Source organism: Nocardioides sp. (assembly GCF_050699375.1).
Lineage (GTDB): Bacteria > Actinomycetota > Actinomycetes > Propionibacteriales > Nocardioidaceae > Nocardioides.
In genome coordinates this window covers 1-43,268 of record NZ_JBOHDN010000238.1, presented here as the reverse complement: position 1 = coordinate 43,268, position 43,268 = coordinate 1, and the positions used below count along the sequence as shown (strand labels likewise).

42 protein-coding genes, 1 tRNA gene and 1 pseudogene are annotated in these 43,268 nt (G+C 68.7%); 18 read left to right on the top strand and 26 right to left on the bottom strand.

The features are described from left to right. From mftC to mftA, 3 genes are all read right to left on the bottom strand, one after another. On the bottom strand, window positions 1-614 hold a 614-nt coding region (gene mftC, locus ACRDPS_RS17675), incomplete at its 3' end, for a mycofactocin radical SAM maturase (protein ID WP_431502971.1). Beyond that, a complete protein-coding gene (gene mftB / locus ACRDPS_RS17670) occupies window positions 611-898 on the bottom strand; it encodes a mycofactocin biosynthesis chaperone MftB (protein ID WP_431502970.1) in 288 nt (95 codons plus the stop codon). The genes mftB and mftC, both read right to left, overlap by 4 nt. 19 nt (window positions 899-917) lie before the next feature. Next, window positions 918-1,022 carry a mycofactocin precursor MftA gene (mftA, locus tag ACRDPS_RS17665; protein ID WP_431502969.1) on the bottom strand — a complete coding sequence of 35 codons (105 nt, stop codon included), beginning with the start codon at window positions 1,020-1,022 and terminating at the stop codon, window positions 918-920. A gap of 301 nt (window positions 1,023-1,323) precedes the next feature. Here mftA and mdo point away from each other — a divergent pair, with 301 nt between their 5' ends. The 4 genes from mdo (at window position 1,324) to mftM (ending at window position 6,442) form a co-directional block, all read left to right on the top strand. Next, the gene (mdo, locus tag ACRDPS_RS17660) at window positions 1,324-2,616 is read left to right on the top strand and encodes an NDMA-dependent methanol dehydrogenase (protein ID WP_431502968.1); all 1,293 of its coding nucleotides are present in this window, start codon (window positions 1,324-1,326) and stop codon (window positions 2,614-2,616) included. Window positions 2,617-2,768: 152 nt separating this feature from the next. Then, window positions 2,769-3,989: an AAA family ATPase gene (locus tag ACRDPS_RS17655; RefSeq protein WP_431502967.1), complete on the top strand. Its 1,221-nt coding sequence runs from the start codon at window positions 2,769-2,771 to the stop codon at window positions 3,987-3,989. Window positions 3,990-4,007: 18 nt separating this feature from the next. Continuing rightward, entirely contained in the window at window positions 4,008-5,543 is a 1,536-nt protein-coding gene (locus tag ACRDPS_RS17650) for a VWA domain-containing protein (protein WP_431502966.1), read from the top strand. Continuing rightward, window positions 5,540-6,442, top strand: coding sequence for a mycofactocin oligosaccharide methyltransferase MftM (mftM, locus tag ACRDPS_RS17645; protein ID WP_431502965.1), 903 nt, complete (start codon window positions 5,540-5,542; stop codon window positions 6,440-6,442). The genes ACRDPS_RS17650 and mftM overlap by 4 nt, the downstream gene beginning before the upstream one ends. A 27-nt stretch (window positions 6,443-6,469) precedes the next feature. Here mftM and ACRDPS_RS17640 read toward each other — a convergent pair whose 3' ends face one another. The 3 genes from ACRDPS_RS17640 to ACRDPS_RS17630 are packed head-to-tail and all read right to left on the bottom strand — an operon-like array spanning window position 6,470 to window position 9,764. Then, window positions 6,470-7,153: a MadR family response regulator transcription factor gene (locus ACRDPS_RS17640; protein WP_431502964.1), complete on the bottom strand. Its 684-nt coding sequence runs from the start codon at window positions 7,151-7,153 to the stop codon at window positions 6,470-6,472. Beyond that, entirely contained in the window at window positions 7,153-8,574 is a 1,422-nt protein-coding gene (locus ACRDPS_RS17635) for a sensor histidine kinase (protein WP_431502963.1), read from the bottom strand. The genes ACRDPS_RS17640 and ACRDPS_RS17635 overlap by 1 nt, the downstream gene beginning before the upstream one ends. Continuing rightward, a complete protein-coding gene (locus ACRDPS_RS17630; protein WP_431502962.1) occupies window positions 8,571-9,764 on the bottom strand; it encodes an iron-containing alcohol dehydrogenase in 1,194 nt (397 codons plus the stop codon). Before ACRDPS_RS17630 ends, ACRDPS_RS17635 begins: the two co-directional genes overlap by 4 nt. Window positions 9,765-9,935: 171 nt before the next feature. Here ACRDPS_RS17630 and ACRDPS_RS17625 point away from each other — a divergent pair, with 171 nt between their 5' ends. The 5 genes from ACRDPS_RS17625 (at window position 9,936) to ACRDPS_RS17605 (ending at window position 16,103) form a co-directional block, all read left to right on the top strand. After that, window positions 9,936-11,141, top strand: coding sequence for a transcriptional regulator (locus tag ACRDPS_RS17625; RefSeq protein WP_431502961.1), 1,206 nt, complete (start codon window positions 9,936-9,938; stop codon window positions 11,139-11,141). Between the two features lie 115 nt (window positions 11,142-11,256). Next, the gene (gene exaC, locus ACRDPS_RS17620) at window positions 11,257-12,780 is read left to right on the top strand and encodes an acetaldehyde dehydrogenase ExaC (RefSeq protein WP_431502960.1); all 1,524 of its coding nucleotides are present in this window, start codon (window positions 11,257-11,259) and stop codon (window positions 12,778-12,780) included. A gap of 17 nt (window positions 12,781-12,797) precedes the next feature. After that, complete coding sequence (locus ACRDPS_RS17615; protein WP_431502959.1) at window positions 12,798-13,193, top strand: DUF779 domain-containing protein; 396 nt, start codon at window positions 12,798-12,800, stop codon at window positions 13,191-13,193. A 78-nt stretch (window positions 13,194-13,271) separates the two neighbouring features. After that, entirely contained in the window at window positions 13,272-15,284 is a 2,013-nt protein-coding gene (gene acs, locus ACRDPS_RS17610; protein ID WP_431502958.1) for an acetate--CoA ligase, read from the top strand. Between the two features lie 474 nt (window positions 15,285-15,758). Continuing rightward, window positions 15,759-16,103 carry a GNAT family N-acetyltransferase gene (locus tag ACRDPS_RS17605; protein ID WP_431502957.1) on the top strand — a complete coding sequence of 115 codons (345 nt, stop codon included), beginning with the start codon at window positions 15,759-15,761 and terminating at the stop codon, window positions 16,101-16,103. On the opposite strand, the gene ACRDPS_RS17600 is transcribed toward ACRDPS_RS17605, so the two are convergent. Then, window positions 16,104-16,742: an isochorismatase family protein gene (locus ACRDPS_RS17600; RefSeq protein ID WP_431502956.1), complete on the bottom strand. Its 639-nt coding sequence runs from the start codon at window positions 16,740-16,742 to the stop codon at window positions 16,104-16,106. 302 nt (window positions 16,743-17,044) lie between these two features. Between ACRDPS_RS17600 and ACRDPS_RS17595 the strand changes: the two genes are divergently transcribed. The 3 genes from ACRDPS_RS17595 (at window position 17,045) to ACRDPS_RS17585 (ending at window position 20,035) form a co-directional block, all read left to right on the top strand. Then, window positions 17,045-18,001, top strand: a complete 957-nt coding sequence (locus ACRDPS_RS17595) for a 2-hydroxyacid dehydrogenase (protein WP_431502955.1) — start codon at window positions 17,045-17,047, stop codon at window positions 17,999-18,001. A gap of 174 nt (window positions 18,002-18,175) precedes the next feature. Next, complete coding sequence (gdhA, locus tag ACRDPS_RS17590) at window positions 18,176-19,516, top strand: NADP-specific glutamate dehydrogenase (protein ID WP_431502972.1); 1,341 nt, start codon at window positions 18,176-18,178, stop codon at window positions 19,514-19,516. A 63-nt stretch (window positions 19,517-19,579) separates the two neighbouring features. Then, the gene (locus tag ACRDPS_RS17585; RefSeq protein ID WP_431502954.1) at window positions 19,580-20,035 is read left to right on the top strand and encodes a DUF5990 family protein; all 456 of its coding nucleotides are present in this window, start codon (window positions 19,580-19,582) and stop codon (window positions 20,033-20,035) included. A 232-nt stretch (window positions 20,036-20,267) separates the two neighbouring features. Here the strand turns inward: ACRDPS_RS17585 and ACRDPS_RS17580 are convergent. The 12 genes from ACRDPS_RS17580 to ACRDPS_RS17525 all read right to left on the bottom strand — a co-directional run bounded on the left by ACRDPS_RS17580 (window position 20,268) and on the right by ACRDPS_RS17525 (window position 29,104). Beyond that, window positions 20,268-20,343, bottom strand: a tRNA-Ala gene (locus tag ACRDPS_RS17580). A 63-nt stretch (window positions 20,344-20,406) separates the two neighbouring features. Next, a complete protein-coding gene (locus tag ACRDPS_RS17575) occupies window positions 20,407-21,045 on the bottom strand; it encodes a histidine phosphatase family protein (protein ID WP_431502953.1) in 639 nt (212 codons plus the stop codon). Between the two features lie 6 nt (window positions 21,046-21,051). Then, a complete protein-coding gene (gene rsfS / locus ACRDPS_RS17570) occupies window positions 21,052-21,426 on the bottom strand; it encodes a ribosome silencing factor (RefSeq protein WP_431502952.1) in 375 nt (124 codons plus the stop codon). Then, on the bottom strand, window positions 21,423-22,118 hold the full coding sequence (nadD, locus tag ACRDPS_RS17565) for a nicotinate-nucleotide adenylyltransferase (RefSeq protein WP_431502951.1): 696 nt from the start codon (window positions 22,116-22,118) through the stop codon (window positions 21,423-21,425). Before nadD ends, rsfS begins: the two co-directional genes overlap by 4 nt. A gap of 11 nt (window positions 22,119-22,129) precedes the next feature. Then, entirely contained in the window at window positions 22,130-22,291 is a 162-nt protein-coding gene (locus ACRDPS_RS17560; RefSeq protein WP_431502950.1) for a hypothetical protein, read from the bottom strand. A 30-nt stretch (window positions 22,292-22,321) separates the two neighbouring features. Beyond that, window positions 22,322-23,572 (bottom strand): glutamate-5-semialdehyde dehydrogenase, encoded by a 1,251-nt coding sequence (locus tag ACRDPS_RS17555; RefSeq protein WP_431502949.1) that lies wholly within the window; start codon window positions 23,570-23,572, stop codon window positions 22,322-22,324. Window positions 23,573-23,654: 82 nt separating this feature from the next. Further along, the gene (locus ACRDPS_RS17550; protein ID WP_431502948.1) at window positions 23,655-24,548 is read right to left on the bottom strand and encodes a phosphotransferase family protein; all 894 of its coding nucleotides are present in this window, start codon (window positions 24,546-24,548) and stop codon (window positions 23,655-23,657) included. Between the two features lie 16 nt (window positions 24,549-24,564). Continuing rightward, window positions 24,565-25,761: a phospholipase D-like domain-containing protein gene (locus ACRDPS_RS17545; RefSeq protein WP_431502947.1), complete on the bottom strand. Its 1,197-nt coding sequence runs from the start codon at window positions 25,759-25,761 to the stop codon at window positions 24,565-24,567. 331 nt (window positions 25,762-26,092) lie between these two features. Next, window positions 26,093-27,046 (bottom strand): electron transfer flavoprotein subunit alpha/FixB family protein, encoded by a 954-nt coding sequence (locus ACRDPS_RS17540; protein ID WP_431502946.1) that lies wholly within the window; start codon window positions 27,044-27,046, stop codon window positions 26,093-26,095. 22 nt (window positions 27,047-27,068) lie between these two features. Beyond that, on the bottom strand, window positions 27,069-27,851 hold the full coding sequence (locus ACRDPS_RS17535; protein WP_431502945.1) for an electron transfer flavoprotein subunit beta/FixA family protein: 783 nt from the start codon (window positions 27,849-27,851) through the stop codon (window positions 27,069-27,071). Window positions 27,852-27,983: 132 nt separating this feature from the next. Then, window positions 27,984-28,319 (bottom strand): hypothetical protein, encoded by a 336-nt coding sequence (locus ACRDPS_RS17530; RefSeq protein WP_431502944.1) that lies wholly within the window; start codon window positions 28,317-28,319, stop codon window positions 27,984-27,986. A gap of 5 nt (window positions 28,320-28,324) precedes the next feature. Next, window positions 28,325-29,104 carry an enoyl-CoA hydratase/isomerase family protein gene (locus ACRDPS_RS17525; RefSeq protein ID WP_431502943.1) on the bottom strand — a complete coding sequence of 260 codons (780 nt, stop codon included), beginning with the start codon at window positions 29,102-29,104 and terminating at the stop codon, window positions 28,325-28,327. 229 nt (window positions 29,105-29,333) lie between these two features. Here ACRDPS_RS17525 and ACRDPS_RS17520 point away from each other — a divergent pair, with 229 nt between their 5' ends. The 3 genes from ACRDPS_RS17520 to ACRDPS_RS17510 are packed head-to-tail and all read left to right on the top strand — an operon-like array spanning window position 29,334 to window position 33,539. Next, entirely contained in the window at window positions 29,334-29,552 is a 219-nt protein-coding gene (locus tag ACRDPS_RS17520; RefSeq protein WP_431502942.1) for a hypothetical protein, read from the top strand. After that, window positions 29,530-30,084, top strand: a complete 555-nt coding sequence (locus ACRDPS_RS17515; protein ID WP_431502941.1) for a peptidoglycan recognition protein family protein — start codon at window positions 29,530-29,532, stop codon at window positions 30,082-30,084. Before ACRDPS_RS17520 ends, ACRDPS_RS17515 begins: the two co-directional genes overlap by 23 nt. Window positions 30,085-30,128: 44 nt before the next feature. Then, window positions 30,129-33,539, top strand: a complete 3,411-nt coding sequence (locus tag ACRDPS_RS17510) for a M36 family metallopeptidase (protein WP_431502940.1) — start codon at window positions 30,129-30,131, stop codon at window positions 33,537-33,539. 675 nt (window positions 33,540-34,214) lie between these two features. Here ACRDPS_RS17510 and ACRDPS_RS17505 read toward each other — a convergent pair. From ACRDPS_RS17505 to ACRDPS_RS17490, 4 genes are all read right to left on the bottom strand, one after another. Then, complete coding sequence (locus ACRDPS_RS17505; RefSeq protein ID WP_431502939.1) at window positions 34,215-35,477, bottom strand: DUF222 domain-containing protein; 1,263 nt, start codon at window positions 35,475-35,477, stop codon at window positions 34,215-34,217. Between the two features lie 433 nt (window positions 35,478-35,910). Next, window positions 35,911-37,116: an MFS transporter gene (locus ACRDPS_RS17500; RefSeq protein WP_431502938.1), complete on the bottom strand. Its 1,206-nt coding sequence runs from the start codon at window positions 37,114-37,116 to the stop codon at window positions 35,911-35,913. A gap of 66 nt (window positions 37,117-37,182) precedes the next feature. Next, entirely contained in the window at window positions 37,183-38,067 is an 885-nt protein-coding gene (locus tag ACRDPS_RS17495; protein ID WP_431502937.1) for an RNA polymerase sigma-70 factor, read from the bottom strand. Further along, complete coding sequence (locus tag ACRDPS_RS17490; RefSeq protein ID WP_431502936.1) at window positions 38,064-38,648, bottom strand: carboxymuconolactone decarboxylase family protein; 585 nt, start codon at window positions 38,646-38,648, stop codon at window positions 38,064-38,066. The genes ACRDPS_RS17495 and ACRDPS_RS17490 overlap by 4 nt, the downstream gene beginning before the upstream one ends. 174 nt (window positions 38,649-38,822) lie before the next feature. Here ACRDPS_RS17490 and ACRDPS_RS17485 point away from each other — a divergent pair, with 174 nt between their 5' ends. Then, the gene (locus ACRDPS_RS17485; RefSeq protein ID WP_431502935.1) at window positions 38,823-39,566 is read left to right on the top strand and encodes an NUDIX domain-containing protein; all 744 of its coding nucleotides are present in this window, start codon (window positions 38,823-38,825) and stop codon (window positions 39,564-39,566) included. A gap of 24 nt (window positions 39,567-39,590) precedes the next feature. Here ACRDPS_RS17485 and ACRDPS_RS17480 read toward each other — a convergent pair. Beyond that, window positions 39,591-40,454: pseudogene (locus tag ACRDPS_RS17480) on the bottom strand (EamA family transporter); the annotation flags it as partial. Between the two features lie 46 nt (window positions 40,455-40,500). On the opposite strand from ACRDPS_RS17480, the gene ACRDPS_RS17475 reads away from it, so the two are divergent. Next, window positions 40,501-41,475 carry a LysR family transcriptional regulator gene (locus ACRDPS_RS17475; protein WP_431502934.1) on the top strand — a complete coding sequence of 325 codons (975 nt, stop codon included), beginning with the start codon at window positions 40,501-40,503 and terminating at the stop codon, window positions 41,473-41,475. On the opposite strand, the gene ACRDPS_RS17470 is transcribed toward ACRDPS_RS17475, so the two are convergent. Together ACRDPS_RS17470 and ACRDPS_RS17465 are read right to left on the bottom strand one after the other, a co-directional pair. After that, complete coding sequence (locus ACRDPS_RS17470) at window positions 41,448-42,407, bottom strand: co-chaperone YbbN (RefSeq protein ID WP_431502933.1); 960 nt, start codon at window positions 42,405-42,407, stop codon at window positions 41,448-41,450. The genes ACRDPS_RS17475 and ACRDPS_RS17470 overlap by 28 nt on opposite strands. 63 nt (window positions 42,408-42,470) lie before the next feature. Next, a complete protein-coding gene (locus ACRDPS_RS17465) occupies window positions 42,471-42,977 on the bottom strand; it encodes a PH domain-containing protein (RefSeq protein ID WP_431502932.1) in 507 nt (168 codons plus the stop codon). A gap of 30 nt (window positions 42,978-43,007) precedes the next feature. Between ACRDPS_RS17465 and ACRDPS_RS17460 the strand changes: the two genes are divergently transcribed. After that, a complete protein-coding gene (locus ACRDPS_RS17460; RefSeq protein ID WP_431502931.1) occupies window positions 43,008-43,148 on the top strand; it encodes a hypothetical protein in 141 nt (46 codons plus the stop codon). The last annotated feature ends 120 nt before the right edge of the window (window positions 43,149-43,268 follow it).

Below are 43,268 nucleotides of genomic sequence, written 5' to 3'. Positions count from 1 at the left end.
CCGCTGGGGCGCAGCCGGGTGAGGCGGAGGGTCGCTCCGTACGTGTCGGCCAACGCCTTGAACTCGTCGAGCTGGCGTACGTTCTCGCGGGTCACGACGACCGAGATCTTGGAGTCCGTGAAGCCGGCCTCCTGCAGGTTGGCGAGCGCCCGGACCGCCATGTCGAAGGAGCCGCGGCCACGTACCGCGTCGTTCACCTCGGCGGTCGCGCCGTCCAGCGAGATCTGTACGTCGACGTAGTCCGAGGCGGCGAGCTGGGCCGCCCTCTCGCGGGTGATGCGGACACCGTTGGTCGAGAACTTCACCCCGACGTCGTGGGCGACCGCGTAGTCGAGCAGCTCCCAGAAGTCGGGACGAACGGTCGGCTCACCGCCGCCGATGTTGACGTAGAAGACCTGCATCCGCTGCAGCTCGTCGATGACGGCCTTGGCCTGCTCGGTGGAGAGCTCGTTCGGGTCACGACGGCCCGAGGAGGAGAGGCAGTGCACGCACGCCAGGTTGCAGGCGTAGGTGAGCTCCCAGGTCAGGCAGATCGGGGCGTCCAGGCCGTGCTCGAACTGGTCGATCAGCCGCGGAACGGGTTGCCTCTCGGTGTGCTGGTCCATCAGGGTCATGACGCGATCGCCTCCTGGCGTGGGCTGATCATTCCGGAACGGGCAAGGGCGGCGAGGGCCGCGAGGTGGTGCGGGCGATCGGCCTCGGTGACACCGACGGTGTCGAGGGCGGCGTCTGCCGAGACCGATCCGTCCAGCGCCTCCACGACCCGCACGAGCGCGAGGTCCTTGAGGAACGAGAGCCGCCGCGAGCCGAAGTCGTAGACGAGGGCGCCGAAGGGCTCGGGCCGGATCACGACGCTGGGGTTGCGGCGCCAGGCGCCCTGGGGGTCGAAGGAGGTCATGGTGTCTGGTCCTTTCAGATCAGTAGACGCCGCACATGCCGTCGATCGAGACCTCTTCGACGAGGAGGTCCTCCTCGACCAGGTCGGTGTCGACGTCGGCGGAGCTGGTGGTGTGAGCGGACATGTCCGGACTCCTTCGTTTGGCGGATGCACCGGTGATCGATGCGCTGACAAAACCGACGTTAGAGACCGACGGCCACGCTCAGCGCCGTCCGGAAGTGCACATCGACCTATCCGTTCGGAGGGGTTCGCCGAGGCATCGGAAGGCCCGGCCCGCGACTCCTCTCCGAACGGGTAGGTACGCGCCGGGCCGACCGATCAGGACCTCCTGCTCGCAGCGGATGGTTTGCGCTTCCGGGCCTCCCGCTGGGGGTGTGACGCGGCTTACGTTCGAGCACGTCATCAGTCCAAACAGGAGGTTCCCCATGCAGGTTGACGAGCTGCTCAAGCCATTCCCGATCAAGGAGTTCCACCCGTTCCCGCGGGCGCTCCTCGGGCCCGGATCCCACGAGCTCATCGGTCCCGAGGCGATCAAGCTCGGGTTCACCAAGCCGCTGGTCATGACGTCCGGCCTTCGGGGCACGAACATCGTCCAGAAGATCGTGGACTCGCTGAAGTACCACGGCCTCGACGCGGTCGTCTACGACCAGGTCGAGTCCAACCCCAAGGACTACAACTCCATGGACGCCGTGGCGTTGTACCAGCAGAACAAGTGCGACTCGTTCATCTCCATCGGCGGCGGGTCCTCGCACGATGCCTGCAAGGGCGCCCGCGTCTCGGTGGCCCACGACGGCCGCAACGTCAACGAGTTCGAGGGCTTCAACAAGTCCGAGAACCCCAACAACCCTCCGCACATCGCCGTGTCCACCACGGCCGGCACCGGTTCGGAGACCTCCTGGGCGTACGTCATCACCGACACGACCACGGACCCCGACAACCCGCACAAGTACGTCGCGTTCGACGACGCCTCGGTGGCGACCCTCGCCATCGATGACCCGGTGCTCTACTTCGACTGCCCGATCGACTACACCGCCCAGTGCGGCTTCGACGTGCTCGCGCACGCCTCCGAGCCGTACGTCTCGCGCCTGAACTTCGAGCCCTCGCTCGGCAACGCGATCCGGGCCATCAAGCTGACCTCGGAGAACCTGCGCGAGGCGGTCTGGAACGGTCAGGACCTCAAGGGCCGCGAGGGGATGATGTACGCCCAGTACATCGCCGCCCAGGCGTTCAACTCGGGCGGTCTCGGGATCATCCACTCGATCTCGCACGCGGTGAGCGCCTTCTACGACACCCACCACGGCCTGAACAACGCCATCGCGCTGCCCCGCGTATGGGCGTTCAACATGCCGGCGCAGTACGGACGGTTCGCGGACATCGCCGAGGCGATGGGCGTCGACACCCGTGGCATGACCAAGCCGCAGGCCGCCGACGCCGCGCTCGCAGCCGCGATCCGGCTGCTGCGCGACGTGGGCATCCCGGAGCGCTTCGTCGACGTCACCAAGGACAGCTACTCCAAGAACCGGCTGGGCCAGGGCCCGACCAAGTACTACGAGAACGCGAAGGTCATCAAGGGTGACGCGGCGGACGTCGACCGCATCACCAACCACGTCCTCGGCGATGCCTGCACCCCGGGCAACGCCAAGGAGTGCACCTTCGAGACGGTCCGCCCCGTCGTCGACCACGCCCTGAACGGCGACCTCGACGACCTGCTGACCTGATCCCCACCAGCTCGGTCCGGCCTGGGGGCCGGGGCATGCGCCCCCGGGTCGGACCGACTCCACGACTTCCCCTGATCTCCCCCTCCCCGAACAGACATGCCCAGCCACATGCCCACTCGTTGCAATCTGCCCCGTCGCCCCAGGAGGCACCCATGAACGCACAGTCCGTCGAGCTCGTCGATCTCGACACACATGCCGGCTTCGAGAACGTCGCCGACGTCATCGACCAGTTCACCGACCAGGGCTATCTGGCCGACGAGCGGCTCGCCACGACCGTCTTCCTCCAGACCCAGCTGGACAAGCCGGTGCTGCTGGAGGGCCCGGCCGGCGTCGGCAAGACCCAGCTGGCCAAGTCGCTGGCCGCGGTCACGGGCCGCAAGCTGCTGCGCCTGCAGTGCTACGAGGGCCAGGACGAGACCACCGCGCTCTACGAGTGGGACTACGGCCGCCAGCTCCTCTACACCCAGCTCATGCGCGAGAAGATCGGCTCGATCGTCGCCGACACTCCCGACCTCGCCTCGGCCGTGGAGGCGATCGCCGCCGAGGAGAGCGCCTTCTTCTCCGAACGGTTCCTCGCGGCCCGCCCGCTGCTCGAGGCGATCCGCTCGGAGGAGCCGGTCGTGCTGCTGATCGACGAGGTCGACCGCGCCGACGAGGCGCTCGAGGCGGTGCTGCTCGAGCTTCTCGCCGAGTATCAGGTCTCAGTTCCTGAGCTCGGGACCTTCACGGCCGTCCACCTGCCGTACGTCATCCTGACCTCGAACAACAGCCGCGATCTCTCCGCGGCGCTCAAGCGCCGTTGCCTGCACCTGTTCCTCGACTACCCGGACGCCGAGCGGGAGCTGGAGATCATCCGGTCGAAGAAGACCGGTCTCGCCGACGAGCTCGCGCGACAGCTCGTCGACATCGTCCGCGGCCTGCGCGAGCTCGACCTGCGCAAGGCACCGAGCATCTCCGAGACCGTCGACTGGGCACGTACGCTCGCGGTCCTCGGTGCCGAGGAGCTGACCGCCGAGACGCTGTCGGCGACCGCGAACGTCGTCGTGAAGTACGACCGCGACCTCAAGCGCACCCTCGAGGCGCTGCCGCGGCTCGTCGATCCGAACGCCGAGATCGACCACGACCATGGGCACGGTCATGGCCACGGGCACGGTCACGGCGACCACAGCCACGACAACAGCCATCAGAATGGCCAACAGGACGGCCACGAGATCGGCCAGGACGGGCCCGACGGGGCCGCCGTGCGACGGTCCAAGGACCTGCCCGGACGCCACGACGAGGCCTACTACGGGACCGGCTCCATGGGCCCGGCCCGCCAGGTGTCCGCAGACCAGGGCGCGCGCGCATTCGCCGGCCGGCGCCGGCCGTTCTGACAGGCGGAGGGCTGAGTCATGGATGGCGCAATCCACCGCTTCGTACGCCTGCTCCGACTGCAGGGCGTCCGGATCGGTATCTCCGAGGTCGTCGACGCGTCGCGGGCGGCGGGCGCGCCCGGCGTACTCGACAACCGGTCGCTGCTCCGCAGCGCGCTGCGGGTCACGCTGATCAAGGACCAGCGAGACGCGGCGACCTTCGAGCGGACCTTCGACCGCTTCTTCAGCCTGCGACCGGTGCTCGACGCTCCCGACGAGCACGGCCACTCCCATGCCCACGACGACCTGGAGGACGAGGGTGAGCTCGAGGAGTTCGTCCTCTCCGAGGAGCCGGGCAAGACTCCGAGCCAGGGACACAGCCACGGCAAGCCGGACGACATCCGCGACTACTTCGATCCCGAGGACCTCTCTCAGCAGTACAACCTGCACCAGGAGGCCAACAAGCTCGACATGGCCGCGATGACCGACGAGATCGTGCTCTCCAACGACGGCGACGGTGCGCGGACCGAGGCGGCCCGTGTCCAGCTCGACACCACACGGCTGCACAATCCGGGTCGCCCCGGCAGGATCGCGGACAAGGCGGGCACCCGGATGGATGTCGAGCTCACGGTGGCCGAGGAGATGGCGCTGCTGGCATGGCTGGACGACGCCGATGCGGATATGCCCGGAGCGACCCTCGAACCCGATGAGCTCGACGCACTCCGCGCCAGCCTCTCCGGCCTGCTCGACGGTCTGCCGTCCGCGTTGCAGGCGCACCTCGAGGAGCTGATGGCCTCCGATGCCGCCATCGAGTCCCGTGAGGCCGGCGCCCGGGAGATCGATCGCATCGGCGAGCTCGAGCGGGCCACCCTGGAGGACTCGCTCCGCAGGCTGATCCGCAGCCTGCACGGGGCTCCTCGTGCCCGACGACGCGTAGCGGCGCGGGGCAGCATCGACGGGTCCCGGACGATGCGGCGCAACATGCGCAGCGACGGCGTGCCGTTCCGGCCGGTGACGATAGCCAAGGTGACCGACCGCCCGCGCCTGCTGGTGCTCGCCGACGTCTCCCTGTCCGTACGCGCCGCCGCCCGGTTCACCCTGCAGCTGGTCCACGGCCTGCAGGGGATGGCCTCGCAGGTGCGTACCTTCGCCTTCGTCTCCGACCTGGTCGAGGTGACCGATCTCTTCGCCGAGCACCAGATGGAGGAGGCGCTGTCGCTGACCCTGTCCGGGCTGCCGGCGGGCGGCATCCTCGACGTCGACACCGACTCCGACTACGGCTCCGCGTTCGGCCAGTTCCTCGACGAGTTCGGGGGCGGCATCAACCGGCGTACGACCGTGATCGTGCTCGGCGACGGCCGCGGGAACGGCAACGACCCCGCCATCCCGGCGTTCGAGGAGATCACCCGACGAGCTCGCGAGACGATCTGGATCACTCCCGAGCCTCGCTACTCGTGGACCCTGGGAAGCTGCGATCTACCGGCGTACGCCACCCATTGCGACCGCGTCCACATCGTCCGCGACCTCGCCGGGCTCGATCTGGTGACGTCCCACCTGACCGAGGTCGGACGATGACCCTCGCCGTGCTGCCGCCGATCGATCCGCTGGCGAGCTCCGACTCCGACGCCTACCGTGACGGGCTGGTCGAGGTCGTGCGCGGCGGGTCTGCCCCGGCCGCAGCGCACCGGACCCGGTCGTTCGCGTTCTGGGCCGACGACGACCAGGTCCACCTGGTGCACGATCTGCCCGCCGAGCTGATCGACAACGACCTGGCGGGCCTGCTCGCGACCGAGCTGTTCGCACCGGGCTGGCTCGAGGGCAGCGATCTCTTCGAGCGGCTGATGACCGGGATCGTGATCACCTCGGCGCCCGACCCGCTCTCGGCGTGGACCCTGTTCTACGGCAACACCCTGGACCGGTTGACCGGACCCGTCGCAGCCGACCCTCCGGAGGCGCACGCCGCGTTGGCGGAAGGCTCGCTGGCCGGCTACGCGCCGGTCTACGCCCACGCACGCGCCTTGATAGACCCGGGCTCGATGCTCGAGCTGGGCAGCTGCTTCGGGTTCTTCAGCCTGCTCTGCGCCGCGGACCGCGATGTCACGGCGAGCGACCTCACCCCGAACACGGTGCGGCTGCTGACCCAGGTCGCACCGCGCCTCGCCCTGCGCCTGAGCACGGTGATCTGCGACGCCGCCCGGGTGCCCAGACCCGGCGCCTCCTTCGACACGGTGGTGGCATTGCACCTGCTCGAGCACCTGCCACCTGAGCACGGCCTCGCCGTCGTCCGGGAGATGCAGCGCCTGGCCCGTCGACGGGTCGTCATCGCGGTGCCCTACGAGGACGAGCCGACCGCGGCGTACGGCCATGTCCGGACGTTCAGCGCAGGTGACCTCACCGAGCTGGCCCACGACAGCGGCTGGTGGTGGCAGGTCCACGACCACCATGGCGGATGGCTGATCCTCGACCGTCCCTGACCATCACACCTTGACGGGGCGAGGGGCTCAGATGAAGCCTTCCTTGCTCGCCACGTAGACGGCCTCCGCGCGACGACTGACCTGCAGCTTGCGCAGGATGTTGCCGACGTGGAACTTCGCGGTGGTCTCGGAGATGAAGAGCTGCTTGCCGATGCCGCGGTTGGACATGCCGCGGGCGAGCAGGCGCAGGACGTCCTGCTCCCGGTCGGTCAGCTGTCGGTTCTCCGCGGCCGACTCCGAGTTGATCCCCCGCACCATCGCCGCGGCGCTGCGCGAGTCGAAGGCGCTCTCGCCGCGGTTCACGGCACGGATCGCACGGACTAGCTCGGAGGTGTCGACCTCCTTGACGACATACCCTCGCGCGCCCCGGTGGATGGCCTCGAGGACGAGCTGGTCGTCGATCACGGTGGTGAGGACGAGCAGAGCCACCTCGGGATGCGCCTCGTGCAGGCGTGCGCACAGGTCGATGCCCTCGTTGTCGCTCGACGGCGAGAGCCGGAGGTCGAGCAGCACGACGTCGGGCCGGGTGGACGCGACGACGGCGAGTGCCTGCGGCGAGGAGCTCGCCTCCCCCACGATCCGCAGGTCGGCTTCGCGTTCGAGCACCGAACGCAGCCCTTGGCGCACCATCGCATGATCATCGACAAGGACGACGCCGATGGTGCCGGCAGCGTCACGTGCCCGGCCGGGGGCGATAGTCGGGACACTCATCACTGGTCACTCTCCTCGCGCGAACGAACGGTGCCAGGCAGGACGCCGGACAGCGGAACCCGGGACTCGATGGCGACGCCACCGGCTCGGGAGCGACGGATCGACAGGGTGCCGCCCAGTCCCTCGGCCCTCAGAGCCATGCCCAGCAGGCCGCGATGCCTGCCGTCGGCGGCGCCGCGGCGAGCCAGGCGTACGGTGCGCCGCATCGCCGCGGGGTCGCCGTCGCCGTCGTCGCCGATCCGCAGCACGACACAGTCCTCGAGGTATCGGAGCCGGACCAGTGCCCGGCGGGCATCGGAGTGCATCGCGACGTTGAACAGAGCCTCGCCGGCAGTCCTCGCCAGGGCATGCTCGGCCGCCGTACCCATCGGCACGGGGCTCCCCTCCACGCGCAGCCGCACGTTCAGGTGGGGGCGATGCTGGGCGGCCATCTCGGCCAGCAGCTCGGGCAGGCTGGCGACGTTCTCCGCGGCACGCTCGTGGTTCAGCGCGTAGATCACCGACCTGAGCTGCTCGGTCGCCGTCGACATCAGGTCGCGCGCACGGTCCAGCTCCGGAAGCACGGAACCACGGGTCCCGGCAGCCGGCTCGGCGGCGAAGTCACCGCGGAGCATCTCCACCACCAGCCCAGCGCTGAGCACCGTCTGTGCGACGCTGTCGTGGAGCTCGAGCGCGATGCGCCGGCGTTCGTTCTCGAGCAGCTCGCGCTGGTCTGCCACCCGGAGCCGCTGCTCCGCCGCACGCAGCTCCTCGTCACGTACGGACAGCAGCCTGGCCTGTTCGGAGACCTCTTCGAAGAGCTGATGCGCACGTCGCTGCTGAGCGAGACCGGTCCGGTAGAGATCCCCGGTGTGCAACGAGACCGCAGCCAGGTTGGCCAGGATGTGCAGCACCGAGAGGTCCGGGATCTCGAGAGGAATGTCGTCCTGCGGCGCGGCGACCAGACCACCGATCGCGTGCCCGTCGAGCATCATCGGAACGACGACGACACCGTCCTCGTCGTCCTGGGTCGCGCGGAGCGGCAGGTCGCCGGCCTCGACCCGCTGAACGGCTCGACTCGCCTCCTCGGCCAGGTCGGCGACGTCATCGAGGACGAGACCGTCGGCGTCGGTCGCCAGGAAGCGGGGACGGGTCGAGGGCAGCGCCTCGGAGGTGAGGGCCAGGGCGGCCCACCGCGCGTCGAGGTGGTGCGAGGCGACCCGGACGATCTTCTCCAGCAGCGCCCGCGGGCCCTCGACGGAGTGGACCAACGCGCCGGAGATGGAGTCCATCGCGGCGACCGTGCGCTGCAGTCGCTCGTTGGATCGTTGGTAGGCCGAGTAGTAGGTCTGCTTGCCCGAGCGCACCCCGGTCAGCGCAGCGAGGTCCGGCAGCCGCCGGGCGATTTCGGCAGCCGAGAGCGGACGTGGCTGGGTGGTCACAGTGATTCTCGGAAGATGCCGGCGATGTCTTCCTTCGCCGCGGGCCGAGGGTTGGTGGCCAGGCAGGCGTCGCGCGTGGCGGTGAGCGACATCCGGTCGATGTCGGCGGCGGTGACTCCGAGGGCACCGAGCCGTCGGGGCGCTCCGACGGAGGCCGACAGCTCCTGGACGTACTGGGCCAGCATCTCGGCGGCCTCGCGATCGGGTACGCCTTCGACGCGGAGACCCATGGCGTCCGCCAGCATCGCGAAGCGCTCCGGAACCACGTCGGCGTTGAAGCGGATGATGTGTGGGAGCAGGACTCCGTTGACCACTCCGTGCGGCAGGTCGTACAGGCCGCCGACCTGATGGCTCATCGCGTGGGTCGCCCCGAGGATCGCGTTGGAGAAGGCCAGACCCGCCTCGAGGCTGGCCTGCGCCATCCACAGCCGGGCCCGCTCGTCGCCGGGCACCTCGACGTTGCGGCGCAGCGCCTTGGCGACCAGGCGCGCGGCAGACAGAGCGTGCCCGTCGGCCAGTGGGTTGTGCCCCAACGAGACGAACGACTCGATCGCGTGCGTCAGGGCGTCGAGCCCGGTCGCGGCGGCGAGGTCCTGCGGCATCGTGCTCAGCAGGCGCGGGTCGGTCACCGAGATGTCCGGTACGAGCGAACGTCCCATGATGGTCATCTTCACCGCGTTGGCGGTGTCGGTGACGATGCAGAACTGCGAGACGTCCGACCCGGTGCCGGCTGTGGTCGGGATCATCAGCTGAGGCGGGATCGGCTGCTCGACGCGGTCGACGCCGGCGTAGTCGCGGATCGAACCACCATTTCCGCTGACGATCGCGACGCCCTTGGCGGCATCGAGGGCCGAGCCACCGCCGATCCCGATGATGACGTCGCCGCCGTACTCCGCATAGGCCAGGTACGCGGCTTCGATCTCGTGGTCCTTGGGGTTGGGGGTCACCCCAGCCCAGACCATCGGCTTCAGGCCGACCTCGGCGAGGTGAGCGAGCAGCTCGTCGACCCAACCCGCATCGATGACGCCAGGGTCGGTCACCACGAAGGGCCGGCGTGCACCCAACCGACCGGCGCAGAAGCCGGCTTCGGCCAGCGAGCCCAGCCCGAACACCATCTCGGGAACATGGAACTTCAACAGCCGCCGATCATCCCGGGACGCGGGAAGCGACGGTGCATCGAGCGTGAGCATGGCGAAACGACCTCCTCAGCGCGCCACAGATCTCAGAGCCGTTAGTGACGCACGCCACACCATAAGGGCGTGCAGGTTGCAATCCGGTTGCAGGCTTTGCCTTGGTCCGGCCAACCAGCCGACGGAAACGTTGCAACGCCGTTGCAACGTGAACGGTGTCACACTGGAGAGATGGACAAGGGCATGCGAGCGGAGGTCGCCGACTCCTGGCACCGCTCTGCCGCGGCGGGAGTTCCCGCCGATGAGCTCGCCGCGCCGATAACCCTCGACGACGGAGCGCTGCACTCGGCGCGCGCCGAGCACCAGCTCGCCCGTGTCTTTCCCCTCCTCGACGACGTCCTCGGCCAGGCCGCCCGCGACTGCGACGCCGTGATGGCGGTCGCCGACGAGGCAGGCCAGCTGCTGTGGGTCTGCGGCTCCGGCGCCGCGCTGCGCCGGGCCGAGTCGATCGGCTTCGTCGAGGGCAGCAACTGGGACGAGCGCCTTGCCGGCACCAACGCACCAGGACTGGCGCTGCGCCTCGACCAGCCCAGCAGCGTCGTACGCAGCGAGCACTTCCGCCACTCCGTGCGCCGCTGGAGCTGTGCCGCGGCGCCCATCCACGACCCCGGGAGCTCGCAGCTGCTCGGCGTGCTCGACATCACCGGTGGCGACGAGATCGTCGTGCCCCAGACGATGGCTCTGATCCGGGCCACGGTGCGGCTCGCGGAGACCGAGCTCGCCCGGGACCGCCTCGTCGCGGAGACCCCGCAGACCCCCGGACGTGCCACGATCACGATCGAGGCGCTCGGTCGCAACGACGCGTTGCTCACCGTCGACGACGACCTCGGGCACACCGGCCGGATGCGCCTCTCGCCACGCCACAGCGAGCTCATCCTGCTCCTCGCCAGCACCCCGCGCGGTCTCTCCGGCGACGAGCTCAGCGTGCTGCTCTACGAGGACGAGGGCGGATCCTCGACGCTGCGCGCCGAGCTCAACCGGTTGCGCCACCTGCTCGGCGACACGTTCTTCGCCTCGCGCCCCTACCGGCTCGTCTCGGACGTCGGCGGCGACTGGCTCGCTGTCGAAGCGCTGCTCGCATCCGGGGACGTCGCCGGCGCGCTTCGCGCCTTCCGGGGGCCCCTGCTCCCACGGTCCACGGCTCCCGGCGTCGTACGCCTGCGCCAGGCCCTCACCGAACAGATGCGTGCCGCCATCATGCATGCCGGCCAACCCGACCTGATGTCGGCCTGGACCCGCTCGGCCTGGGGTTCGGACGACTACGAGATGTGGGCCCTGCAGCGCGATCTCCTGCCTCCGGGTTCGCCCGTCTGGGCGCTGGCGACCGGCCAGCTGGCCCGTCTGGACCACGAGTTCGCGGGCCCGCCTACCCGTTAGGACAGGTTCCGGACCGAGGGCGAGCAACGGCAACGTGTCTGCAACGTAACGGCTCCTACGGTGATGTGAACGGCGTCACAGATGACGCCGAGTCCCGACATCAGGAGCATTGAAGATGACCACCTACGTAGCCCCGGGCAAGCCGGACTCACTCGTCTCCGTCAACAGCCGTTATGGCCACTACATCGGCGGCGAATGGGTGGACCCGATCAAGGGTCAGTACTTCGAGAACATCTCCCCCGTCAACGGCAAGCCGTTCACCGAGGTCGGACGCGGCACCGAGGAGGACATCGAGGCGGCCCTCGACGCCGCCCACGCCGCCAAGTCCGCGTGGGGACGTACCTCGGGCACCGAGCGCGCCAACCTGTTGAACAAGATCGCTGACCGCCTCGAGGAGAACCTGACCTCGATCGCCGTCGCGGAGACCTGGGACAACGGCAAGCCCGTTCGCGAGACCCTGGCCGCCGACATTCCTCTGGCCGTCGACCACTTCCGTTACTTCGCCGCCGCCATCCGCTCCCAGGAGGGCAGCGCCGGCGAGCTCGACGAGACCACCGTCGCCTACCACTTCCACGAGCCGCTGGGTGTGGTCGGCCAGATCATCCCGTGGAACTTCCCGATCCTGATGGCCGTCTGGAAGCTCGCCCCGGCCCTCGCCGCCGGCAACTGCGTCGTGCTCAAGCCCGCCGAGCAGACCCCGTGGTCGATCCTCAAGGTGGTCGAGCTCATCGGCGACCTGCTCCCCGCGGGCGTGCTCAACGTCGTCAACGGGTTCGGCGTCGAGGCCGGCAAGCCGCTGGCCTCCTCGTCGCGGATCGCCAAGGTCGCCTTCACCGGTGAGACCACCACCGGCCGGCTCATCATGCAGTACGCCAGCCAGAACATCATCCCGGTCACCCTCGAGCTGGGCGGCAAGAGCCCGAACGTCTTCTTCGACTCCGTGGCCCAGCAGAAGGACGCCTTCTACGACAAGGCCCAGGAGGGCTTCGCGCTCTTCGCCCTCAACCAGGGCGAGGTCTGCACCTGCCCCTCGCGTGCGCTGATCCAGGAGTCGATCTACGACGAGTTCCTCGCCGACGCCGTCGTACGCGTCGAGAAGATCGTCCAGGGCAACCCGCTCGACGACACCACGATGATCGGTGCGCAGGCCTCCCAGGACCAGCTGGAGAAGATCCTCTCCTACATCGACATCGGCAAGGCCGAGGGCGCCAAGGTGCTCACCGGCGGTGAGCGCAACATCCTCGACGGCGACCTCGCCGAGGGCTACTACGTCCAGCCGACCATCTTCGAGGGCACCAACTCGATGCGCATCTTCCAGGAGGAGATCTTCGGCCCGGTCGTCTCGGTCACCAAGTTCACCGACGAGGCCAACGCGCTCGAGCTGGCCAACGACACCCTCTACGGCCTCGGCGCCGGCGTCTGGTCGCGTGAAGGGGCGCAGGCCTACCGTGCCGGCCGCGAGATCGAGGCCGGCCGGGTGTGGACGAACTGCTACCACCTCTACCCGGCGGGTGCGGCGTTCGGTGGCTACAAGCAGTCCGGCATCGGTCGTGAGAACCACAAGATGATGCTCGACCACTACCAGCAGACGAAGAACCTCCTGGTGTCGTACTCCCCCGATGCCCTCGGCTTCTTCTGAGAGGCGCTGACCCGGAGATGCGCGACCTTCCGCACCGGGTCGACCTCACGAGTGAGGCGGCGGAGCTCCTCCGCCGCCTCACCGCCGAGGCCGGCCCGCTGATGTTCCACCAGTCCGGCGGCTGCTGTGACGGGTCGGCCCCGATGTGCTATCCCGACGGCGAGTTCATCGTCGGCAGCGCCGACATCCATCTCGGCGATCTCGACATCGAGCTGGACCGCGCGGTTCCGGTCTGGATGTCGAAGGCCCAGTTCGAGTACTGGAAACACACCCACCTGACCATCGACGTCGTCAAGGGCCGCGGATCGGGCTTCTCGATCGAGGCGCCTCTCGGGGTCCGCTTCCTGATCCGCTCCCGCGTCTTCACCGACGAGGAGTACGAAGCACTGACCACGGCGTCCGCCGACGGCTGACCCCACCTCCCCCAACCACGCAGCCCCCAACCAGACAGCCCCCAGCCCCACCACGCAGACCAGAAGGCAGGATCCCACATGACCACCGGAGCCAATGTCGCCGACGAGACCTCGACCAGCCGTCCCGACGCGGGGCGACGGTTCGAGCCGCCCGCCGGTCTCGCCGCCGAGGCGAACGTCAAGGCCGACGTCTACGAACGCGCCGACGCCGACCGGCTGGGATTCTGGGCCGAGCAGGCCCAGCGGCTCACCTGGGCCGAGCCGTTCACCGAGGTGCTCGACTGGTCCAACGCCCCGTTCGCGAAGTGGTACGTCGGGGGCAAGCTCAACGCGGCGTACAACTGCGTCGACCGGCACGTGGAGGCCGGTCGCGGCGACACGGTCGCCTTCCACTTCGTCGGCGAGCCGGGTGACGTACGGGACCTGACCTACGCCGACCTCAAGGACGAGGTGTCACGGGCCGCCAACGCGCTCACCGACCTGGGCGTACGCACCGGTGACCTGGTGGCGATCTACCTGCCGATGATCCCCGAGGCGGTGATCTCGATGCTCGCCTGTGCCCGCATCGGGGCGACCCACACCGTCGTCTTCGGCGGCTTCTCGGCCGAGGCACTGGCCTCCCGGATCCAGGACTGCCGGGCGAAGGTGGTCATCACCGCCGACGGTGGTTACCGCCGCGGCGCCCCGTCCGCGCTCAAGCCGATCGTCGACGACGCCATCGGCAAGCTGGGCAACGACAGCCCGGTCGATCACGTCCTCGCCGTCCGTCGCACCGGACAGTACGTGCCCTTCGACGACGCCACCGACGTGTGGTGGCACGACGTGGTCGACGGCGCCTCGCCGGAGCACACTCCCGAGGCGTTCGACGCCGAGCACCCGCTCTACGTCATGTACTCCTCGGGCACGACCGGCAAGCCCAAGGGCATCCTGCACACGACCGGCGGCTACCTGACCGGCGCGGCGTACACGCACCATGCCGTCTTCGACCTCAAGCCGGGCTCTGCCGAGGAGAAGGGGGACGTCTACTGGTGCACCGCCGACATCGGCTGGGTCACCGGCCACAGCTACATCGTGTACGGGCCTCTCGCCAACGGCGTCACCCAGGTCCTCTACGAGGGCACGCCGGACAGTCCGCACCAGGGCCGCTGGTGGGAGATCATCGAGCGCTACGGCGTGACCCTCCTCTACACCGCCCCCACAGCGATCCGGACGTTCATGAAGTGGGGCCGCGAGATCCCGGATCGCTACGACCTCTCCTCGCTGCGCCTTCTGGGATCGGTCGGCGAGCCGATCAACCCCGAGGCGTACCTCTGGTATCGCAACGTCATCGGCGGCGACCGCTGTCCTGTGGTCGACACCTGGTGGCAGACCGAGACCGGGCAGATGATGATCAGCCCGCTCCCCGGCGTCACCGCCGGCAAGCCCGGCTCCGCGATGCGGGCGCTGCCCGGCATCGGGGTCGACGTGGTCGACGAGAACGGGGCCTCGGTGCCGAACGGATCCAGTGGACTTCTTGTGCTGACCGAGCCTTGGCCGGCGATGCTCCGCACGCTCTGGGGCGATGAGGAGCGATTCGTCGAGACCTACTGGGCACTCTTCGAGAAGCAGGGCTACTACTTCGCCGGGGACGGCGCGAAGAAGGACGAGGACGGCGACATCTGGGTCCTCGGCCGGGTCGACGACGTCATGAACGTCTCCGGCCACCGGCTCTCGACCAGCGAGATCGAGTCCGCCCTGGTCTCCCATCCGCGGGTAGCCGAGGCTGCCGTGGTCGGTGCCGCCGACGAGACCACGGGCCAGGCGGTGGTCGCGTACGTGATCCTGCGCTCCGGTGCCGACGACGGCGCCTCCACCGGTGACGCCCTCGTGCACGAGCTGCGCAGCCACGTGGCCAAGGAGATCGGCGCCATCGCCAAGCCCCGCAAGATCACCATCGTCCCCGAGCTGCCCAAGACCCGATCCGGCAAGATCATGCGTCGGCTCCTGCGCGACGTCGCCGAGGACAGAGCCATCGGCGACACCACGACGCTCAGCGACCCCGCCATCATGTCGCTGATCGCCGGCCGCGACGACCAGACCGCGAAGGCATGACCTCTCATGCCAAGGACAGAGAACGCCCGACGTAGCGCGACGGTCACGGCTGTTCGCTCGTTGACCGAACAGGGCCTGGTCATCGTCGCGCGGCACCGCGAACCCCCGCGCGGAGGCATGCGCGCACCTTGGGGCGAGTCGCACCTCAAGCGCATCGGCACCCAGCTGACGCTCTGTGGCCTCCCGACCCTCGGTTGGCATGCGTTCTGGCACCTCCGGACCGATGACATCCGCAAGTGGTGCTCCGACTGCTCGGTCGCACGACCAACTCGGCCCCTGGCCCGTACCCGGTCCGGCCCACCGCCCGATCTCTGACGACGATCCGTGTCATCGTCGCCGGAGCACGAACCTGGCGGTCTGCGCGCAGTCGGGGATGGGTGGGCAAACGATCGGCGTACGTCTCGGACTGACGCGGCTACCGAGGCCAGCGGGAGACCCTTGCACCCGGACCTGCAAGAGCGTCAGGGTAGGGACATGTCGAACGAGACCAGCAGCGTCACCCGCGAGCACGACCCGGACAGGTATCAGATCGCCGTCGATGACGCGGTCGCGGGATTCACCCAGTTCGTCGACGACTCGAACCAGCGGATCTTCTTCCATACCGTGGTCCACAAGGAGTACGGCGGCCGCGGCCTCGGATCCGAGCTGGTCCGTCACGCTCTGGACGAGACCCGCGGCCAGGGCGTACGCATCGTGCCCGTGTGCCCGTACGTCAAGGCGTTCCTGGAGCGTCACACGGAGTACGCCGACGACATCGACCCGGTGACGCCGCGCGCGCTCGAGCTGTCGCGTGAGGCAGCGTCGCGAAAACCCGCTTGATCAGTCCTTGTCGGCGATGCGCTGACGCTCGGGGAAGTACCACCGCATGACCTTGCGCAGCTTGTCGGAGTCCTCGCGAGCCCAGTTGCGCATCAGCTCCGACCCGAACGAGATGGCGGTCACCGGCTCGGCGCCCGCGGCGATCATCCGGTCGAAGGCCCTGTCGTGAGCGATCTGGCTGATCCCGCCGACCGCGTCGGCGACGGGATAGACGTCATAGCCCTCGGCGAGCATGTCCAGGGTGGGGAAGGTGAGGCAGACCTCGGTCCACAAACCGGCGATCACCACCTTGCGGCGGCCGCTGCTCTCGATCGCCGCACGGAAGTCCGGGTCCTCCCAGGCGTTGACGCCGGTGCGGTCGATCTCTTCGACCCCGGGCAGCTCATCTCGGATCAGCTGCGCCGTGCCCTGGTTGACTCCCAGGTCGACCCCCACGGTGGAGAGGACCACCGGTACGTCGTAGCTGGTGGCGAGCCGGCACAGCGCGACCACGTTCAGGTCGAGCTCCTCCCGGGAGGACGTGGTGACGGTGGAGTACTGCTCGGGCTGGTAGTCGATCAACGCCAGCACGCAGTTGCCCGGCGCCAGCAGATGGTCCCCGGCCGGCTCGCGTACCGGTTCAGGTTCGGTCTTGCCCATGGCGCCAGCTCCCTTTCATAGGTAACGGTCTCCCGGCCACACTAGGTGCACCTGCGGCATCCCGCTATCCCGCCCACCCGCGTGCGTCTTCATATGTGGACGGGTATCTGACCTGCGCATATGAGCGTGCTCGTGTGACGTCAAGCCCGTCAGACCATGCCCATACAGCATCGCTCGATGCAGTCACGATGTTGGACGCGTATCGCATTTGCTACCTAGCCTCTCACCGAGCCGGAGATGGCGGAGCTGACCGCCCTCGTCAAGACCATCGTCTGATGGGCACTCGCCCGACAGGAGAAACCGTGAACCGCCGCATCCTCCAGGTAGGACCGCTCAAGCCGTCGCTGGCCACCACCCTCGCCGAGCGTTATGACGCCCTCGTGCTCCCTGACGACGACACCAGGGCCGTGTTCCTTGCCGAGCACGGCCCCGCGATCGGCGCCGCGGTCACCACCGGACGCGTCGGCGTGCAGGCCGATCTGATGACGGAGCTGCCCTCGCTCGGCGCCATCCTCAACTTCGGGGTCGGCTACGACACCACCGACGTCGAGGCCGCCGCCGCGCGCGGCGTACTGGTCTCCAACACCCCCGACGTGCTGACCGACTGCGTAGCCGACATCGCGATCGGTCTCGCCATCGACACCTTGCGCGGGCTCAGCGCAGCCGACCGCTACGTACGTCGCGGCGACTGGTCGAAGGTCGGCAACTTTCCGCTGACCCGCAAGGTCTCGGGCAAACGGGTCGGCATCCTGGGCCTGGGCCGGATCGGCCAGGCGATCGCGACCCGGTTCGAGGCCTTCGGCTGCCCGATCGCCTACCACTCCCGGCGCGAGGTACCCGGCTCTCCTTACTCCTACGCCGCCTCACCCGCCGAGCTCGCCGCCGAGGTCGACATCCTGGTGGTCGCCACCTCCGGTGGAAGCCGTACGCAGCACCTCGTCGACCGCAAGGTCCTCGAGGCCCTCGGCCCCGACGGCTACCTCATCAACATCGCCCGCGGCTCCGTCGTCGACCAGGACGCACTGGTCGAGCTGCTCCGTGATGGCGGCATCGCCGGCGCCGGGCTCGACGTCTACACCGAGGAGCCCAAGGTCCCCCAGGAGCTGATGTCCCTCGACAACGTCGTGCTCCTCCCCCATCTGGCCAGCGGCACCGTCGAGACCCGTGCCGCGATGGAGCAGCTGACCCTGGACAACCTCGACCGCTGGCTCGCCGACGGCACCGTCCTCACCCCCGTCCCAGAGGTACAGCAGCCGTAGTGCCAATGCCGCGGGCCGCTGAGCAGCCGCGCGATCCGGCCAGAGACCGTTCCACGTTCCCGGGCCAGAACATCGGCGAGGGCGTGCTCGTGAGAGCGTGGAGGTTGGCGTTCTGGGCCCGCCAACGTCGTCGGGGCAGCGCGCAGGAGACAAAAGGAGCCACAGTTGACTTCCCTGAACAGCACCCTGCAGCCGATCTACGACGAGATCCTGACCCGCAATCCCGGTGAGACCGAGTTCCACCAGGCGACCCGCGAGCTGCTCGACAGCCTCGACTCGGTCGTCTCTCGCCACCCGGAGTACACCGACGCGGCGATCATCCGCCGTGTGTGCGAGCCGGAGCGGCAGATCATCTTCCGCGTGCCGTGGGTCGACGACTCCGGCCAGGTTCGGCTCAACCGCGGCTTCCGCGTCGAGTTCAACTCGGCGCTCGGCCCGTACAAGGGTGGTCTTCGCTTCCACCCGTCGGTCTACCTCGGCATCGTGAAGTTCCTCGGTTTCGAGCAGGTCTTCAAGAACGCCCTGACCGGCATGCCGATCGGCGGCGGCAAGGGTGGCTCGGACTTCGATCCCAAGGGCCGCAGCGACGCCGAGATCATGCGTTTCTGCCAGTCGTTCATGACCGAGCTCTACCGGCACATCGGCGAGTACACCGACGTGCCCGCGGGAGACATCGGTGTCGGTGGCCGCGAGATCGGCTATCTGTTCGGGCAGTACAAGCGGATCACCAACCGTTACGAGTCCGGCGTCCTGACCGGCAAGGGCGTCGGCTGGGGCGGCTCGCTGGCGCGCACCGAGGCGACCGGCTACGGCACCGCCTACTTCGCCAACGAGATGCTCAAGACGCGCAACGCGTCCTTCGACGGCAAGACGGTCGTGGTGTCCGGCTCCGGCAACGTCGCGATCTACGCCGCCGAGAAGGCGGCGGAGCTAGGGGCGACCGTCGTCGCCTGTTCTGACTCGAGCGGCTATATCGTCGACGAGAAGGGCATCGACCTCGAGCTGCTCAAGGACGTCAAGGAAGTACGCCGCGCCCGCATCTCCGACTACGTGGACGAGCGTGGCGGCTCGGCCCGGCTGGTCACCGACGGCTCCGTGTGGGACGTACCGTGCGACATCGCCCTCCCCTGCGCGACCCAGAACGAGCTCCACGCCGATCACGCCGTCTCTCTCGTACGCAACGGCTGCGTCGTCGTCGCCGAGGGCGCGAACATGCCCTGCACCCCGGAGGCGGTCAAGGTCTTCACGGACGCAGGAGTCGCCTTCGCCCCCGGCAAGGCCGCCAACGCGGGTGGGGTCGCGACCAGCGCGCTCGAGATGCAGCAGAACGCGTCCCGCGACTCGTGGAGCTTCGACTACACCGAGGAGAGGCTGCGCAACATCATGGTCGACATCCACGACCGCTGCGTCGCCACCGCCGACGAGTACGGCGCCCCCGGCAACTACGTGACGGGTGCGAACGTAGCCGGCTTCATCCAGGTCGCCGACGCGATGCTTGCCCTCGGGGTCATCTGAGGTCTGCTCGACCTGCTGCCGCGTCCCAGGTACGGCAGCCGTAGTCCTGTCAGAATCGGGATCGTGCTCCTAGAGATTCACGGTCATCACTTTCCCGGCCGGTCCTGGCACGTCGATGGCGAGCCGTGCCACAACCTCCATGTCGGCCTGCAGGTGCGTCGCGATCCGGAGGACCTGGTGCCCGGGGACAGCGAGTCAGCCGTGTGGTCGACCACGATCGAGGTCCTCGACCGCCCGGACCACCCCGATGCCGGCAGAATCGATTTCCGAGGTCCGGCCGTGCAGGGCAAGCGGGGTTCCCGGTTCGTCTACCTCACCTGGGGCGACGTACGTCCCGACGGCACCTTCGTCCTCGTACGCCGCGCCAAGCTCATGCTCGACGACCTGCTGCCCTTCGACCCACTGGCAGACCCGGACCAGACAGTGGTGGCGCGGGTCGACCTCACCGACGAGTGCGGCGGGCCCCGCTGTGCCCGTCTCCGTGCGCCCGCTCTCGAGCTGTCGACAGTCACAACATAGTGACCGGCCGGCGGCCGCCTCCACGTGGTCCTCGGCGTGGCTCGTGCGGCTGAAGGAAAGTGGGGGCTGGCAGTGGTGTTCACGCCAGTCAGGTGCACGATCCCATCCACGCCCGATTGAGGCTCGAGTCGCGGGCGAACGTACGCTTTCTGAATATCTAGCCGGGAAATGGACAATGGCCATGTTCGGCCCCTATTGCTAGGACTCGAACATGGCCTCTGACCTGCTCTTTTGGTGGAGGTGAGGGGACTCGAACCCCTGACCCTCTGCATGCCATGCAGATGCGCTACCAGCTGCGCCACACCCCCGTGGCGTTGTCCCGGTGATCAACCCCGGGCAACGAGAAGAACATTAGCGGACTGGTCTTTCGATCACGAAATCGGGGCCCCTGATCCGTACGTCGCGAGGCGCCACGGCGCCGAGGGAATGAGGCCGTGGGTGGTTTCGCTGGCGACGAGCTCGATCCAGGCGCAGTTGGGCAGCGGAGCGAGGGTGGTGACCACGGTCGGGTCCCAGCCGAGGAAGGCGGCCAGGCCCTGGCGGATGGCGCCGCCGTGGGCGACGGCCACGACGGTTTCGCCGGTCGCGACCGACTCGGCGACGTCGTTCAGCGCGGAGGTGAAACGAGCCGCGACCGTGGGCCAGGACTCCCCGCCGTACGGCTCCCAGCTGGCCGGCACCTCACCGAAGCGGTCGAGGATCTGGGCTCGGTTCAGCCCCTCGGCCTCGCCAGCGCAGACCTCCCGCAGGCGAGCGTCGTACGCAGCCTCCAGGCCTGTCTCCTCGGCAACGTGCGCAGCGGTCTGCCGTGCCCGCATCAGGTCCGAGGAGACGAGGCGGGTGACGGCGTACGTCGTCCCGATGGCCCGGGCGGCTGCCTTGGCCTGCTGGTGGCCGGTCTCGGCGAGCTCGATGTCGGTCTGGCCCTGGTAACGACCGTCGGCGTTCCACTCGGTGACGCCGTGGCGGAGCAGGATGATGCGGCGACGGGTCTGGTCAGGCTCGGCCACCGGTCGTCAGCTCTCGGAGATGACGTCGGCGGGCAGCGAGATGGCGGGGCAGTCGCGCCAGAGCCGCTCGAGGGCGTAGAACTGACGCTCCTCCTCGTGCTGGACGTGCACGACGATCTCGCCGTAGTCGAGCAGCACCCAGCGACCCTCCTTGTGCCCCTCGCGGCGCAGCGGCTTGGAGCCGAGGTCGCGCAGCTTCAGCTCGACCTCGTCGACGATCGACTGCACCTGGCGCTCGTTGGGCGCCGAGGCCAGCAAGAAGGTGTCGGTGATGGCCAGCTGGTCGCTGACGTCGAAGGCGATGATGTGGGCGGCCTTCTTCTCCGAGGCCGCTCGGGCGGCGGTGATGGTGAGCTCGAGAGCGTGCTCGGTGGCGGTCATGAAGGCTCCGTCGGAGTGAGTTTCGGGTGGTCGGCGGAGGAAAGATTCCCCCGGGCCGGTCGATAGAGGTCGTGCTTGCCGATGTACTGGACCACACCGTCGGGGACGAGATACCAGACCGGCTCTCCACGGTGACGCCGCTCGCGGCAGTCGGAGGAGGAGATCGCCAGGGCCGGGATCTCGAGCATGGTGATGCGGTCGGCGGGAATCTTCGCGATGACCTCGGCATCCATGGTGTAGCCCGGTCGCGTACAGCCCACGAACTGGGCGAGCTCGAAGAGCTCGTCGGTGTCGCGCCAGGTGAAGATCTCGGCCAGCGCATCGGCACCGGTGATGAAGTAGAGCTCGGAGTCGGGCAGCGCCTTGGCGAGGTCGCGCAGCGTGTCGATCGTGTAGGTCCGGCCGGCCCGGTCGATGTCGACCCTGCTCACCGTGAACCGCGGGTTGGCGGCGGTCGCGATGACCGTCATCAGATAGCGGTGCTCGGCCGGCGAGACATCCCGCTCGGCCTTCTGCCACGGGTCGCCCGTGGGCACGAAGACGACCTCATCGAGGTCGAAGAACGACTGCACCTCGGAGGCCGCCACCAGGTGGCCGTGGTGGATCGGGTCGAACGTGCCGCCCATGACACCGATACGGCGTTTGCCGGTCAGGCCCTCCAGGCCCGGCTCGAGCGCTCCCCCGCTGCCCATCTGATCAGCGCTCAGGAGTGCTCACGGCCGCCGGCGAACCAGACCAGCACCATGAGCGCGAAGACCAGGATCGCCAGGGCGCCGGCACCGACGACCCACTCGATGCCCGAGGTCCCGTGCTCGGCCCCGTGCTCAGCGGAGGTGATGATGCTCGACACTACAGAGTTCGCCATGGGCGACAGATTACCTTGCCGCTGCCGTCACTAACGCACGTGCCCGTCCCCCGTGACCACATACTTGGTCGAGGTCATCTCGGGCAGCCCCATCGGGCCCCTGGCATGCAGCTTCTGGGTCGAGATCCCGATCTCCGCACCGAAGCCGAACTCGCCACCGTCGGTGAACCGCGTCGAGGCGTTGACCATCACCGCCGCGGAGTCGACGGCCGCGGTGAACCGCCGGGCCGCGCCGACGTCCTGGGTCAGGATCGCCTCGGTGTGACCGCTCGACCAGCGACGGATGTGGGCGACGGCAGCGTCGAGATCGGGTACGACGGCAGCGCTGATCTTCAGGGCCAGGAACTCCGCCGCGTAGTCCTCGTCGGTGGCCGGCTCGACGAGGTCGTAGGCCTGGAAGGCAGCGTCGCCGTGGATCTCCACACCTTGCTCCTGCAAGGCGGGGACGATCATGGGCAGGAACTCCTTGGCGATGTCGGCGTGCACGAGCAGCGACTCGGCGGAGTTGCACACGCTGGTGCGCTGCGTCTTGGAGTTGACCACGATCGAGACGGCCTTCGCGAGGTCGGCGGCCTTGTCGACGTAGATGTGTACGTTGCCCACCCCCGTCTCGATGACGGGCACCGTCGACTCCTCGACGACGCTGCGGATCAGGCCGGCGCCGCCGCGCGGGATGAGCACGTCGACCAGGCCGCGGGCCCGCATCAGCGCCTTGACCGAGTCGTGGCCCTCGCCGGGCACGACCTGGATCACGTCGGCGGGAAGGCCGGCGGAGGCGACGGCGTCACGGAGCACCTCGACGATCGCCAGGTTGCTGGAGGCGATGTTGGAGGAGCCGCGCAGCAGCGCCGCGTTGCCGGACTTCAGGCAGATCCCGGCCGCGTCGACGGTCACGTTCGGACGCGCCTCGTAGATCATCCCGACGACCCCGAAGGGCACCCGCACCTGACGCAGCTCGAGGCCGTTGGCCAGGGTTGAGCCGCGTACGACATCTCCTACGGGGTCCGGCAGGGCGGCCAGCTCGCGAAGAGCTGCGGCGATGGTGTCGAGACGCTCGGGGGTCAGGGTGAGGCGGTCGATGATGTTGGCCGGGCTGCCCGAGGACTCGGCACGGGCGACATCGGCCGCGTTTGCCTCCAGGATCTCCGCGGACCGGTCGACCAGCGCGTCGGCCATCGCCTGCAGCGCCGCGTCCTTCACGCCGCGCGGCGCGACCGCGAGCGCATAGCTCGCCTCCCGCGCCTTCGCCGCCACGTCACGGACCACTGCCTCTGCACTCATGCTCAGAAGCCTATGCGGTCAGCCATACGCGGCGGCCACCCCCTTTCACCCTGCGGACCAGCCATGTTGTGGACCAGCCGCCTCACTGGTCAGCCGTGGCGTGGAGATCCCCGGATCTCGCGATGGCCAGCAGCAGATCGTGTGCCCTGGCAGCGACCGGGTTGGCCGTACGCCGCGCCGCGAGCTCCACGAGCGCGACCAGGTCCGCTGACCGCGCCAGGTCGAGAACCTGGTCCGCGCTCCCACCCCGCATCGCGACGTAGCCCTCCAGCACCGCCGAGACGTACGCCGCGTCCCGTTCGAACCGGAGCAGGTTGCCGAGGTCGGTGAAGGGCGAGCCGGCGTGGGCGAACTCCCAGTCGAGCACCGCGCGCACCTGCAGCGACTCCGGGGCGATGATGAGGTTCTTGGGGTTGAGATCGCTGTGCACCAGGCTCACCCGGGAGACGGGATCGAGCAGGTACTGGGCGTCGGCGGCCGCGTCTCGCAGAGCATCCAGATCCTCCGGTGCCCAGGCGAGGCGCTCCGCGTGCGACTCGACCCACTCGGTCAGGTCCAGTGCGAACGCGTCCACCCGCAGGTCACCGTCGGCGAAGGTCCCCGCGGTCAGGAACGGCATCCCGGCGAGGGTACCGGCGAGCTGTCCAAGGCCGCGTCCGAGCGTGGCCAGCGCCGTCTCGTCAAGGGTCGGGAGAAGCAGGTCACCGCGGACACCCTCGACGAACTCGGTCACCAGCAGCGCAGGGGTCCCCGCGGCCGGGTCGGCGCGGCGTACCTCCAAGACCTCCGGGATCGGGACGAGGCCCCGCACCAGGCGGTGCAGGGCCTCGTGGATCTCCGCCGCCTGCGGATGATGGCGAGGGTCCGCGAAGACCCGCACCACCGAGCGGTCCCCGCCGGCGTCGGCCAGGAACGTCTCGCCCGACCAGCCACCGTCGAGCGGCTGGAGGCCTCCCTCGAGTTCACCAAAGCTCACTCGGGGAGGGTAGTGCCTAGCTGGCGCAGGGCCGGCTCTTCGGCTTCGAGTAGACCCTGTGGGTCGCCCGCGGGCTGTCCCACATCTTGTTGAACCGGGCCGTGTAGGCGTCGTAGTAGCGCCTCGAGGTGAACCGGAAGGTGACCTCGTCGTTGCTGAAGGACGGGGGCGACCAGTTCTCCGAGCCGGTCCAGACACTGAACGTGCCCTTGCCACCGAAGGCGCCGTTGACGCTCATCCACTTGTAGTGGGAGTAGCAGCGCGAGCCGTAGACGATCTTGTCACCGCCGGTCGACTTCTTCCGACCCCAGTCCCAGGCGGCGTCACGCACCGGGATGCCGACCCGCCTGAGCTTTCGGTAGACCGGGTCGCTGGTGACCGAACCGATGACTCGGACCACGCAGCCACGCTTCTTCAGCCGGACGATCTCGTCGGCGATCCGCTCGCCGCGGCGGCTGTACCACGCATACATGTGGACCCGCAGAATCGTCCTGCCCTTGGTGCCGTAGCCCTTGGGCGCCCGGCAGCCGACCCGACGCAGCCGGTCGATCACCCGGTCTCCGCTGCCACGGGCATAGATCTCGTCGTTGGTCGCGCCCGGACGCTTGCGCTGGAACCCGACCGAGGTCCCGCCACCGGTCCAGGACACATAGCGCGGGCGCGCCCGCCGGTCGGCCTTGAGCTCGTTGAACATCCGCAGCCAGGTCCGCCACAGACTGCTGTTGGCGTAGATCGTCTGGCCGTCGTTCCACTGCGCCCCGGCCGCACCGCCGCCGAGGTTGCCGGAGCTGCTGATCACGATGTTGCGCTTGGAGCCGACGTGGGTGAACGAGTGGATCTTGATGTGGAGGTTGCCCTTGGTGCCGCCGCGGCAGGCGCCGCCGCAGCCGTAGATGAAGCTCGGGCGGTGGCGCTTGGTGCCGAAGCGGTTGGCCAGCTTCTGCTCGCCGCTGCTCCACATCTTCCGGTTGACCAGGATCTGCACGTGGACACCGCGCTTGTGGGCGGCGACCAGCAGGTTGACGGTGTCGCTGCGGTCCAGGTTGTACGTCACGAACCTGATGTAGGAGCCCCGCGGCGAGTGCCGGATGCTGTTGTTGATCCGGCTGACGACGAAGTTGCGCTGCGCCCAGTTGCCGGTCGGGTTGTTGAAGAACGGTCCCGCCGGCGGCGCCCACGACGCCGCGGAGGCCGGGGCCGGAGTCGAAACCACGGACATCATCGCTACGACCAGCGCAGCCACACAGGCGGCCGCAGCCGACGCAATCGATATGTTCCTGGTCGTCAGCGACCCTTTTGCATTCCCCCACATGCCGCCGGACTATACCCAGCGATGTATGGCCTGCAACGGCAATTCACCGAACAGCGAGCCAAACAGTCGAAAAGCCGCCTCCGAGCAAGGCTCGGAGGCGGCTTTTGGGACGTCCCACTCGTGGTGGATCAGGCAGCCATCGTCGGTCTCGACCCGCGGTCACAGCCTCGCAAGCTCGGCTGTGCGCTCGCTCGACCCCTTCGCGTCTGCCCGGCGCAAGCGCCGTGCAGGCTCAGCCCTTGGCTGCCTTCACTGCGTCGGTGACGGCCGGGAGGACCGAGTGCAGGTCGCCCACCACACCGAAGTCGACGAGCTCGAAGATCGGTGCCTCTTCGTCCTTGTTGACCGCGACGATGGTCTTCGACGTCTGCATACCGGCGCGGTGCTGGATCGCACCGGAGATGCCGTTGGCGACGTAGAGCTGCGGGCTGACCGTCTTACCGGTCTGGCCGACCTGGAAGGTGTGCGGCATCCAGCCCGAGTCGACGGCGGCACGCGAGGCACCGACCGCGGCACCGAGCGCGTCGGCGAGACCCTCGACCGCGGAGAAGTCACCGCCGGTGCCACGACCACCGGAGACCACGATCGCGGCCTCGGTGAGCTCCGGGCGACCGGAGGCCTTACGCGGCTGCGAAGCGACGATCTGGGCGGTCTTCGCGGCGTCGGAGATGGTCACCTCGAACGGGGTGACCGCGGCGGCGCCGGCCTTCTCGACCGGAGCGGCCGAGTTGGGCTTGACCGTGATGATCGCGGTGCCCTTGGTGACCTTGCCCTTGACCGTGAAGTTACCGGCGAAGACGGACTGGGTCGCCACACCGGACTCGTCGATGTCGACGGCGTCGGTGATCAGACCGGAGTCGAGCTTGATCGCCAGCCGTGCCGCGACCTCCTTGTTGTCCGCGGAGGACGGCAGCAGGATCGCCGCCGGGGAGGCGGTGCCGGCCAGCTGGGCCAGCGCCTCGGCCCGCGGAGCGACCAGGTAGCCCTTGATCTGGGCGTCGTCGATGACGTACACCTTCTCGGCGCCGTAGCCCTTCACGGCCTCGGCGGCACCAGCGGCGCCGTCGGCGGCACCGATGTAGACCGCGGACGGCTCGCCGAGCTTCGCAGCAAGGGTGAGCAGCTCGTAGGTCGGCTTCTTGACCTGACCACCAACGTGGTCGATGAGAACGAGAACTTCAGCCATGATTCAGGATCCTTTCTCGGCCTCAGATGAACTTCTTGGACGCGAGGAACTCGGCCAGCGCCTTGGCGCCCGAGCCGTCCTCGTCGGTGACGATCTCACCGGCAGTACGCGGCGGACGCGCCGTGGTCTCCTCGACCGCGGTGTACGCAGCACCCAGACCGACCTGGGCGGCCTCGACACCGAGGTCGGCGATCGACCAGGTCTCCAGCGGCTTCTTCTTCGCCGCCATGATGCCCTTGAAGGACGGGTAACGAGCCTCGCCCGACTGGTCGGTGACCGAGAGGACCAGCGGCAGCGTGCCACCGATGACCTCGGTGGCGACATCGCCGTCACGCTTGACGCGGACCTGGTCGCCCTGGGTCTCCACGACCGACGCGAGCGTCACCTGCGGCAGACCGAGGCGCTCGGCCAGCATCGCCGGGACGACGCTCATACCGGCGTCGGTCGAGGCCAGACCGCCGACCACGAGGTCGACCTTGGTCTCGGCACCGATCTTCTCGATCGCCTTGGCGAGCACCAACGACGTGGCGATGGCGTCCGAGCCCGCGATCGCGTCGTCGACGACGTGGACACCCTTGTCGGCACCCATCTGCAGCGACTTGCGCACAGCGGCCTCGGCGGCCTCCGGACCAACGGTCAGCGCGGTGACGGTGACTTCCTCACCCTCGCGCTTCTCCTTGATCTGCAGCGACTGCTCGACGGCATACTCATCGAGCTCGGAGAGCAGCCCGTCGACGTTGACGCGGTCGACGGTGAAGTCTTCCTCGAACTGCCGGTCCGCAGTGGCGTCCGGCACATACTTCACAAGCACAACAATGTTCATGGTGGTGCGGCCTAGCCGGCCCCTCCTGGAATGGTCGTAGTTCGCCAGCGATGTTACCCGTCAGTCACATACGGATGACAGGTGCCTACGCGTTGAGAATGTCACATTGGTGAATCAGGGCCGTACGACGCCCGCGACGATGCGGCCGACGATCAGCCAGGCCAGGGCGCCGAGGCCCCAGTTGAAGAGCGCGTTCTTTATCTCCGCGTCCTCGCCGCCGAACTGCTTGATGCCGTTCTCCCGCGAGAACAGGCCGAGGTCGGCGGTGTCGGCGAGGTTGAGCACGAAGTCCACCAGGGTGTTGCCCTGGTTTGCCTTGAGCGCGATCATGAGCGCCCCGATCGCCAGCGCGAGCGCGGCGAGCAGCGCGATCACCCAGATCGCCCTGGAGGCGTAGGAACGGACGGTCTTGACCACGCCCGGGCCGGATGACGTCTTGGTGTCGGACACGCGAGTCACTTCCCTTCGAAGTTTGCTTTGCCGGGGCCGTTCTCCAGAAACGATCCCATCCCGGTCTTGGAGTCCTGCGTCGCGAACACGCCGGCGAACTGCTGCTGCTCGATGGCCAGCCCGGTGGCGAGGTCCACCCCGAGCCCCTTGTCGATCGCCGTCTTCGCCGCCGCCAGAGCGTACGGCGCCGCCACCTTGTACTGGCTCGCCCACGCGAGCGCCTCCTCATAGACCGAGGCCGCCGGTACGAGCCGGTCGGCCAAGCCGATTGCAAGCGCCTCGTCTGCCTTGACGAAGCGGCCCGAGAAGATCAGATCCTTGGCCTTCGACGGCCCGATCAGCCGCGCCAGCCGCTGGGTGCCGCCGGCACCGGGGATGATGCCGAGCAGCACCTCGGGCTGGCCGAAGGTGGCGTTGTCGGCGGCGATCCGAAAGTCGGCCGCGAGCGCCAGCTCGCAGCCGCCGCCCAGTGCGTAGCCGGTCACCGCGGCCACCACCGGCTTGGGCATCTCCGCGATCGCCGTCACCGCCGCCTGCACGCCGGCGACCCGCTTGGCCATCTCGGCATAGGAGAGGTCGGCCATCTCCTTGACGTCGTTGCCCGCCGCGAACAGCTTCTCGCCGCCGTAGAGGACAACAGCGCGTACGTCGTCATCTTCTGCGGCCTCGGTGGCGACCTCGAGCAGCTCGGCCTGCACCTGGAAGCTGATCGCGTTCATCTTCGGGCGGTCGAGCCGGATCGTGCCGACGCCGTCCTCGACGGTGAGGTTGACGAAGTCACCCATCGTGGTGATCCCCTATCTGTGCGGACCTGCCTGTGCCGGCACGTATGTGAAGGCGGTTACGTTGCCGCGAACACTATCGGGTGCCTGCCATCTTTCGTGCTCGCATACTCGCTCTGCAGGATCGGGCAGTGCACAACTCCGGCCCTCATCACCCGTGGACGACGATTACGTAACTGTGTTGCTCTTGAACACCCACAGATGCAAGATCGTTCCGGAGCAGGAGACCCCCATGCCTGACCAGACCCCACACGTCGCGAGCCGCCGGAGGATCCTCGCCGGCATCGGCGCAGTCGTCGCGACGCCGGTGATCGTCGCGGCGACCGGCAGCCAAGCCGCCGCCGACTCGCGGACCGAAGCCTCCGAGCGACCCGGCACGACCACGCCGGAGTGCCTCTCCGACCTCGTCGCGATGGGGGTGGTGACGGATGCAGATTTCGTGGCTCGCTGACGTGCTCCGAGGCGCGGGAGTAGCAGTCGTCGAGGAGGGCGACTGGCTCAACCGCGGCGCGACCTCCGGAGGTGGCGCCTTCGAACCGATCGGCGTCCTCTGGCACCACACCGCCGGGTCGACGACGTCGCCCGACAACCCCCACCCCTCGCTCGACATCTGCATCAACGGCCGCCCCGACCTCTCCGGACCGCTGTGCCAGGCCCTGGTCGACTACAACGGCGTGTTCCACGTGATCTCGGCCAACCGGGCCAACCACGCGGGCGTCTGCGGCGGCAGCGGCCCGATCCCCGCAGGGGACGGCAACACGATGCTGGTCGGCTGGGAGATCGACTACAACGGCGTCGACCAGGAGATGTCGCAGGCACAGTACGACGCCTCGATCGCAGCGACCGCCGCGGTGATCAGCCAGCTCGGCACGGATGCCAGCTACGTGCGCGGGCACCGGGAGACCAGCACGACCGGGAAGATCGACCCGTACGCCATAGATCTGGACGCGATGCGCGCCGACGTCGCGGCGCTGGGCGGATAGGGCCCGGTGCGTAACCCCGGGAGGTAAAGGGACGTTTGGCCTACATGACCGAAACACGTTCCAGTCTCGCCCGGGTGAGCCTCGGTGCCGCGCTGAGCATCGCCCTCGGCGCCTTCGTGCTGGCGACGCCGGTCTCGGGTGCCGCGCTCTCCACCACTGATGACACTGCCAACAAGTCCGAGGTGGCCCGCTCCGGCGGGCTCCTCGGTCACGAGGCCGATGCCGGCCTGGACGTACGCGACCGGGTGCTGCCCAGCTCGACGCAGGAGTCCGCGGCCAAGGCCCTGGATGCCGTCGACATCCGCTGGAACGCCCACGGCACGCCGACGTCGCTGATCACCTCCGACGGCGTGCTGGCCGAGACCGGTTCGGAGGACCCGGTCGAGGCCGCCCGCGGGTTCCTGAGCGAGAACGCGGCGGTCTTCGGGCTCTCCGCGGCCCAGCTGGACGACCTCGAGCTCGTCAGCGACCAGAAGCTCGCCGAGGGCGGCGGTCATGCGGTGCTCTTCCGGCAGACCTACGACGGGCTACCGGCCGCTACCGAGGGGCTGGTCACCGTCGGGGTGGCCGACGGGGACATCGCCTACGTCTCCTCGTCGCTGTCGAAGGTGAGCGGCACGCCGGCGAAGCCGACGCTCTCCCCCACCGAGGCCTGGCTGAAGGCGGCCGCCTCGGCAGGGCTGGACGTGGCCGGCGCGAAGGTCGGCGAGATCGTGACCGAGACGGCCTCGAAGCTGACCAGCTGGACGAAGCTGACGGTGCCCGGCCTGGCGACGGACCAGCTGGTGCGGCTGCGCGCGCTCCCTGTGCCCGGCCAGGGCGTACGCCCCGTCTTCCAGTCCACCGTCGTCGACTCCGCCGCCGCGACCCTGCTGGGACAGACGGTGCTGGTGGACGCGGTCACCGGCGAGGTGCTCCTGCGTCAGAACAACGTCAACCACGAGAACGACGTCGAGGGTCCGTTCACCGGCACCGCGCTCGGCGACTGCGGTCCCAAGCACACCTTCGAGATCGCCGATGACAAGACCCGCACCCTGGCCGCGGTCGCGGTCGGGCTGCCGGTCGACGACTTCACCGTGAAGCTCTTCGCCCCTGACGGGAAGCTGCTCGTGGAAGGTGACCTGCTCACCAGCCCCGAGGCCGCGACCTACACCGCCGACAAGATCGACCCCGGGACGTACGCGGTCCAGGTCTGTCCCTTCGACGACTCGCTCCTCGTCGGCAGCTACGCGCTCACCGTCGCAGCCTCCGATGTCGGCGCGGGCACCGGTGACCTGCCGGGCAGCAACCCGCGCTGGTCCTACTTCCCCGGCACTCCCGATGCCGACTCGACCGGTGGCGAGGGTGTTCCCGCCAACGATGTGGTCGCCTGCTGGACGAAGGTCGCCGAGTGCACCGGCCCGGAGCTGAAGAGCCTGGCCAACGCCGGCCCGTGGGACACGGTGCTGAACACGGCCGTCGGGGTGCCGTCGCTGACGACGATCGGCAACAACGCCAACACCCATGAGGGCTGGCTCTCGCCGCTGGCGGCGGGTGGTCTGGAGCAGGCGCCGATCTCGCCGGTGCGCGACTACTCGGGCAAGTTCACCGACGCCTGGAACAACTCCAAGTGCTCGCCCACGAACCTCGTACCCGGTGGCAACGACGTCAACTACGTCGTCGGCAACCTGTTCACGAGCCACAACCGCATGCACGACTGGTCCTACTTCCTCGGCTTCACCGAGGAGAACTACAACCTGCAGACCGACAACCTCGGCCGTGGCGGCCGCGGGCTCGACGCCGAGGTCGGCAACGCGCAGGCGGCCGCGATCGACTCGCAGATCATCGAGCAGACCGGGCTGCTGACCGGCCGCAACAACGCCAACCAGCTCACCTTGATGGACGGCGTGCCGGGCATCACCAACCAGTATCTCTTCCAGCCCGCCGCCGGCGCCTTCTACGCGCCCTGCACCGACGGTTCGCTGGACTTCGGGATCGTGGGGCACGAATACACCCACGCCATCTCCAACCGGATGGTCGGCGGCCCCGACGACGGCCTCACCTCGGAGCAGGGTGGCGCGATGGGTGAGTCGTGGAGCGACCTGGCCGCGGCCGAGCACATGTTCGCCCACGACCTCTACAACGGCGGTAGCCCGTGGGCCGTCGGCTCCTACGCCACCGGCAACACCGACGTGGCGATCCGCGACTTCGCCATCGACAGGAACCCGCTCAACTTCTCCGACTACGGTTTCGACACCACCGGCCCCGAGGTCCACGCCGACGGCGAGATCTGGAACGGAACCATGTGGTCGGTGCGGCAGGCCCTGGTCGACAAGTACGACGCCACCCACCCCTACGCCGACAAGGCCCTGCAACGGCGCTGCTCGGTCGGCACCACCTCGGCCTCGCCGCTGGCGCCCGACCACTGCCCCGGCAACCGCCGCTGGATCCAGCTGGTCTTCGACTCGTTCCTGCTCCAACAGGGCGCGACCTCGATGCTGGACGCCCGCGACGCCTTCATCGCCGCCGACCAGATGCGTTTCGGCGGCGCCAACCGCGAGGTGATCGCGAAGGCCTTCGCCCAGCGCGGCATGGGCCAGTACGCCACCACGACCGCCGATGACCACGAGCCGACCCCGAGCTTCGCCTCACCGGCCTCGCGCAACGCCAAGGTCACCTTCACCGCTCCCGCCCCCGGGAAGGTCTACGTCGGACGCTTCGAGGCGCGGGCCACCCCGATCGCCGACACGCTCTCCGACACCCCGCTCGGCTCGGTCGCTCACTTCGTCCCCGGGACGTACGAGCTCCTCTACGTCTCCGCCACCGGGGGCGCCCAGCGCAAGACGGTCACGGTCTCCCCCACCGAGATCACCAAGACCGTCTCCTTCGCGACCGGGACCAACCTGGCCGCGGCCGCCAACGGCGCCAAGGTGCTCACCTCGACCGAGGGCTCGCGCAACCCGGCCGCCCTGATCGACGGCACCGAGGGCACCAACTGGGGCGGCGTGACCGCGGACAACGTGGACGCGACCACACCCTCGGTCGCCGTCGACCTGGCCGGCGGGACGCGCACCGTGAAGACGGTCAACGTCAGCGCCTTCCTGTCGCCGGCGACAGACACCGACGCCGACTCGGGCTCGCGCTTCACCGCACTCCGGAAGTTCGCACTGGAGGCGTGCGTCTCCTCATGCGACACCGCCGGCGCGACCTGGAAGCGCTTCTACACCTCGGCCGCCGACGCCTTCCCTGGAAAGCGCCCGAGGCCGGTCGCGCCCAACCTCAACCTGCGCACCTTCGACGTCCCCGACACCTCCGCCTCGGCGGTCCGTCTGGTGGCGCTGGAGAACCAGTGCACGGGCTACGAGGGCTATTCCGGTGAGCAGGACGCCGACCCGCTCACCACGACCGACTGCAAGACCGGCTCCGACCGCGGCACGATCGTCCACGCCGCTGAGCTGCAGGTCTTCGGTCAGTGAGCTGAGGTCTCGGTGTCCTGCTGGCGCGGGGCACCGAGACCCTTCGGTTCCAGGGCGGGTCTGTGGTTGTGGCGGTCGCATTGATGTCGTACGCGGTGCATGCAGTCGCGTCGGCGACTGCTGCTTCGGGGGACTGTTTGCCGCCGACCCTTTCCTGGAGGGTGTTCTGGTGGGTCCTGCCTGGAGAGGGTGTCGCGGGTGCCTGCACAAGACGAGGACACCTTGTGAATCGTTCACAAGGTGTCCTCCACCCCGATGGTCGAGCTTGTCGAGACCATCCCAACCTGCAGCCCGTGGCCATCGTCGGCTGATGCTCCTCGGCCCACGCCGCGACGGGACGACCGCCCGGCACCACTCCTCCACTCATCCTGAGGATCCCCACTGGAATGGAGGCCCCAGACCATCCGGAGCGCGAGGAAGCTTCACCAGAGAGCGGAATTGCTCCCACCAGTGGGAAGCTGGGGCGGAAGCGGAACAGGCCCGGGTCACGTGCCAGGTTCGCTGGCTCAGGTGTGCCAGCAGACCAGCGAGTCGGGTAGGGGCCAGGCGCCTTGGCCGGTGAACTCGAGGATCCAGCACCGCTGGATCTGAGTGGCGGACTGGGTGCCCGGCTGCTCCGGATGCCGATTGCCCGGCCATGGGCAGACGTCGTCTCGTTGGTCTCGACAGGTCGGTCTAGATGCGGCGGGCGAGCCTGATTCGACCGTCGGGTAGTCGTTCGTAGGTGTAGTCGGGGCTGTGGATCCGGCGGTGGTCAGCCGGGCAGAGCAGGACCATGTCGTTGAGGTTGGTGGAGCCGCCTTCGGCCCACGGTTTCAGATGATGGGCTTCGGTCCAGGCGGCTGGGGCGTCACAGTCTTCGGCTTGGCAGCCCTTGTCCCGTAGTCGTAGTGCCCGGTGCTGGATCGGGTGGGCGAGGCGGGTGCTGCGGCCGAAGTCGAGGAGTTCGGAGTCGGTGCCGAGTACGGTGGGGATCAGGTCGGCGTTGCACGCCATCCGGCGGGCCTCTGCTGCGGTGATGGTGTCGCCGTCGAACCCCAATGAGGCGGTGCCGAGGTCGGTGCGGAGCTGGTCCACGGTCATCGTGATGAACACCGTGGTCCCATGCCCACCATGGCGGGGCAACTGGTCGACATCGTAGGTCTCGATGACCCGGACGAACGCCTGACCCAGGAGCCGGTCATAAGGGATCTTCTTGCCCTTGTCTTCGGCCGACCACTTCCTCGGCTGCGCCAAGGAGTCCAGGAAGGTGCGGAGCCGCACTCCGACGGCGTAGGGGACGCGGGCCTGGATGTCGACGGTGCCGTCGCCGTTGGTCTGGGAGTGGAAGAACGTACGCCTCTGGGCGCGTTCTTCTTCCTTGAGCAGTGCTTTGGCTTCGGCTTCTTCGAACCGGACCGGGTCGATCTCGGCCAGGATCCGGCGGCCGATGATCCGCAGTTCGTTCGCGGTCAGCCTGGTGGCGTAGTCGACCAACAGCTTCTCGGCCAGGGCCAGGTCCTCAGCAGTAGCAGCGGGGTCTGTCTGGATCGCATCCAACGCCTTCGTGATGACCCAGGCTTTGTCTTGGGAGACCTCACCGGCAGCGAGGCCGGCGGCAACCTGCTCGTACCTGGACACGGCATTAGCCAGTTTCACCTCGGCGCGTCCGACTTTCTTGTCGACGAGGAGCTCGGTCCGCATCCACCCGGAGGCGTCCTTGGCACCGGTCTCTTCCGCGATGTCACCCGCAGAGGCGAGAACACGAAGCTTCAACGCAGCCTGCTGGGCCTGGAGTTTCTCCAGCCGTGCCAGGAGGTCCTTCTTACGACCGGTGCGCCAATAGGTCGGGTCCATCGCGAGCAGTTCACCGATCGCGGTTTCGATGGCAGCAAGAGCGACCTCGATCGGGTCGCCGGGGTTGGTGCCCCAGCGGACGACGTGGTTCTCGACGCTCATCGCTGCCTCCTTTCAAAGGCGTGCCGTAGTGCCCCTGATTCTACTCCGAAAGCCTCGCTGGTCATAGCTATTTGTGCAGGTCAAGCCTTGTTTTCGCGGTCAGCGAACATCGTCGATCCTGTGGATGGTAGGTGGCCCGAAGGGCCACACATCCACCCCCTTGAACACCACCTGACCCACAAGGAATCGACCGCGGCCACACCCTGGCCGCCGCCCCGATAATCAGCGAAATCATTTCTCGACTGATCCCGGTGTCAAGGACCGCGAAGCGGCCGGCGTAGCCGGCGGCCGTAGGCCGTCCTTTACTCCGGGGTCCGTCGAGAAGACCCTCCAGGAAAGGGTCGGCGGCCCACACAAAGACAAGAGGAGACCTTCCGGCAGGGAGGTCTCGACAAGCTCGACCACCGAGCCGAGGGGGTCTCGACACCCTCGCCTACGAACTCCCCCGGCCAGACGAGCGAGGACCCAAGGCGATCGCGGCAAGCGTCGCTGCAACCAGCACAGTCCCGGCAAGAACCCAGTAGAGCCCGTCGTATCCACCCAACACCAAAGCGAGCACAGCACCGACGGCCGGCGCGAGCGCACCAGCGACACCCGCAGGCGCGGAGTAGACCCCGTTGAGCGCGGCGTACCTCTCCGGCCCCCACAGGTCGCTGACGACCGTGGCCGAGATGAGCGTGTAGAGCCCCCGGGCGGTCCCGGTGAGCACCGCGACGACGATCATCACCGAGGCGACGGGAGGCAGCAACGGAAGCAGCGCGACCGAGGCCGCGAACCACAGCACTCCCCCGAGCATTCGAGTCCGGACGCCGAAACGCCGGGCCAGCAGCGGGTAGAACGCACGCCCGGCGACCTGCCCGGCTCCACTGAGCCCGAGAGCCCAGGCAGCCGTCGTCGGACTCAGCCCACGCTCGACGAGGAACGGCACCAGGTGCACGATCGACCCGAAGACGACCATCGAGACCAATGTGCCCGCAAGCGTGAGCAGCACGAACCGGCGGCTCAGCAGCACGTCCCGATCGCGCACCGGCCGACCGTCCTTGCTCGAACCGGTCGGCTCCCACGCCAGATCGAGCACCATGACGCTCGGCACGAAGGTCAGCGCGATGAAGACACCGGCCAGGATGACGTACGTCCATCGCCACTCCACCCACCCCGCCAGCGCATCGGTGAGCGGCGCGAAGATGGTCGAGGCGAACCCACCGGCGAGGGTGAGGGTCGTGATCGCATCGACCCGCCGCGTACCGAACCAGTGGGTCAGAGCCGCGAAGGCCGGCGGGTAGAAGGTGCCTGCGGTCGAGAGCCCGACCAGCAGCCAGCCCAGCGCGAAGATCCAGTACGAGGGCGCGGCAGCGACCACGAGCAGCGCCCCCGTCCCCAGCACGCTGGCCCCGGCCATCACCCAGCGCGGTCCGAAGCGCTGGATGACCCGCCCGACGGGGATGCCCGCCACGGCCCCCACGAGCGTGCCGGAGGAGAAGGCGGTGGTGATCGCTGCCGCCGACCACCCGGTCGCGTCGACGATCCGCGGCTGCAGGACGGTGAAGGCGTAGTAGAGGACGCCGTACGCCACGGTGACGGTCACACAGAGCGTGACCAGCACCGCGAGCAGTGGCCGAGCCTCGACCCGCCGTTCCATCGCCAACCTCCAAGCAGCACGTGCGTCGTCACCCTCGCACGCGCCACGTCGGCGTCAGCGCCGGCCTCAGCGTTCCAGGTGGACCTGTTCGGCGACGCCGCTGAGCTTTGAGGGGTTGCGTACGTAGTAGAGGTCGGTGACCATGCCGTCCTCGACGTGCAGGGTGACGACGCCGTCGACCTCCTCGCCGAAGTAGATCAGCATCCCGGGGGCGCGGTTGACGCTGGTCAGCTCGAACCTGGGGATGCCGTACTTCGTCGCCAGCCCCGCGAAGAACCGCAGCACCTTCTCGGCGCCGTGGATCGGCCTGCGGGCCGCCTGGACCACGCCGCCGCCGTCGGAGAAGAGCACGACGTCGGGGGCTAGCACGTCCAGCAACGACTGCAGGTCGCCGCCGGTCGCGGCGTCGCGGAACCGCTCCAGGGCGTGCCGTGCCTCGGCCACCGAGACCGACTCCCGCGGCCGACGCTCGGCGACGTGGTCCCGCGCGCGATGGGCGATCTGACGCACCGCGGCGGGCGACTTGTCGACCGCGGCCGCGATCTCGTCATAGGCCAGCGCGAAGACCTCGCGCAGCACGAAGACCGCCCGCTCGGTCGGCGAGAGCGTCTCCAGCACCAGCAGCACCGCGGTCGAGAGCGAGTCGGCGAGCTCGGCGTCCTCGGCGACGTCCGGCACGGTGAGCAGCGGCTCGGGAAGCCACGGGCCGACGTACGTCTCCTTCCGGCGCGACAGCGTCCGGATGCGGTTGAGGGCGAGGCGGGTCGTGATCCGCACCAGATAGGCGCGCTGGTCGCGCACCTCCTCGAGCGGCACCTCGGCCCACCGGAGCCAGGTCTCCTGGATGACGTCCTCCGCGTCGGCGGCCGAGCCGAGCATCTCGTACGCGACGGTGAAGAGCAGGTTGCGGTGGGCGACGAAGACCTCCGTCGCGGCATCGCCCTCGTTCATGCCTCCGACCTTACCGGTGCCGAAGCCAGCGGGACCTCGCAGACGTCGGAGTATCCCTGGCTCTGCAGCCCGGCCGCCGAGTTGAACCGCGAGCGCATGTTCTCCACAGCGATCATCTGGGTCAGCTCCACCATCGCCTCGGCGCCCAGCTTGGCCAACAGCACCGCGACCATCTCGTCGGTGACGGTCAGCGGCGTGGACGACATCGCCTCGGCATACTCGATCACCTGCCTCTCGGTCTCGTCGAAGACGTCGGAGGTACGCCAGACCTGGACCTGGCTGATCTTGTCGAGATCCAGGTCGTCGTTGTGGGCGAGGTAGTAGCCGAAGTCCAGGCACCAGCTGCACCCGATCGTGCTCGCCGCGGCCATCTCGGCCAGCGACTTGTACGTCGGGTCGAGCGCCTTCCACTTCCCCACCTTGGTCTCGAACCCCATCACCGCGCGCAGCAGCGGCTTGTGGTGGAAGTAGACGTAGCCGACATCGGGGACCTCGCCGAACATCTTCTTGCTCACCCGGCGCACCACCGCGCCGTAGAGTCCGGTCAGCTCGGCCTTCGGGATCCTGAATGTGCTGGGCATCGTCGCCCTCCTGTGTCGTGCGGAGCAATCTCGTCACCATCCAGACACCGACGACCCCCGGGTTGTGACAGCGCCGGCTCGCTAGGGTGGTCGCGTGAGCGAGCGCCAGCGAGTGAACCAAAAAGTCACGCGACCGCGTCCGTACCCTGGCGCCTGCGCTACGGAGGTGGTCGCGTGAGCGAGCCAGAGACGACCACGGTGGCCGAGGGCGTTGCCCGGATCGAGTGGGCCGCGGGCGAGTCGGTCGATGTCGTACGTCGCGAGGTGGCCGCCGCTCTGCTCACCCACCACCGGGTGGAGGCGCTGGTCGACCCCGACGATCCGTCCGAGCAGCGCACCGCGACCTGGTCGGGGCTCCACCGCGAGGGACTGCTCCGGGGCGTGGCCGGCGGCAAGGACCGGATGATCTATGCCCGGGTCGTGAGCGATGCGCCCGTGGAGGCCCCCGAGGGCTTCCGGGCGCTGCTCAACTCCTTCCTCCCGCGCAAGCGCGCGATCGGTCAGATGCTGGTGCGCGACCCCGACAACCGGGTGCTGATGTGCCAGCTGACCTACAAGAAGGACTGGGACCTGCCCGGCGGCATCGTGGAGGTCGGTGAGTCCCCGAAGCTGGCCACCACCCGCGAGATCGAGGAGGAGCTCGCCCTCGAGATCGCCGCCGGTGAGCTGCTCCTCACCGACTGGCTGCCGCCGTGGGGCGGCTGGGACGACGCCGTCTGCCTGGTCTTCGACGGCGGCGTCCACGATCCCTCCCTCCTGGCACGCACCACCCTCCAGCCGCGCGAGATCCGCTCAGTGGCGTTCTGCACCCTCGACGAGGTCAGGGAGCGCGCCGCCGACTTCACCGCGCGCCGGGTCGAGGCCGCCCTCGCCGCGCTGGGCGGCGGCCCCGGCTACACCGAGTCGGGGCGTACGTAGCACTCCCTGAGCAACCAGCGCCCCGAGCACGAGGAGGGCGCCGCCGGCGAGCTCGCCGACGCTCGGCACCTCCCCGAGCAGCACCCACGCCGAGCCGATCGCGACCGGCGGCACCAGCAGGATCCACGGCACCACCGACGACGCGGGGTGCCGGGCGAGCAGCGAGTTGAAGATCCCGTAGCCGACGAACGAGGCCAGCACAACCGTGTAGGCCGTCGAGGCCAGCGCCTCCCAGCCGAAGGCGGCCACCCCGTCGCGTACGCCCTGCGGCCCGTCGATCACCAGCGAGAGCGCCAGCAGCGGGAGCGGCACGACCAGCGCGGACCAGACCGTGAGCGAGAGCCCGCCGGGCACCTTGGCCGCCCGGGAGATCACGTTGCCCACTGCCCACGACAGCGCCGCGAGCAGGCAGAGCAGGAGCGCCACGGCCGGAACGTGGCCACCCCGGCCGAAGGCCACGACGACCAGCCCGATCGCGCCGGCGAGGACCCCGACCACCTGCATGAGGGTCGGCCGCTCGCGCAGCACACCGGCCGCGATGACGATGGTGAGCACGACCTGCGCCTGGAGCACGAGACCGGCCAGCCCTGGCGGCATCCCCGCGGACATGCTGGTGTAGAGCAGCCCGAACTGGCCCAGGCTCATGAACACCCCGACCGCCGCGATCACCCGCCACGGCGCCTTGGGGCGTGGCAGCAGGAACACCGCGGGGAAGGCGACCAGGAAGAACCGCACGGCGACCAGGAGCAACGGAGGCACGGAGTGCCCCTCGCGCGGGGCGAGACCCCAGTCGATGACGACGAAGTTGAAGCCCCACAGGACAGCGACGAGGACGGCGAGCGATGAGTCACGGCGGTTCACACCGTCAACGATGACGGCAATGATCATGAAGCACCAGCGAATGATTCTTCACCCGAAGACGTAGCATTGCTTCATGATCGATCTCGCCTCCATGGTTGCCCTCCGCGCCGTCGACACCCACGGCTCCGTCGTGGCGGCCGCCGACGCCCTGGGTTTCACGCCGAGCGCCGTCTCGCAGCAGGTCAAGCGGCTCGAGCGGCAGGTCGGCGTACCCCTTCTGGAGCGGATCGGCCGGGGCGTGATGCTCACCCACGCGGGCAGACACCTGGTCGACGAGGGTTCGCGGCTGCTCGCCGACATGGAGTCGCTGGAGTCCGGGCTGCACGAGCAGACCACCACCGTCGCCGGAAGGCTACGGTTGACCGCCTTCTCCACCGCGATGCGCGGCCTGGTCGCTCCGGTCGCGCGCGAGCTGCTCGCCGCGCACCCCGAGCTCGCCCTCACCCTCTCCGAGCGAGAGCCCTGGGACACCATCGACCTGGTCGCCACCGGCCACAGCGAGATCGGCGTCGTGCACTCCTGGGGCGACGTACCCCTCTCGATCCCCGACCACCTCGTCACCACCGAGCTCCACCGTGACGTCGCCGACGTGATCGTCCACCGCGACCACCCGCTGGCCCAGCTCGCCAAGGTGACACCGCACGACCTCGTCGCCGAGGACTGGATCGCCACCCCTGAGGGCACGATCTGTCGGCAGTGGCTGAACCGGATGTACGCCGGCACCGGCCATCTCCCCCGGATCGCCCACGTCTCGATGGAGTTCGACAGCCACCTCGCCCTGGTCAGGGCAGGCCTCGGGATCGCGCTCGTTCCTCGGATGGGGCGAGCGGATCTCGGTGAGGAGCTGGTCGACGTACGCGTCGTCGACCCGGTCCCGACCCGCGAGATCCTGGGGCTGCACCGGCGCACGATGGCCGCTTCGCCGGCGGTCGCCGCCGTGCTGGCCGCGCTCGCCGGCCAGAACTCGGGCCAGCAATCGGGCCAGAAATCGGGCGAGAGCTCGGGTCAGAACAGCTCGGGTCAGAACAGCGCAGAAGCCAGCGACTGACGACCCTTGAGCACTCGCTCGTCGTCGTTGCCGACCGCGGCGAAGAGGCCCAGCAGGTGCGTGCGCGCCTTGTTGCGCTCGTCCCCCGAGGTACGCCGCACCAGCTCGATCAGCCGGAGGAAGGAGTCCTCCACGTGGCCCCCGAGCAGGTCCAGGTCGGCGACGAGGGTCTGCGCGTCGATGTCGTCGGGCGCCGCCGCGGCGGCCTCACGGGCCGTGTTGAGGTCGACCCCCTGCGTACGCTGCAGGACCTTGGCCATCGCCAGGCCGGCCGCGGCCTCGGAGTCGGCTGGGTTGGAGGCGATGAGCTTCTCGTACTCGGCCACGGCCGCGTCGATGTCGCCGCGCTCCAGCGCGTCCTGGGCCGGGGCGTAGCGCGGGTCGAGCGCCGGCTCGCCGTCCTCCTCGGTCGCCACGGGGCCGCCGAGGGCGTTGGGCTTGTGCCGCCCACCGATCCCCTGCGCGGTGAGCTGCTGGCCGAGCTGCTGGAAGACCGTACGCAGCTCCTCGGCGTTGAGCGCGCCCGGGATCGGCTGGGTCGCCGGCCGGCCGTCGATCAGGATGTAGAGGAGCGGAACCTGGGGCACCTGCAGCGCCTGCGCGATCTGCTGGTTCTTGTCGATGTCGACCAGGCCGGCCAGGAACCGGCCGTCATACTCCTCCACGACCGCCGAGACGTCGGCGGCGTAGGCGACGCTCTCGGGGGCACGCGAGGCCGAGTAGAAGACAAGCACGACCGGCGCGGTCATCGACGCCTCGAGGACGGACTGGAAGATCTGCTCGTCGATCTCGACGGTGTAGGAGCCGGCGGTCCGCCCCTGGGCGGGAGCCGCGTCGGCCGGAGCCCCGAAGGGCGAGTCCTGGGCGGGGCTGGTGCTGGTGAGCCCGGAGAGGTCGACGGCTCCGGGACGGGAGAACGGCTGCTGCGTCATAGGGACAATCCTATGAGCAGACACCAGCCCGTCGACCAACCGACGTTGGTTTAGCCGACTGGTTTAACCGACACTGCCGCGCAGACCCGCCCGCTGGACGACGCGCTGGATGGTCAGGTCCCGCTCGGTCGGTCGTCCGACGAAGTAGATGTTGTTGAGCCCCTGCTCCTGGGCGGCCGACTCGAAGACGAAGTGGCCGTAGTTGAGGATCTGACCCGTGAACGACTGTTTGACGGTGATGTCGAGCACTCGCGCCAGCGGCATGGTCGCCAGCTCGCTCGAGAGCACGCCGTGGACGCGGAAGATGCGCATGTTGGTGACCACGAACCGGTCCCTGCTGACCACCAGCGCCCGCCAGAACGCATGCCCGACCAGCGCGAACGCGACCAGCACGAGGATCCAGGCGACGTTCATGTTGATCGTCGCCGCCACGATCATCAGCGCCAGACCGAGGATCGCCTCGGCCACGGGCCTGATGTAGGAGACCCAGTGATGGGTGACCTCGTCCACGACGACCTCACCTTCGTCTCGCAGAAGGTGCTTGGAGATGTCGACACCGAAGAGGTTCACAGGGTCAACGATAGTGACTCTGTCGAACCCATGGCGAGAGAACAGGCCGTACGCCGGGACAACTCGCACGCCGAGACGTCACCCCTGCAGGCCGAGAAGTCAGCTGTACAGGCCGAGAAGTCAGCTCTGCCGGCCGAGAAGTCAGCTGTGCAGGTCGACCTGCAGAAGTGACCTCTCGACCTGCAGAGGTGACGCCTCGGCCCGCAGAGGTGACGCCTCGGCCCGCAGAGGTGACGCCTCGGCCCGCAGAGGTGACGCCTCGGCCCGCAGAGGTGACGCCTCGGCCCGCAG

What these genes read in the sequence shown, in the direction of transcription:
- mftB (WP_431502970.1), bottom strand. Translation starts at nt 898, where the DNA reads ATGACCTCCTTCGACCCCCAGGGCGCCTGGCGCCGCAACCCCAGCGTC.
- mftA (WP_431502969.1), bottom strand. Translation starts at nt 1,022, where the DNA reads ATGTCCGCTCACACCACCAGCTCCGCCGACGTCGACACCGACCTGGTC.
- mdo (WP_431502968.1), top strand. Translation starts at nt 1,324, where the DNA reads ATGCAGGTTGACGAGCTGCTCAAGCCATTCCCGATCAAGGAGTTCCAC.
- ACRDPS_RS17655 (WP_431502967.1), top strand. Translation starts at nt 2,769, where the DNA reads ATGAACGCACAGTCCGTCGAGCTCGTCGATCTCGACACACATGCCGGC.
- ACRDPS_RS17650 (WP_431502966.1), top strand. Translation starts at nt 4,008, where the DNA reads ATGGATGGCGCAATCCACCGCTTCGTACGCCTGCTCCGACTGCAGGGC.
- mftM (WP_431502965.1), top strand. Translation starts at nt 5,540, where the DNA reads ATGACCCTCGCCGTGCTGCCGCCGATCGATCCGCTGGCGAGCTCCGAC.
- ACRDPS_RS17640 (WP_431502964.1), bottom strand. Translation starts at nt 7,153, where the DNA reads ATGAGTGTCCCGACTATCGCCCCCGGCCGGGCACGTGACGCTGCCGGC.
- ACRDPS_RS17630 (WP_431502962.1), bottom strand. Translation starts at nt 9,764, where the DNA reads ATGCTCACGCTCGATGCACCGTCGCTTCCCGCGTCCCGGGATGATCGG.
- ACRDPS_RS17625 (WP_431502961.1), top strand. Translation starts at nt 9,936, where the DNA reads ATGGACAAGGGCATGCGAGCGGAGGTCGCCGACTCCTGGCACCGCTCT.
- exaC (WP_431502960.1), top strand. Translation starts at nt 11,257, where the DNA reads ATGACCACCTACGTAGCCCCGGGCAAGCCGGACTCACTCGTCTCCGTC.
- ACRDPS_RS17615 (WP_431502959.1), top strand. Translation starts at nt 12,798, where the DNA reads ATGCGCGACCTTCCGCACCGGGTCGACCTCACGAGTGAGGCGGCGGAG.
- acs (WP_431502958.1), top strand. Translation starts at nt 13,272, where the DNA reads ATGACCACCGGAGCCAATGTCGCCGACGAGACCTCGACCAGCCGTCCC.
- ACRDPS_RS17605 (WP_431502957.1), top strand. Translation starts at nt 15,759, where the DNA reads ATGTCGAACGAGACCAGCAGCGTCACCCGCGAGCACGACCCGGACAGG.
- ACRDPS_RS17600 (WP_431502956.1), bottom strand. Translation starts at nt 16,742, where the DNA reads ATGGGCAAGACCGAACCTGAACCGGTACGCGAGCCGGCCGGGGACCAT.
- rsfS (WP_431502952.1), bottom strand. Translation starts at nt 21,426, where the DNA reads ATGACCGCCACCGAGCACGCTCTCGAGCTCACCATCACCGCCGCCCGA.
- nadD (WP_431502951.1), bottom strand. Translation starts at nt 22,118, where the DNA reads ATGGGCAGCGGGGGAGCGCTCGAGCCGGGCCTGGAGGGCCTGACCGGC.
- ACRDPS_RS17560 (WP_431502950.1), bottom strand. Translation starts at nt 22,291, where the DNA reads ATGGCGAACTCTGTAGTGTCGAGCATCATCACCTCCGCTGAGCACGGG.
- ACRDPS_RS17555 (WP_431502949.1), bottom strand. Translation starts at nt 23,572, where the DNA reads ATGAGTGCAGAGGCAGTGGTCCGTGACGTGGCGGCGAAGGCGCGGGAG.
- ACRDPS_RS17540 (WP_431502946.1), bottom strand. Translation starts at nt 27,046, where the DNA reads ATGGCTGAAGTTCTCGTTCTCATCGACCACGTTGGTGGTCAGGTCAAG.
- ACRDPS_RS17525 (WP_431502943.1), bottom strand. Translation starts at nt 29,104, where the DNA reads ATGGGTGACTTCGTCAACCTCACCGTCGAGGACGGCGTCGGCACGATC.
- ACRDPS_RS17520 (WP_431502942.1), top strand. Translation starts at nt 29,334, where the DNA reads ATGCCTGACCAGACCCCACACGTCGCGAGCCGCCGGAGGATCCTCGCC.
- ACRDPS_RS17515 (WP_431502941.1), top strand. Translation starts at nt 29,530, where the DNA reads ATGCAGATTTCGTGGCTCGCTGACGTGCTCCGAGGCGCGGGAGTAGCA.
- ACRDPS_RS17510 (WP_431502940.1), top strand. Translation starts at nt 30,129, where the DNA reads ATGACCGAAACACGTTCCAGTCTCGCCCGGGTGAGCCTCGGTGCCGCG.
- ACRDPS_RS17505 (WP_431502939.1), bottom strand. Translation starts at nt 35,477, where the DNA reads ATGAGCGTCGAGAACCACGTCGTCCGCTGGGGCACCAACCCCGGCGAC.
- ACRDPS_RS17500 (WP_431502938.1), bottom strand. Translation starts at nt 37,116, where the DNA reads ATGGAACGGCGGGTCGAGGCTCGGCCACTGCTCGCGGTGCTGGTCACG.
- ACRDPS_RS17495 (WP_431502937.1), bottom strand. Translation starts at nt 38,067, where the DNA reads ATGAACGAGGGCGATGCCGCGACGGAGGTCTTCGTCGCCCACCGCAAC.
- ACRDPS_RS17490 (WP_431502936.1), bottom strand. Translation starts at nt 38,648, where the DNA reads ATGCCCAGCACATTCAGGATCCCGAAGGCCGAGCTGACCGGACTCTAC.
- ACRDPS_RS17475 (WP_431502934.1), top strand. Translation starts at nt 40,501, where the DNA reads ATGATCGATCTCGCCTCCATGGTTGCCCTCCGCGCCGTCGACACCCAC.
- ACRDPS_RS17470 (WP_431502933.1), bottom strand. Translation starts at nt 42,407, where the DNA reads ATGACGCAGCAGCCGTTCTCCCGTCCCGGAGCCGTCGACCTCTCCGGG.
- ACRDPS_RS17460 (WP_431502931.1), top strand. Translation starts at nt 43,008, where the DNA reads ATGGCGAGAGAACAGGCCGTACGCCGGGACAACTCGCACGCCGAGACG.